General features: G+C 67.7%; 53 protein-coding genes and 2 tRNA genes. 25 read left to right on the top strand and 30 right to left on the bottom strand.

Features of this window, described 5'->3' with window-relative positions:
• The 3 genes from KQ297_RS07615 to KQ297_RS07605 form a co-directional block, all read right to left on the bottom strand.
• Positions 1 to 875, bottom strand: an 875-nt coding sequence (locus tag KQ297_RS07615; protein ID WP_399251436.1) for an N-acetylmuramoyl-L-alanine amidase, incomplete at its 3' end; no start/stop codon positions are given.
• A 59-nt stretch (positions 876 to 934) separates the two neighbouring features.
• Positions 935 to 1,753: a carbon-nitrogen hydrolase family protein gene (locus KQ297_RS07610; RefSeq protein WP_185464470.1), complete on the bottom strand. Its 819-nt coding sequence runs from the start codon at positions 1,751 to 1,753 to the stop codon at positions 935 to 937.
• A gap of 82 nt (positions 1,754 to 1,835) precedes the next feature.
• Positions 1,836 to 2,591, bottom strand: coding sequence for a 2-phosphosulfolactate phosphatase family protein (locus KQ297_RS07605; RefSeq protein ID WP_259738888.1), 756 nt, complete (start codon positions 2,589 to 2,591; stop codon positions 1,836 to 1,838).
• Between the two features lie 53 nt (positions 2,592 to 2,644).
• Here KQ297_RS07605 and KQ297_RS07600 point away from each other — a divergent pair, with 53 nt between their 5' ends.
• Together KQ297_RS07600 and KQ297_RS07595 are read left to right on the top strand one after the other, a co-directional pair.
• Positions 2,645 to 4,210 (top strand): UbiD family decarboxylase, encoded by a 1,566-nt coding sequence (locus KQ297_RS07600; protein WP_259738887.1) that lies wholly within the window; start codon positions 2,645 to 2,647, stop codon positions 4,208 to 4,210.
• Between the two features lie 24 nt (positions 4,211 to 4,234).
• Positions 4,235 to 4,675, top strand: coding sequence for an Rrf2 family transcriptional regulator (locus KQ297_RS07595; protein WP_259738886.1), 441 nt, complete (start codon positions 4,235 to 4,237; stop codon positions 4,673 to 4,675).
• Between the two features lies 1 nt (position 4,676).
• On the opposite strand, the gene KQ297_RS07590 is transcribed toward KQ297_RS07595, so the two are convergent.
• The 7 genes from KQ297_RS07590 to hemL are packed head-to-tail and all read right to left on the bottom strand — an operon-like array spanning position 4,677 to position 11,655.
• Positions 4,677 to 5,798, bottom strand: a complete 1,122-nt coding sequence (locus KQ297_RS07590) for a calcium:proton antiporter (RefSeq protein WP_259738885.1) — start codon at positions 5,796 to 5,798, stop codon at positions 4,677 to 4,679.
• A complete protein-coding gene (locus KQ297_RS07585) occupies positions 5,791 to 6,537 on the bottom strand; it encodes an ABC transporter ATP-binding protein (protein ID WP_259738884.1) in 747 nt (248 codons plus the stop codon). Before KQ297_RS07585 ends, KQ297_RS07590 begins: the two co-directional genes overlap by 8 nt.
• On the bottom strand, positions 6,534 to 7,304 hold the full coding sequence (locus tag KQ297_RS07580) for an ABC transporter ATP-binding protein (protein WP_259738883.1): 771 nt from the start codon (positions 7,302 to 7,304) through the stop codon (positions 6,534 to 6,536). The genes KQ297_RS07585 and KQ297_RS07580 overlap by 4 nt, the downstream gene beginning before the upstream one ends.
• A complete protein-coding gene (locus KQ297_RS07575) occupies positions 7,304 to 8,185 on the bottom strand; it encodes a branched-chain amino acid ABC transporter permease (protein WP_259738882.1) in 882 nt (293 codons plus the stop codon). The genes KQ297_RS07580 and KQ297_RS07575 overlap by 1 nt, the downstream gene beginning before the upstream one ends.
• Positions 8,182 to 9,114: a branched-chain amino acid ABC transporter permease gene (locus tag KQ297_RS07570; RefSeq protein WP_259738881.1), complete on the bottom strand. Its 933-nt coding sequence runs from the start codon at positions 9,112 to 9,114 to the stop codon at positions 8,182 to 8,184. The genes KQ297_RS07575 and KQ297_RS07570 overlap by 4 nt, the downstream gene beginning before the upstream one ends.
• A 7-nt stretch (positions 9,115 to 9,121) precedes the next feature.
• On the bottom strand, positions 9,122 to 10,339 hold the full coding sequence (locus KQ297_RS07565; protein WP_259738880.1) for an ABC transporter substrate-binding protein: 1,218 nt from the start codon (positions 10,337 to 10,339) through the stop codon (positions 9,122 to 9,124).
• A complete protein-coding gene (hemL, locus tag KQ297_RS07560; RefSeq protein ID WP_259738879.1) occupies positions 10,339 to 11,655 on the bottom strand; it encodes a glutamate-1-semialdehyde 2,1-aminomutase in 1,317 nt (438 codons plus the stop codon). Before hemL ends, KQ297_RS07565 begins: the two co-directional genes overlap by 1 nt.
• 232 nt (positions 11,656 to 11,887) lie before the next feature.
• Here hemL and KQ297_RS07555 point away from each other — a divergent pair, with 232 nt between their 5' ends.
• Positions 11,888 to 13,399 (top strand): FAD-linked oxidase C-terminal domain-containing protein, encoded by a 1,512-nt coding sequence (locus tag KQ297_RS07555; protein WP_259738878.1) that lies wholly within the window; start codon positions 11,888 to 11,890, stop codon positions 13,397 to 13,399.
• Between the two features lie 46 nt (positions 13,400 to 13,445).
• On the opposite strand, the gene tpiA is transcribed toward KQ297_RS07555, so the two are convergent.
• Together tpiA and KQ297_RS07545 are read right to left on the bottom strand one after the other, a co-directional pair.
• Positions 13,446 to 14,186, bottom strand: coding sequence for a triose-phosphate isomerase (gene tpiA, locus KQ297_RS07550; RefSeq protein ID WP_259738877.1), 741 nt, complete (start codon positions 14,184 to 14,186; stop codon positions 13,446 to 13,448).
• A gap of 32 nt (positions 14,187 to 14,218) precedes the next feature.
• Entirely contained in the window at positions 14,219 to 14,404 is a 186-nt protein-coding gene (locus tag KQ297_RS07545) for an RNA-binding S4 domain-containing protein (RefSeq protein ID WP_259738876.1), read from the bottom strand.
• A 37-nt stretch (positions 14,405 to 14,441) separates the two neighbouring features.
• On the opposite strand from KQ297_RS07545, the gene KQ297_RS07540 reads away from it, so the two are divergent.
• From KQ297_RS07540 to KQ297_RS07530, 3 genes are read left to right on the top strand one after another with little or no spacing between them, the layout of a single operon-like run.
• A complete protein-coding gene (locus KQ297_RS07540) occupies positions 14,442 to 16,181 on the top strand; it encodes an ABC transporter ATP-binding protein (RefSeq protein WP_185464457.1) in 1,740 nt (579 codons plus the stop codon).
• 33 nt (positions 16,182 to 16,214) lie between these two features.
• A complete protein-coding gene (locus KQ297_RS07535) occupies positions 16,215 to 16,583 on the top strand; it encodes a hypothetical protein (protein ID WP_255441301.1) in 369 nt (122 codons plus the stop codon).
• 27 nt (positions 16,584 to 16,610) lie between these two features.
• Entirely contained in the window at positions 16,611 to 16,841 is a 231-nt protein-coding gene (locus KQ297_RS07530; protein ID WP_185464456.1) for a DUF6447 family protein, read from the top strand.
• Between the two features lie 18 nt (positions 16,842 to 16,859).
• Here the strand turns inward: KQ297_RS07530 and KQ297_RS07525 are convergent, their stop codons facing one another.
• Both KQ297_RS07525 and carB read right to left on the bottom strand, forming a co-directional pair.
• The gene (locus tag KQ297_RS07525; protein ID WP_259738875.1) at positions 16,860 to 17,585 is read right to left on the bottom strand and encodes a DUF3386 domain-containing protein; all 726 of its coding nucleotides are present in this window, start codon (positions 17,583 to 17,585) and stop codon (positions 16,860 to 16,862) included.
• A gap of 26 nt (positions 17,586 to 17,611) precedes the next feature.
• Positions 17,612 to 20,917: a carbamoyl-phosphate synthase large subunit gene (carB, locus tag KQ297_RS07520; RefSeq protein ID WP_259738874.1), complete on the bottom strand. Its 3,306-nt coding sequence runs from the start codon at positions 20,915 to 20,917 to the stop codon at positions 17,612 to 17,614.
• Positions 20,918 to 21,033: 116 nt separating this feature from the next.
• Here carB and KQ297_RS07515 point away from each other — a divergent pair, with 116 nt between their 5' ends.
• From KQ297_RS07515 to KQ297_RS07490, 6 genes are all read left to right on the top strand, one after another.
• Positions 21,034 to 21,669, top strand: coding sequence for a DUF3318 domain-containing protein (locus KQ297_RS07515; protein ID WP_259738873.1), 636 nt, complete (start codon positions 21,034 to 21,036; stop codon positions 21,667 to 21,669).
• A complete protein-coding gene (gene rsfS, locus KQ297_RS07510) occupies positions 21,662 to 22,069 on the top strand; it encodes a ribosome silencing factor (protein ID WP_259738872.1) in 408 nt (135 codons plus the stop codon). The genes KQ297_RS07515 and rsfS overlap by 8 nt, the downstream gene beginning before the upstream one ends.
• Before the next feature lie 42 nt (positions 22,070 to 22,111).
• Positions 22,112 to 22,615 (top strand): CGLD27 family protein, encoded by a 504-nt coding sequence (locus KQ297_RS07505; protein WP_259738871.1) that lies wholly within the window; start codon positions 22,112 to 22,114, stop codon positions 22,613 to 22,615.
• A gap of 31 nt (positions 22,616 to 22,646) precedes the next feature.
• On the top strand, positions 22,647 to 23,630 hold the full coding sequence (locus tag KQ297_RS07500) for an asparaginase (protein ID WP_259738870.1): 984 nt from the start codon (positions 22,647 to 22,649) through the stop codon (positions 23,628 to 23,630).
• A 50-nt stretch (positions 23,631 to 23,680) separates the two neighbouring features.
• Positions 23,681 to 23,757 (top strand) — tRNA-Met (locus tag KQ297_RS07495).
• A 120-nt stretch (positions 23,758 to 23,877) separates the two neighbouring features.
• The gene (locus KQ297_RS07490; RefSeq protein WP_259738869.1) at positions 23,878 to 25,557 is read left to right on the top strand and encodes a GMC oxidoreductase; all 1,680 of its coding nucleotides are present in this window, start codon (positions 23,878 to 23,880) and stop codon (positions 25,555 to 25,557) included.
• Positions 25,558 to 25,709: 152 nt separating this feature from the next.
• On the opposite strand, the gene KQ297_RS07485 is transcribed toward KQ297_RS07490, so the two are convergent.
• The 3 genes from KQ297_RS07485 to KQ297_RS07475 all read right to left on the bottom strand — a co-directional run bounded on the left by KQ297_RS07485 (position 25,710) and on the right by KQ297_RS07475 (position 29,568).
• The gene (locus tag KQ297_RS07485; RefSeq protein ID WP_259738868.1) at positions 25,710 to 25,949 is read right to left on the bottom strand and encodes a DUF2811 domain-containing protein; all 240 of its coding nucleotides are present in this window, start codon (positions 25,947 to 25,949) and stop codon (positions 25,710 to 25,712) included.
• A 310-nt stretch (positions 25,950 to 26,259) separates the two neighbouring features.
• Positions 26,260 to 27,366 (bottom strand): sirohydrochlorin chelatase, encoded by a 1,107-nt coding sequence (locus KQ297_RS07480; RefSeq protein ID WP_259738867.1) that lies wholly within the window; start codon positions 27,364 to 27,366, stop codon positions 26,260 to 26,262.
• 114 nt (positions 27,367 to 27,480) lie between these two features.
• Positions 27,481 to 29,568 carry an HDIG domain-containing metalloprotein gene (locus tag KQ297_RS07475; RefSeq protein ID WP_259738866.1) on the bottom strand — a complete coding sequence of 696 codons (2,088 nt, stop codon included), beginning with the start codon at positions 29,566 to 29,568 and terminating at the stop codon, positions 27,481 to 27,483.
• A gap of 84 nt (positions 29,569 to 29,652) precedes the next feature.
• On the opposite strand from KQ297_RS07475, the gene folD reads away from it, so the two are divergent.
• From folD to KQ297_RS07455, 4 genes are read left to right on the top strand one after another with little or no spacing between them, the layout of a single operon-like run.
• A complete protein-coding gene (folD, locus tag KQ297_RS07470) occupies positions 29,653 to 30,555 on the top strand; it encodes a bifunctional methylenetetrahydrofolate dehydrogenase/methenyltetrahydrofolate cyclohydrolase FolD (RefSeq protein ID WP_259738865.1) in 903 nt (300 codons plus the stop codon).
• A gap of 52 nt (positions 30,556 to 30,607) precedes the next feature.
• Positions 30,608 to 31,510 carry a geranylgeranyl diphosphate synthase CrtE gene (crtE, locus tag KQ297_RS07465; RefSeq protein WP_259738864.1) on the top strand — a complete coding sequence of 301 codons (903 nt, stop codon included), beginning with the start codon at positions 30,608 to 30,610 and terminating at the stop codon, positions 31,508 to 31,510.
• Positions 31,507 to 32,082 carry a divergent PAP2 family protein gene (locus tag KQ297_RS07460; RefSeq protein ID WP_259738863.1) on the top strand — a complete coding sequence of 192 codons (576 nt, stop codon included), beginning with the start codon at positions 31,507 to 31,509 and terminating at the stop codon, positions 32,080 to 32,082. Before crtE ends, KQ297_RS07460 begins: the two co-directional genes overlap by 4 nt.
• A complete protein-coding gene (locus KQ297_RS07455) occupies positions 32,064 to 33,536 on the top strand; it encodes an ATP-dependent helicase (RefSeq protein ID WP_259738862.1) in 1,473 nt (490 codons plus the stop codon). The genes KQ297_RS07460 and KQ297_RS07455 overlap by 19 nt, the downstream gene beginning before the upstream one ends.
• On the opposite strand, the gene KQ297_RS07450 is transcribed toward KQ297_RS07455, so the two are convergent.
• The 6 genes from KQ297_RS07450 to petH all read right to left on the bottom strand — a co-directional run bounded on the left by KQ297_RS07450 (position 33,533) and on the right by petH (position 40,237).
• Positions 33,533 to 34,219, bottom strand: coding sequence for a GAP family protein (locus KQ297_RS07450; protein ID WP_185464444.1), 687 nt, complete (start codon positions 34,217 to 34,219; stop codon positions 33,533 to 33,535). The genes KQ297_RS07455 and KQ297_RS07450 overlap by 4 nt on opposite strands.
• Before the next feature lie 93 nt (positions 34,220 to 34,312).
• Positions 34,313 to 34,582: an acylphosphatase gene (locus KQ297_RS07445; protein ID WP_259738861.1), complete on the bottom strand. Its 270-nt coding sequence runs from the start codon at positions 34,580 to 34,582 to the stop codon at positions 34,313 to 34,315.
• Positions 34,564 to 36,036, bottom strand: a complete 1,473-nt coding sequence (locus KQ297_RS07440; RefSeq protein ID WP_259738860.1) for a cobyrinate a,c-diamide synthase — start codon at positions 36,034 to 36,036, stop codon at positions 34,564 to 34,566. The genes KQ297_RS07445 and KQ297_RS07440 overlap by 19 nt, the downstream gene beginning before the upstream one ends.
• Before the next feature lie 20 nt (positions 36,037 to 36,056).
• Entirely contained in the window at positions 36,057 to 37,343 is a 1,287-nt protein-coding gene (locus KQ297_RS07435; protein WP_185464442.1) for a glucose-6-phosphate dehydrogenase assembly protein OpcA, read from the bottom strand.
• A 58-nt stretch (positions 37,344 to 37,401) separates the two neighbouring features.
• The gene (gene zwf, locus KQ297_RS07430) at positions 37,402 to 38,925 is read right to left on the bottom strand and encodes a glucose-6-phosphate dehydrogenase (RefSeq protein WP_259738859.1); all 1,524 of its coding nucleotides are present in this window, start codon (positions 38,923 to 38,925) and stop codon (positions 37,402 to 37,404) included.
• A 154-nt stretch (positions 38,926 to 39,079) separates the two neighbouring features.
• The gene (petH, locus tag KQ297_RS07425) at positions 39,080 to 40,237 is read right to left on the bottom strand and encodes a ferredoxin--NADP reductase (protein WP_259738858.1); all 1,158 of its coding nucleotides are present in this window, start codon (positions 40,235 to 40,237) and stop codon (positions 39,080 to 39,082) included.
• A gap of 160 nt (positions 40,238 to 40,397) precedes the next feature.
• Between petH and KQ297_RS07420 the strand changes: the two genes are divergently transcribed.
• The gene (locus KQ297_RS07420) at positions 40,398 to 40,958 is read left to right on the top strand and encodes an SRPBCC family protein (RefSeq protein ID WP_259738857.1); all 561 of its coding nucleotides are present in this window, start codon (positions 40,398 to 40,400) and stop codon (positions 40,956 to 40,958) included.
• Positions 40,959 to 41,086: 128 nt separating this feature from the next.
• On the opposite strand, the gene KQ297_RS07415 is transcribed toward KQ297_RS07420, so the two are convergent.
• Together KQ297_RS07415 and KQ297_RS07410 are read right to left on the bottom strand one after the other, a co-directional pair.
• Positions 41,087 to 41,159: transfer RNA gene (locus KQ297_RS07415), tRNA-Glu, on the bottom strand.
• Between the two features lie 74 nt (positions 41,160 to 41,233).
• The gene (locus tag KQ297_RS07410) at positions 41,234 to 42,421 is read right to left on the bottom strand and encodes a histidine kinase (protein ID WP_399251421.1); all 1,188 of its coding nucleotides are present in this window, start codon (positions 42,419 to 42,421) and stop codon (positions 41,234 to 41,236) included.
• A gap of 108 nt (positions 42,422 to 42,529) precedes the next feature.
• Here KQ297_RS07410 and KQ297_RS07405 point away from each other — a divergent pair, with 108 nt between their 5' ends.
• From KQ297_RS07405 to pepN, 4 genes are all read left to right on the top strand, one after another.
• A complete protein-coding gene (locus tag KQ297_RS07405; RefSeq protein WP_221629725.1) occupies positions 42,530 to 43,111 on the top strand; it encodes a hypothetical protein in 582 nt (193 codons plus the stop codon).
• Positions 43,112 to 43,144: 33 nt separating this feature from the next.
• On the top strand, positions 43,145 to 43,561 hold the full coding sequence (locus tag KQ297_RS07400; RefSeq protein ID WP_259738856.1) for a cAMP phosphodiesterase: 417 nt from the start codon (positions 43,145 to 43,147) through the stop codon (positions 43,559 to 43,561).
• A gap of 135 nt (positions 43,562 to 43,696) precedes the next feature.
• Positions 43,697 to 44,116 carry a hypothetical protein gene (locus KQ297_RS07395; protein WP_259738855.1) on the top strand — a complete coding sequence of 140 codons (420 nt, stop codon included), beginning with the start codon at positions 43,697 to 43,699 and terminating at the stop codon, positions 44,114 to 44,116.
• Between the two features lie 75 nt (positions 44,117 to 44,191).
• Positions 44,192 to 46,909: an aminopeptidase N gene (pepN, locus tag KQ297_RS07390; protein ID WP_259738854.1), complete on the top strand. Its 2,718-nt coding sequence runs from the start codon at positions 44,192 to 44,194 to the stop codon at positions 46,907 to 46,909.
• On the opposite strand, the gene KQ297_RS07385 is transcribed toward pepN, so the two are convergent.
• A complete protein-coding gene (locus KQ297_RS07385; protein WP_259738853.1) occupies positions 46,879 to 48,039 on the bottom strand; it encodes a glycoside hydrolase family 10 protein in 1,161 nt (386 codons plus the stop codon). The two genes, pepN and KQ297_RS07385, sit on opposite strands and share 31 nt — an antisense overlap.
• A 95-nt stretch (positions 48,040 to 48,134) precedes the next feature.
• A complete protein-coding gene (locus KQ297_RS07380; protein ID WP_185464435.1) occupies positions 48,135 to 49,130 on the bottom strand; it encodes a ribose-phosphate pyrophosphokinase in 996 nt (331 codons plus the stop codon).
• Between the two features lie 69 nt (positions 49,131 to 49,199).
• On the opposite strand from KQ297_RS07380, the gene KQ297_RS07375 reads away from it, so the two are divergent.
• The gene (locus KQ297_RS07375; protein ID WP_259738852.1) at positions 49,200 to 49,784 is read left to right on the top strand and encodes a hypothetical protein; all 585 of its coding nucleotides are present in this window, start codon (positions 49,200 to 49,202) and stop codon (positions 49,782 to 49,784) included.
• A 4-nt stretch (positions 49,785 to 49,788) separates the two neighbouring features.
• Here KQ297_RS07375 and KQ297_RS07370 read toward each other — a convergent pair whose 3' ends face one another.
• Positions 49,789 to 50,856: an LCP family protein gene (locus KQ297_RS07370; RefSeq protein WP_259738851.1), complete on the bottom strand. Its 1,068-nt coding sequence runs from the start codon at positions 50,854 to 50,856 to the stop codon at positions 49,789 to 49,791.
• Positions 50,857 to 50,915: 59 nt separating this feature from the next.
• Between KQ297_RS07370 and KQ297_RS07365 the strand changes: the two genes are divergently transcribed.
• Positions 50,916 to 52,100, top strand: a complete 1,185-nt coding sequence (locus KQ297_RS07365; protein ID WP_259738889.1) for a Coenzyme F420 hydrogenase/dehydrogenase, beta subunit C-terminal domain — start codon at positions 50,916 to 50,918, stop codon at positions 52,098 to 52,100.
• Positions 52,100 to 53,692 carry a 4-alpha-glucanotransferase gene (malQ, locus tag KQ297_RS07360; protein ID WP_259738850.1) on the top strand — a complete coding sequence of 531 codons (1,593 nt, stop codon included), beginning with the start codon at positions 52,100 to 52,102 and terminating at the stop codon, positions 53,690 to 53,692. The genes KQ297_RS07365 and malQ overlap by 1 nt, the downstream gene beginning before the upstream one ends.
• Here the strand turns inward: malQ and KQ297_RS07355 are convergent.
• The gene (locus KQ297_RS07355; protein ID WP_259738849.1) at positions 53,638 to 54,570 is read right to left on the bottom strand and encodes a RodZ family helix-turn-helix domain-containing protein; all 933 of its coding nucleotides are present in this window, start codon (positions 54,568 to 54,570) and stop codon (positions 53,638 to 53,640) included. The two genes, malQ and KQ297_RS07355, sit on opposite strands and share 55 nt — an antisense overlap.
• 11 nt (positions 54,571 to 54,581) lie before the next feature.
• Complete coding sequence (locus tag KQ297_RS07350) at positions 54,582 to 55,307, bottom strand: pseudouridine synthase (protein WP_259738848.1); 726 nt, start codon at positions 55,305 to 55,307, stop codon at positions 54,582 to 54,584.
• 183 nt (positions 55,308 to 55,490) lie between these two features.
• Here KQ297_RS07350 and KQ297_RS07345 point away from each other — a divergent pair.
• Positions 55,491 to 55,856, top strand: a 366-nt coding sequence (locus KQ297_RS07345) for a sigma-70 factor domain-containing protein (RefSeq protein WP_311133989.1), incomplete at its 3' end; no start/stop codon positions are given.

Genomic DNA, 55,856 nt, shown 5'->3' with positions numbered 1-55,856 from the left:
CCCCGGTCCGGACTGCCCGGCGAGGCCGCCACCACTTCCGACTGGATGGCGGCCGCCAGGGCCCGAGAGCGGGAGCTCTGGAAATAGAAGGTCTCGATGCCGTTCACATCCGGCCTGGACATGCTCAGGGCATTGGCATGGATGCTCACGAAGGCCGTGGCCCTGCTGCTGTTGGCGAGCGACACCCTCGGCGGCAGGTCCACGTCGATTTCAGAGGTGCGGGTGAGCACCACCTGCACCCCCTGGGCCTGAAGCAACCGCGCCACCTGGAGGCTGATGTCGAGCACCACGTCGGTTTCGCGCAGCCCTCTGATTCCCACGGCCCCGGGGTCGGGACCCCCGTGGCCAGGATCGATCACAACCCGGTAGCGCCCGCGGGGAACAGTGGGCAGCCCCGCCGAGGAGAGGGGTGTGCGTCTGTAGCCGGGAGTGAATCCAGGGCTGGAGCGCCATGGCACAGTCCTGGCGTTCAGATTGCCCTCACCGATGGTGCGCAGGCTGCCCCTGGGCAGTCCTTCGAAATCGAGTTTCCAACGGTCGCGCGACGTGCCCACCAGGCGCAGACGCCGGGGATCAAGCCGGGTGCCGGGCTGAAACTCCAGCACCAGGCGGGTTGTGCTGGGATCGGGTTTGCCGATGCGCACCTCCCGCAGAACGCCATTGCCGCGAATGCTGCGGGTCCGGCTGGGTGCCCCAGGCAGATCCACCCACACCCTGGGTCCCACATTGCCCTTACCGGCCTCGTAGAAGGCCTGAAGAGAGATTGAGGGGGAGGTGCGCAGCTCCAGAACCCCGTTGCTGTTGATGCGCCAGGCCGCGAGGGCACTGGCGGCCATGGCCGGCAGTGCCGCCAGCAGCAGGGCGCCCTGAATCACTCCCCCGAGGAGAAGGGTGCTCAGGGGGCCGAGACGGGGTAGGCGTGGCGTCCTCAGGATCAGAACAGCGAAGGATGGCGGTGGTTGAGGCTGGGCATCTGGTTGCGGACCCGCTGGCCATGGTCCGGGTCGACGGGGGCCACCGCAAGCCCCACGCCGATGCCGGCATCGGCCAGGACAGTCCCCCAGGGATCGATCACCAGCGCATGGCCATGGCTCTGGCGTCGGCCGTAGTGGAGGCCTGTCTGGGCCGGGGCCAGCACATAGGCCGTGTTCTCGATCGCCCGGGCCTGAAGCAGCACCTGCCAGTGATCCTTCCCGGTGAAGGCGGTGAAGGCCGCCGGAATCATGATCAGCTCGGCGCCGGCACCGGCCAGATGGCGGTACAGCTCAGGAAAGCGCACGTCGTAGCAGATCGAGAGACCGATCCGGCAGAGACCGGGGGCATCGACCACAGGCGGCAGGGCAGTGCCGGATCGGACGGTTTCCGATTCCCGGTAGGTGTTGCCGTCAGGCAGATCCACATCGAAGAGGTGGATCTTGTCGTAGCGGGAGAGCAGCTGGCCGTCGCGGCCCACCAGCTCCGCCCGGTTGTAGGTGAGTCGCTCGCCGGCGGGGACGGGAAAGCCACCACCGAGCAGGGTCACCTGGTAGCGGCGCGCCATCGTCACCAGGAAGCGGCTGCAGCGCTCCGCCAGGGTCGGAGCCAGCTCCAGTCGGCGTTCGTCGTCGCCCATGAAGGCGAAGTTCTCCGGCAGGCCCACCAGTTCGGCGCCGCGCCGGGTGGCCAGTTCGATCTGCTCCTCGGCGGCGGCGAAGTTGGCGTCCGGATCGGGCGTGCTGGTGAGTTGCACTGCGGCAGCCAGAAAGCTCGTCACCGTTAGGAAGTGCCAGGTCGGCGGAACTTTAGGGGGAGGTTCGTCGGGGTTCCGGCCGGATCGGCCCCCTCACGGGCTGGCCTCAGCTGGCCTTGAGCACCCCGGGCTCCGCCTGCATCGGCACGATCGTGAGGTTGTCAACGGCAGCACAGCACTGGAAGTCGGCGTCGTGGTTGCCCAGCCTGATCAGCCGCTGGCCATGGCTGGCGGTGCGCAGGCAGGCCTCGGGGTCGTGCTGCCATTGCCGCCAGAGGGCCAGGGCTGCCACCATCTCGTCATTGCCGGTCTCCACAATGATTCCGGCGGCGGGAGCCAGGTCGAGCAGGGCGGCGGCCACCGCGCCCGCCGCCAGGCTGTCCTCGAGCGAATAGGACCCTTCCCAGCCGCTGCCCACGATCCAGACGTTCTCCACACCCCGCTCGATCAGCCGCCGTGCCACGGCTGTGCGGTTCGGCAGGCAGGCCGTGAGCAGCAGCGGCAGCTCCCGCACCCGATCCAGGGAGCGGGTGCCGTTGGTGGTGCTCATGAAGATCCGCTTTCCCGCCACCAGCTCCGGGGTCACCCCCAGGGGGGAGTTACCCAGATCGAAGCCTTTCACCCTGGCCCCGCCGCGTTCGCCGGCGGTGAGCCGGCGCTCGGCGGGCCAGGCGGCGGCACTGGTCTTGAGGGCCTCCAGGTCGGCGAAAGCCTGGATCGCCTCAGCACCGTTCTCCAGGGCCCAGGCCATGGTGGTGGTGGCCCGCAGCACATCGATCACCACCGCAGCATCGGGGCTGCCGCCTTCCGCTCGCTCGTCGGCGGGGACACGTTCTGAGGTGTGGAAGGTATGGATCAGCACGGCACGGCGGACGGGGAGGGTGCGCCACAGTAGTCAGCAACGGAACAGGACGGATGCAGGCAGTGTTGCCGCGGAGCACCACCCGCGACCTGCGAGGGTTTCTGACGCTCCTGGAGCAGCGCGGCCAGCTGCGGCGGATCACCGCTCCGGTTGATCCCGATCTGGAACTGGCCGCCATCGCCGACCGCGTGCTCGCCCGCGGTGGGCCCGGCCTTCTGTTCGAGAATGTGATCGGCAGCCCGATGCCGGTGGCCGTCAACCTGCTCGGCACGGTGGAGCGGGTGGTCTGGAGCATGGGCCTCGAGCGGGCTGAGCAGCTGGAAGACCTGGGCGAGCGGCTGGCGCTTCTGCAGCAGCCCCGCCCCCCGAAGGGTCTGCGCGAAGCAGCCCGTTTCGGCGGTGTGCTCTGGGATGTGGTCAAGGCCCGTCCCGACCTCGACCTGCTTCCCCCCTGTCATCAGCAGGTGATGAAGGGGGACCAGGTGAACCTCGACGCCCTGCCGCTGGTGCGCCCCTGGCCCGGTGATGCCGGTGGGGTGATCACCCTCGGCCTGGTGATCACCAAGGACCCGGAGAGCGGCGTGCCCAACGTGGGGGTCTACCGGCTGCAGCGCCAGTCGCTGAACACGATGACCGTGCACTGGCTGAGCGTGCGCGGCGGCGCCCGCCACCTGCGCAAGGCTGCGGCCCTGGGCAAGCCCCTGGAGGTGGCGGTGGCGATCGGCGTCCACCCCTTGCTGGTGATGGCCGCCGCCACGCCGATTCCGGTGCAGCTGAGTGAGTGGCTGTTCGCCGGCATCTATGCCGGCGAGGGGGTGCGGCTGGCGAAGTGCAAGACGTTGAATCTGGAGGTGCCCAGCCACAGCGAGGTGGTGCTGGAGGGAACGATCGCTCCCGGGGAGGTGCTCCCGGATGGTCCCTTCGGGGATCACATGGGCTTCTACGGCGGCGTGGAGGATTCCCCCCTGGTGCGCTTCCACTGCGTGACCCAGCGGCGCGATCCGATCTTCCTCACCACCTTCAGCGGCCGCCCTCCCAAAGAGGAAGCGATGCTGGCCATCGCCCTCAACCGGATGTACACCCCGATCCTGCGCCAGCAGGTGCCGGAGATCGTCGACTTCTTCCTGCCGATGGAGGGCCTCAGCTACAAGCTGGCGGTGATCGCGATCGATAAGGCCTACCCCGGCCAGGCCAAGCGGGCGGCGATGGCCTTCTGGAGCGCCCTGCCCCAGTTCACGTACACCAAGTTCGTGGTGGTGGTCGACAAGACGATCAGCATCCGCGATCCACGCCAGGTGATCTGGGCGATCAGTGCCCAGGTGGACCCCCAGCGGGATCTGTTCGTGCTTGAAGACACCCCGTTCGACAGCCTGGATTTCGCCAGCGAGCGGCTCGGTCTCGGTGGTCGCCTGGCGATCGACGCCACCACCAAGATCGGCCCTGAGAAGCGCCACGACTGGGGAGAACCGCTGCGCCGCACAGCTGAGCAGGAGGCCAAGGTGGATCGCCGCTGGGCCGAGCTGGGCCTCTCCGACATCGACGCCAGTGATCCCGATCCGGCGCTGTTCGGCTACACCCTCGAGCATGTGCTCGAGAGACTGGCGGCTCGCAGGGCGTAGGGCGATGCTCTCCCCCTGGCGGTGATGCTCAAGCGGCGGGGCCTTCAGGCGATCCAGGCCTTGCTGGAGCTGGCACTGCAGCCCGAGAGCTGGCGCTCGGGGCCTGATCTGGCCGCCAGCCAGGCGATTCCCGAGCCGATGCTGGAGCAGGTGCTGCTCCAGCTGCGCCGCGCCGAGCTGGTGGAGGCCCGGCGCGGCCGCCATGGCGGGTACAGGCTCCAGCGCGCTGCCGCCGCCATTCCCCTGCTGGAGGTGTTGCGGGCCGTGGAGGCGGACCCCTCCCAGCAGGCTTCCACAGCGGCAACCCCTGAGCAGGCGGGAGAACAGGTGGCCCTGGCCCTGGAGAGCCGGTTGCAACTGGCTCTGGAGCGTGAGCTGGCCCGTCTCACCCTGGAGGAACTGCTCTACGACCTGCGCAGCACCCAGGAGTGCCTGCGCCAGGAGGGGGGGCTGATGCTGGGCTGAGTCATGAAGCGGCCGGGAGCAGCAGCGCCCCGAGCGCGAAACTGGCATACAGGAGCAGCAGCTGCAGGCCCTCGTACCAGCTGAGCTGGCGGTCTTTGCTGATCCAGTCGACCACCAGCACGGTGCAGCCCAGGCAGGCCAGGGCCACCGGAGGGAAGGCCAGGTGCAGGTAGCGCCCCATCACCAGGCCCGAGAGCACCAGAACGGGCAGCACGAACAGCAGCAGCTGCAGGCTGGATTCCACCGTGCTACTCATGGTCAGATCCATGTTGCCGTCGGCGCTCGCCTGGATAGCCACCAGGGCTTCCGCGAAGCTGCCGAACAGTGGCAGCAGGAACAGCCCCACGAACAGTGGACTCAGGTTCAGCTGCTCCACCAGTTGCTCCAGGGAGTTCACCAGGGCATCCGACACCCCCACCAGCATCAGACTGACCAGGGCGATCAGCCCCAGGATCGAGGCCATCGAAGCCTGGGGCTGGATTCGCTCGCTCACCGAGGACTCCTGCTGGGCGAACAGCCGACGATGGGTGCCGAGCTGATAGACGAACGAGAGCAGGTAGTAGCCCAGCACCAGGGCCGACACCAGAACTGAGTAGAGGGCAAAGCCCTCGAAGCTGTTGCTGCCGGCTGAGATTCCCTCCCCCTGGTGAAGCAGGAAGATCGTCGGCACTGAAAGCAGGATGGAGCTGATCAGCAGTTGCTGGGTCTGCAGCTGGGTGCTGTGGGGATGGATCGGCACGGCGATCACCCGTCGGCTGGCCACCAGGGTGCTCAACCCCAGCACCAGCAGGCAGTTGGTGATCACGGCGCCCGCCAGGCTGGTGACCACCAGCGGATAGAGGCCGCTGTTCAGGGCGGTGAACAGGACCACCAGATCCACCAGATTGCCCAGGGTCACGCTCACCAGACCCCCGAGACGGTTGCCCAGCCTCCGGGCCAGCGCATGCACCAGCACGGCGACCATGCGTCCGAGAGGTACCAGCCCCAGACCGTGAAGCGCGAAGCTCAGCACCACCGGGATCCCCTTCAGGCCCAACCCCGCGCTGGAGAGCAGGGTCAGCAGGGTGAAGGGCAGCAGCAGGCTCCAGCGGCTAACCAGCAGCTGTCGGATCAGATCAACCATCGCCTGGCTCCCCTTCCCCCAGGTAGGTGTCTTTCAGGGCGGGGTGGGCCAGCAGCTCGGCGGCGCTGCCGCTGAGGCTGATGCTGCCGGCCTGGAGCACCACCCCCCGATCAGCGATGGCCAGGGCGGCATGGGCGTTCTGCTCCACCAGCAGGATCGTCAGCCCCTCACGGTGCAACTGCTGGAGGATTGCCATCACCTCGGCGACCAACAGCGGCGCGAGTCCAAGACTGGGTTCATCCAGCAGCAGCAGCCGAGGGCGACCCATCAGGGATCGGGCGATCGCCAGCATCTGCTGCTCGCCGCCGGAGAGGCTGCCGGCCGGTTGCGAGCGACGTTCGCCCAGGCGCGGGAAGCGCTCGTAGCAGCGCTGCAGATCGCGCGCAATGGCGCGCCGATCGCGGCGCAGATAGGCCCCGAGCTCCAGGTTCACCGCCACGCTCTGGCGGGCGAGCACCCGCCGTCCCTCGGGGCAGTGGCCGATGCCGAGCCGCACCGTTCGCTCGGTGGCGGTCCTGGCCAGGGAGCGGCCCCGCCATTCAATCAGCCCCGCGACCGGCTTCACCAGCCTTGAAATGGCCCGCAGGGTGGTGCTCTTGCCGGCGCCGTTGGAGCCCAGCAGGGCCACCAGCTCTCCCTCCTGGATCTGCAGATCCATGTCCTGCAGGGCGCTGATCGCGCCATAGCGCACCGACACCCCCCGCAGGGCCAGCAACGGCGGGCCGGCGAGGGTGCTCATGAACTCACCCCCAGGTAGGCCTCGATCACGGCGGGGTCGTGCCGCACCAGCTCAGGGGTGCCCAGGGCAAGGCGATGGCCGAAATTCAGCACTGCCAGCCGGTCGCAGAGGCGCATCATCAGCGGCACGTGGTGCTCGATCACGAGCACGGTGAGTTCGAAGCGGGCGCGCAGGCGGAGGATCAGGGCTGACAGCTCCTCTTTCTCGATCGGATTCATGCCGGCGGCCGGTTCATCAAGCAGCAACAGGCGCGGGCCGGTGGCCAGGGCACGGGCGATCTCCAGACGCCGTTGCGATCCGTAGGGAAGGCTGCCCGCCGGCTGCTGGGCCACAGCGGACAGATCCACCAGTTCCAGCAACTGCAGGGCCTGCTGCCGCAACTCCCCCTGGTGCCGGCGAAAGGACCTCCCGCCGAGCAGCGCGCCGAGCAGGGGGGAGTGCCCCCGCTGGTACAGGCCGATCAGCACGTTCTCCAGAGCGCTCAGCCGGGCGAACAGGCGCAGGTTCTGAAACGTGCGAGCGATGCCCAGCCGGTTGATGCGATCGGGCGGGAGGCCGCCGATCGCTTCCCCGCTCCAGCGGATCAACCCCGCTGTGGGACGGCCCACCCCGGAGATCAGGTTGAACAGGGTGGTCTTGCCGGCCCCATTGGGGCCGATCAGCCCGAAGATCTCCCCCTGCTCCACCTGCAGGGACACCTGATCGAGGGCGAGCAGGCCACCGAAGCGGCAAGTCACCGCCTCCAGTTCCAGCAGGGTTGCCGGCATCAGACTCTTTTCACGGCTGCTCGGATGCGGGCCAGGCCCTCTGGGGTGATCACCCCCTGCGGAAAGAGGATCGGACCCACCAGGATCACCAGGCCGAAGAGGATCAGGCGCAGATCCCCCACCGGTCGCAGCAGTTCGGGCAGAGCCGTGATCACCAGTCCCCCAAGGACCGGCCCCAGCCAGATCCGGGAGCCGCCGAAAACCACGAAGGCCAGGGTGGTGATGCTGGCATCGAAGCTGCCCTGACGGGCGTTCCAGGTGTTGAGGAAGTGGGCGGCCAGCACGCCGGTGAGGGCAGCGATCACGGCGCTGAGCACGAAGGCGATCAGTTTCACGTCGGCGGTGGGAATGCCCATGCAGCGGGCAGCCAGTTCGTCTTCTCGGATGGCCGCCATGGCCCGCCCCAGCCGCATGGCCTCCAGCCGGGAGCACAGCCAGCAGGTGAGGGCGAGCAGCAGCCCTGTGGCCAGGGCATAGCCCGCGGGGCCGTCGAAAGGCTGGGGAATGCCGAAGATCCCCACGGCGCCGCCACTCCAGGCCATGTTCAGGTTCAGCACCCGCAGGATCTCCACCAGGGCGATGGTGGCGATGGCCAGATAGATCCCACGCAGCTGCAACACCGGTCGCCCCAGCACCAGGGCCACCGCGCCTGCCACCAGGGCCGCCAGCAGCAGCTCCAGGGCAAGGGAGGTCAGGGGATAGCTGGCTCCGCCGCCCGAGAGGGCGGGCCAGCGGGTGGAGAGCAGGGCGGCCACATAGCCGCCGATGGCGTAGAAGCCCGGTGTGGCCAGCGACAACTGTCCGCAGCGCAGAGGCAGATAGACCGAAAGGGCCAGCAGGGCCCCGAACCCCATCTGCACCAGCAGGGACAGATCCCTCACACCTTGCTCGCCAGGGGTTTGCCGAGCAGTCCCTGGGGCCGCAGCAGCAACACCAGGAACAGAATCGCGAACGCCACCCCGTCCTTGTAGCCGGAGAACTCAGAGGGCACGAGGGCCTCGGCCAGCCCCACGATCAGGCCGCCGAGCACCGCCCCCGGCACGCTGCCCAGCCCACCCAGCACCAGCACCCCAAGACCCTTGAGCCCGTAGCCGATTCCGAAGTAAGGCCCGGCGATGCTCACGCTCAGCCCCACCAGCCCACCGGCCACCCCCGCCAGGAAGCCGCTGACGGCGAAAGCGAGGCGGATCATCGCGCCTGAATCGATCCCCAGCAGGCGCGCGGTGACGGGATCCTCCGACACCGCCTGCAGGGCCTTGCCGCCGCGGCTGCCCTCCAGCCAGAGGGTCAGCAGCACCAGCAGCAGGGCGGCCACCAGGAGCAGGAGCAGCTGCACGGTGCGGATCTGGGCGCCGCCCAGATTCAGCGCAGCCGGCAGCCCAGCCAGGGTGGAGGAGGGGATCGAGTAGCTCTCGGCCCCCATCAGCAGCTGCACCAGATTCACCAGCACCACCCCCGCCCCCAGGCTGGAGATCAGAGAAAGCAGCGGCTCTGCCTGGCGCTTTCGCAAGGGGCGGAAGGCCACGGCCTCCACCACCAGACTCACCAGCGCGGAGCCGGCCCCGGCCAGCGCCAGGGCCAGCCAGAACGGCAGGGCCAGGGGCAACTGCAGGCCAGCCAGCAGCCCATTGGTGCCCACCGCGCCACCGATCAGCAGGTAGGTGAGGTAGCCCCCGATCGTGAACACGGCCCCGTGGGCGAAGTTGATCACCCCCAGCACGGAGAACACCAGGGTGTAACCCAGGGCGAACAGGGCATAGACCGCCCCGGATGCCAGGCCGTTGATCAGAATCTGCAGGAGGTGAACCACGCCAGATTCAGGGCAGCAGTGCGAAACGGCCGCTCAGGCTGCCGGGCTTCATCTGCACCTGGGCCACGTGGAAGCGTTGCTGCACCACTTCACCATCGGGGCTGAAGGCGATCTCGCCGAGGGGGGTGTCGTAGCGGCCGGAGAGCAGTTCCGCCATCAGCGCCTTGCGGGCATCAGCAAGGGAGAACTGGCTCAGTGGTTGGCGTTTGTTGAGTCGCTGCAGGGCCTCGGCCACCACCTGGTAGGCGCTGAAAGCCTGGGCGGTGAGCTGGGGTGGAATCGCCCCACCCTTGGCCTGTTTGTAGAGGGCCACGAACTCACGGTTCATGGGCGTGTCGAGCTCGGGGCTGTAGGCCTGGGCGATCAGGATGCCGTCGCAATAGGCCTGGCAGATCGGATAGATGTTCGGCGTGTTCATGCCGTTGCCCACCACGATCGAGCCCTTGTAGCCCAGTTCCCGCAGCTGACGGATCAGATTGCCCCCATCCACCGCCTGGGCGGAGATCACGATCAGATCAGGTGTCTGGCGCAGGGCGCCGGTGATCTGGTTCTGAAAATCCTGGTCATTGAGCTGGGTGCGCTGCACCGTGACCGGCTTCAGCCCCTTGTCGGTGAGAGCCTGCTGGAAGATGGCGCTCTCGGAGGTGCTGTAGGCGTCGTCCTGGGCGTAGAACACCGCCGCTCGCCGGATCGAGGGGTTCAGCTCCAGGGCCTTGGCAATCGAAAGGGGGGCAATCTCGGTGCTTGGAGCCGACACGCGGCTGATGAAGCCGCCGATCTGGGGGATATTGGTGGCGGTGTTGGACGGGGCCACCACCGGCACCCCCCGGCGCTGAGCGATCGGGTCGGCCGCGAAAGCCTGCTGAGAGAGGGTGGGACCGACCAGGGCCACCACGCCGGCATCGATCAGCAGATTGAAGGCCTGGGTGGCGGTGGCCTCATCACCACCGCCATCCTCCAGGCGCAGACTGAGCTCCGGGGCGCCGGGGGAATCAGCCTTTCTCCGCTTCTGGTTCCAGGCCTGGGCCAGCTCGAGCCCGATCTGCTGATCCTGGCCGTAGGCATTGGCATTGCTGGTGAGCGAGAGCACAGCCCCGACGGGGACCCCGCCCTCGACCTGAAGCGGCTGGTCGTCGGCGCTCTGGCCGCAGGCGGCAAGAGCGGCCGCTAGGGCCAGGGCGCTCGCCAGGGCAGCGCCGGGAAGAGAGCGCTGGCCGGCCTCCATCAGGCGATGGCGGCGAAGCAGTCGCGGAAGGCACTGAGGGTGGCCTCGATGTCGGCGTCGGTGTGGGCCAGGGAGGTGAACCCAGCCTCGAAGGCGCTGGGGGCCAGGTAAACGCCCCGCTCGAGCATGGCCCGGTGCAACCGGCCAAAGCGCTGGCTGTCGGTGGCCTTGGCTTCCTCGAAGTTGCGCACGGGACCCTCGCAGAGGAAGAAGCCGAACATGGCACTGATGGAGCCACCGCAGATCGGCAGACCGGCTTCCCGACCCGCCGCAAGAATGCCGCCTGAAAGGCGCTTGGTGATCGCCTCGAGCCGTTCGTAGCTGCCGGGCTGCTTGAGCAGCTCCAGGGTCTTGATGCCGGCGGTCATCGCCAAGGGGTTGCCACTGAGAGTGCCGGCCTGATACATGGGCCCGGCAGGGGCCACCATCGCCATGATCTCCGCCCGGCCGCCGTAGGCGCCCACGGGCAGGCCGCCGCCGATCACCTTGCCAAGGGTGGTGAGATCGGGTGTGATGCCGAAGCGGGCCTGGGCACCCCCGTAGCTGATGCGGAAGCCCGTCATCACCTCATCGAACGTGAGCAGCGCACCGTGCTCGGTGGTGAGTTCGCGCAGTCCTTCCAGGAAGCCCGGTTCAGGGGTGATGAATCCGGCGTTGCCCACCACGGGCTCGAGGATCACCCCGGCGATCTCGCCGGGGTTGTCGGCGAACAGCTGCTTCACCGCCTCCAGGTCGTTATAGGGGGCGGTGAGGGTGTTGGTGGTGGTGGTTCGGGGCACTCCGGGGGAGTCGGGAAGCCCCAGGGTGGCGACGCCCGAGCCGGCCTTCACCAGGAACATGTCGGCGTGGCCGTGGTAGCAGCCCTCGAACTTGATCAGCTTGTCGCGGCCGGTGAAAGCCCGCATCAGCCGCAGCACCGACATGCAGGCTTCTGTGCCTGAGTTGACGAAGCGCACCATCTCGACGCTGGGGACGGCATCGATCACCATCTCCGCCAGCGTGTTCTCCAGAGCGCAGGGAGCACCGAAGCTGGTGCCCTTGTCGAGGGCCTCGTGCAGGGCGGCGATCACCTCGGGTCGGGCGTGACCACAGATCGCCGGACCCCAGCTGCCGATGTAATCGATGTAGCGATTGCCATCGACGTCCCAGGCGTAAGCCCCCTTGACGCGGTCGAAGACGATCGGTTCACCGCCCACCGAACGAAAGGCCCGCACCGGCGAGCTGACTCCCCCGGGCATCAGGTGCAGGGCGGCACTGAAGAGGTCCTGGGAACGGGAGGTGTTCAGGGCAGGAACCGATACAGGGGCCGAAGTCAAAGCGTGATCCGCGGACGTTCAAGAAGTCTGGAATCGGGTTGATCCCTGGGGACCACCCTCTCCACCACCAGACCATGATCCATCCTCGCCCAAAGCGGTGCGGATCGCACGGCTGGAAGAAGGAATGCCGGCGCCTCCTCCCCCTGTGATCCCCATGGCCCTGTTCCGGGGGGGTGTCCTAACGCCACCCTCGCTATGGTCAGGCTGATGCACGTACATGTTGGCTGACCCCTTGGCCGAGCCGCCTGCCCTGACCCTGCCCTGGGGGCGGATCGAGCGGCGCCTGCGCCAGTTTCTGCCCGGCAGGGCAGTGGTGGCCCGGCGCCAGGAGTTGCTCACGTACGACAGCGATGGCCTGACCCTGCACCGGCAGGAGCCTCCCCTGGCCGTACTGCCGGAAACCACCGAGCAGGTGGCGGCTGTGCTGCGCCTCTGCCACGAGGAAGGGGTGCCGTTCGTGGCCCGGGGCAGCGGCACCGGCCTCTCCGGCGGAGCCGTGGCCGAGCAGGAGTCTCTGCTGGTGGTCACCAGCCGGATGCGCTCAGTGCTGGCCCTCGATCTCGAGAATCAGCGGATCACGGTTCAACCTGGGGTGATCAACAGCTGGGTCACCCGCGCCGTCTCCGGCGATGGGTTCTATTACGCCCCCGACCCCTCCAGTCAGGTGGTCTGCAGCATCGGCGGCAACGTGGCCGAAAACGCCGGGGGGGTGCACTGCCTCAAGTACGGCGTCACCAGCAACCATGTGCTGGAGCTGGAGGTGGTGCTTCCCGACGGCCGGATCACCCGGCTGGGGGGCTCCCTCGCCGAAATGCCCGGCCTGGATCTGCGGGGAGTCTTCATCGGCAGCGAGGGCACCCTCGGCATCGCCACGGCCATCACCCTGCGGTTGCTGCGTCAGCCCCAGACCGTGCAGGTGCTGCTGGCGGATTTCCCCTCGATGGAAGCCGCCGGGGAAGCGGTGCGACGCGTCACGGAAGCGGGAGTGCTGCCGGCGGGGATGGAGATCATGGATAACTTCACGATCAATGCCGTCGACGACCTCTTCGGCTGCGATGAATACCCCCGCGATGCCGCGGCAGTGCTGCTGATCGAGCTCGACGGTCGCCTGGAGGAGGTGGATGCCGCGGCGGTGCGGACCATGGAGCTCTGCCGCCGGGCCGGGGCCCGGTCGTTGCGCCGGGCCGAATCAGACAGCGACCGCGCCCTGCTCTGGAAGGGCCGCAAGTCGGCCTTCGCGGCCGTGGGGCGGATCACGCCCACGTACTACGTCCAGGACGGTGTCGTTCCCCGAAGCGCCCTGCCGGCGGTGCTGGCGGCGATCGAGCTGCTCAGCCGCCGCTACTCCCTGCCGGTGGCCAACGTCTTCCACGCCGGGGACGGTAACCTCCATCCGCTGATCCTCTACGACGCCAGCCAGGCGGATGTTCAGGACCGGGTCCAGGCCCTCGGCGCCGACATCCTGCGGCTCTGCATCGACGCCGGTGGCAGCATCACCGGGGAACACGGCGTGGGTGCCGACAAGCGCTGCTACATGGACTGGATGTTCTCTCCAGACGACCTGAGCACGATGCGCCTGGTGCGCCAGGCTTTCGATCCGGAGGGTCGGGCCAACCCCGGCAAGCTCTTCCCCACGCCTCGCAGCTGTGGGGAGCCGGCGCGGCTGGCCCGCACCGTGCGCGTCAACGTGGCGGCCGGCGAGGAGGCCGACCGGCCCCTGCCCGCCTCACTCGAGGTGTTCTGAGGGCAATTCAGGCGTTTCGGCCAACGCTGCCCTCTGGCGCGATGGTTCAGGCGGCCACCGGCACCTGGTAGCGAGCGATTCTGGCGAATCCCGCCGGATCAAGGGACGCTCCACCCACCAGCACCCCGTCGATATCCGGCTGGGCCATCAGCAGGTCGATGTTCTCGGCCTTGACCGAGCCGCCGTACTGGATCACCACATCGTCGTAACCGACCCAGCCGCGGATCAGCGCGCAGATCCGGTTGGCCTCCTCGGCGCCACAGGTCTTGCCGGTGCCGATCGCCCAGATCGGCTCATAGGCCACCACCAGCTGGGTGGGGTCCAGGCCTTCGAGGCCCTGGTCCACCTGTCGGCGGATCACCCGCTCGGCCTCTCCGGCTTCTCGCTGGGAATCGCTCTCGCCCACGCACAGGATCGGGATCATTCCGGATTTCTGAGCCGTGCGCGCCCGCAGGTTGATCTGCTCGTCGGTTTCGCTGTAGTACTTGCGCGGTTCGCTGTGGCCCACGATGGCGTGGCTGACTCCGTGCTCCAGCAGCATCGGGGCTGAGATCATGCCTGTGTAGGCCCCCACGTCGTCCCAGTGGACGTTCTGGGAGGCAACCTTGACAGGACTGCCCTCGATGGCCTCGCTCAGGGCGGCGATGGCGGTGAACGGAGGTGCCAGCACCACCTCCCGATCGCTGGGCAGATCCCCCAGCAGTGGCAGGAAGGTGTCGGCATAGGCCCGCGCTTCGGCGCAGGTCATGTGCATCTTCCAGTTCCCTGCAATCACGGCCTTGCGCACAGGAGCGTCCTCGCTGAGAAATGCCCCACAACCTAGTTGGCGGCGTGGACCACCAGTTTCATCCCAGCCAGCTCCACGGCGTCGCCAGGCAGCAGCTGGCGGCCGCGGCGGCGCTCCACCTCACCGTTGACCCGCACCTCGCCCCCCTGCACCCGGACCTTGGCTTCACCGCCGGTCCCCACCAGGCCCTGGAACTTGAGGAATTGATCGAGGCGCAAGGAAAAGGCGCCGGATCGGCGCTGATAGGGTTCGCCGATGCTCGCATCACCCCCGGCCGGCTTTCGAGGGCTGTTGCCGCTGCTGAAGCCCCACCGCCGCAGGCTGGTGGCCGGTGGCCTGTGCATGCTCGTGTTCGTGGCCTGCTGGCCCTTGCTTGCCGCCCTGGCCGGTCGCCTGATCCCGGCCATCGGCGCAGGTGATTTCCCTCAGGTGCTGCGGGCGATTGCTCTGGCCCTGGCGGTGTTCCTGGTGCAGAAGCTGGCCCAGTTCGGCCAGGACACCCTGCTGGCCTCCCCGGCTTTGCAGGTGAGCCAGGCCCTGCGCAGCCAGTTGTTCGCCCGCCTGCAGCGCCTTGAGTTCGGCGCCCTTGAGAAGCTCTCGGCCGGAGATCTCACCTATCGCCTCACCGAAGACGCCGACCGGGTCGGGGAGGTGATTTACAAAACGATCCAGGACACCACTCCCAGCCTGCTGCAGCTGGTGGTGGTGTTCGGCTACATGGTGTTTCTTGATTGGAAGCTGTCCCTGGCCACCCTGCTGCTGGCGCCGCTGGTGGCGGTGATGGTGAGCAGTTTCGGCGCCCGGGTGATGGGAGCCGCCGAGCGCAGCCAGAAGCAGGTGAGCGAGCTGGCGGGGCTGCTGGCCGAGGCCATCGGAGGCCTGCCCCTGGTGCGGGCCTTTGCGGCCGAGGCCTGGTTGCAGAACCGCTTCGAGCAGGAGATCGACCTGCACCGGCGGGCCCGTTACCGCACCCTGCGCCTGCTGGCCCTTCAGCATCCCGTGGTGGGCTTCATCGAAGCGGCGGGGATTCTCTCGGTGCTGCTGATCGGAGCGGCCCGCATCCAGGCCGGGGGGCTCGACAGCCAGGGATTCAGCTCCTATGTGGCGGCCCTGCTGATGCTGATCGATCCGATCTCGCACCTGACCACCAATTACAACGAGTTCCAGCAGGGCCAGGCCTCACTGCGGCGCCTGCGCGAGATCGAGCGCGAGCCGGTGGAGATCCCCGACAGCCCCGGGGCCCAGCCGCTCGGGCCGGTGCGCGGGGCCCTGCGACTGGAGCAGGTCTGGTTCGGCTACGACCCCGAGCAGCCGGTGCTGCGGAACCTCGATCTGAGTGCTGAGCCCGGTCAGCTGGTGGCCCTGGTGGGTCCATCTGGCGCCGGCAAAAGCACTCTGTTTTCCCTGTTGTTGCGTTTCAACACCGCCCAGCGCGGGCGCGTGCTGCTCGATGGCCAGGACCTCGCAGGTCTGCGGGCCGCCGACCTGCGCCGTGCCGTGGCCCTGGTGCCCCAGCAGAGCCGTGTGTTCTCCGGCAGCGTGGCCGAGGCGATCCGCTTCGGGCGTCCCGCCAGCGACGCGCAGGTGCGCCAGGCGGCCCGACTGGCCAATGCGGCAGGCTTCATCGAAGCTCTCCCCGAGGGATACCACTCCCGCCTCGAGGAGCGAGGCAGCAACTTCTCGGGCGGGCAGCTTCAGCGCATCGCCATCGCCCGTGCGGTGCTGGGCGACCCGGCCGTGCTGTTGCTGGATGAGGCCACCAGCGCGCTCGATGCCGAGGCGGAGGAGGCGGTGCAGCAGGGCCTGAAGCAGGCCATGGCCGGCCGCACCGTGCTGGTGATCGCCCACCGGCTCTCCACGGTCCAGGGGGCCGACCAGATCCTGGTGCTCGAGGGCGGCGGCATCGTCGAGCGCGGGAGCCATGATCAGCTCATGGCCCGTCCCGGTCGCTACCGCGAGCTGTGCGACCGTCAGTTGATCCGGGTGGCGGCCTGACCCTCCACCGTCCAGTTCCACGCTCAAGCGGCCATGGCTGAGATGCCCCAGTGGGAGTACCGGGTGATCCACATCAATGTGGAGAACAGCTCCCCACCCCAACCGCCCGATCCCCAGGCCGCCAGTCAGAAGCTGCAGGGGATGCTCAGCCCGGAATTCATTGCCCGGGAATTTCCCGAGTTCTACGGAGCCTCCCAGACGCCCCGCCACCCGGCCGAGCAACTGCAGTTCTTCATGAACCTGCTGGGCAAGGAGGGCTGGGAGATGGTGGAGGCGGCCCAGGTGGGCCCGTTGCTGATGTTCTTCTTCAAGCGGCCCCGCCGTCCGGCCCCGGCCAAGCTGCCGCCGGCCGGTGCTTCGCTGGCCGCGCCCCCGGCCGAGAGCCCGCCGGGCGCGGCTTAACCTGCGCGGGACGACACAGTGGTGACCTTGACGGCCTCTTCCAACCAGCCCCCCGTGCTCACGTTCGAGGGCAAGCGCTATGAACTCAACGCTCTCCCTGACGACGTCAAGGAGCTGGTGCGGGGGATGCAGGTGGCCGATGCCCAGCTTCGCCTCTACGAGGACACCCTCAAGGTGCTGGCGGTGGGACGGCAGTCGATGGCCTTTCAGCTGAACGAACGTCTCAAGACCATCCCAGCCCTTCCGGACGGGGTCTGAACGAACTGGGCGAAACGATCAGGCGAACGGCATCTCCGCTGGGGTGGGCTCGAGCGCTTCAAAGCGGAAGATCTGCTCGCTGGTCGTCCCCGGTGCTTCGGGATCCTCGCTGCTGATCACCCGCTCCGCCAGCACCCAGGGACCCACCCCGCCGAGGGGAACGAAGGTGTCGGTGAACTGGCTCCTGCCGCCGCGGGCTTCGCCCGTGGCTGGATCGCTGTACTGGCTGGTGTAGGTGTGGCTGAGGTAGCCGGCACCGGTGTCGGTGGTGCTGCCGGTGAAGATCGTGACCACGGTGCCGTGGATCTGACGGTGCACCATCGTGACCACCGAATCCTTGATGCGATAGCGATCACCGGCGTTCTTGCCGCCCACGATCACCTCGAGCCCCACGGCATCGGTGTCGCCGGCACTGAAGGTGTTGGCGCCGTGGGTCTGCTCGAAGCTGCGGCGCACCCGGTGAATGCAGACCTCCCAGAGTTGGGAGCCGACAGCTTTGCTTATGGTCTCGTCCTCGATGCCCTCCACGCTGGCCTTGAGGTCGGCGCCCACGCGGAACCGGCCCTCCACCCGCTGCTCCCCCTGCTGCCAGACGCAGCGTCCCTGGTAGCCACCGAAGCCAGGATCCCAGGTGTAGCGGTTCTCGTAGGCGGCGCGGAACAGCTCCCGGATGTCGCTGCCCGGGGCGATCGGCTGGCCCGCCTGGCCGGCACTGGAGCTGATCGGAGTGGCTGTGCTGGTCAAGGGGCCGTTGGCGAAGGCCCTCAACCCTAACGAGCGGAATCGGGGTGGATGTCCTGCAGCGCCGTGACCGTGAGCTCCTGGCTCTGAAGGGTGGCGATGGCCTCCACCGCAGCCCTGGCACCGGCGAGGGTGGTCACCGTGGGCACGAGGTAGTCAAGCGCCGCCCTGCGCAGGTACCGGTCGTCGTGGGTGGCCTGGCGGCCGATCGGGGTGTTCACGATCAGCTGAATCAGGCCGGAGCGGATCGCGTCCTCGATGTTCGGCCGGCCTTCATGCACCTTCAGGATCGACTCCACCTCCAGGCCCGCCTCCCGCAGCACGGCGGCGGTGCCGGTGGTGGCGATCAGGGCCAGCCCCAGCTCCGAGAGGCGCTGGGCCACCGGCACCAGGGAAGGCTTGTCGCGGTCGTGGGTGGAGAGGAAGACGGTGCCTCCGAGGGGCAGGGCTTCGCCGGCGGCGATCTCGGCCTTGGCATAGGCCATGCCGAAGCTGGCGCCGCTGCCCATCACTTCCCCGGTGGAGCGCATTTCCGGACCAAGCAGGGTATCGGATCCTGGAAAGCGCTTGAACGGCAGCACCGCCTCCTTCACGTTCTGGAGGGGTGGCCTGGGCTCGCTGGTGAGGCCCAGCTCGCGGAGGCTGTGGCCGGCCATCAGCAGGCTGGCGATCTTCGCCAGGGGCACACCGGTGGCCTTGGCCACGAAGGGCACGGTGCGGGAGGCCCGGGGGTTGGCCTCGATGATGAACACCCGCTCCGCCTGCACGGCGAACTGGAGGTTGATCAGGCCGCTCACGTCGAGGGCCAGGGCGAGGGCTTCGGTCCACTGGCGGATCGTGGCCAGGGCCTGATCGGAGAGCGACACCGCCGGCAGGGCGCAGGCCGAATCGCCCGAGTGGATGCCGGCTGGCTCGATGTGCTCCATCAGGCCACCGATCACCACGCTTCCCTGCCGGTCGGCCAGGGCGTCCACGTCCACTTCAATGGCGTTCTCGAGGTACTGATCGATCAGCACCGGGTGATCGGGCTCCACCTGCACCGCCTCCACCATGTAGCGGTTCAGTTCCTCCTCGTCGAAGACCACCTCCATGGCCCGGCCCCCCAGCACGTAGCTGGGGCGCACCACCACCGGATAGCCCACCCGATCGGCCACGGCGCGGGCCTCGGCCTCGCTGCGGGCCAGGCCGTTGCGCGGCTGGCGGATGTCGAGTCGACGCAGGATCGCCTCGAACTGCTCGCGGTCCTCGGCCTGATCAATCGATTCCGGTGAGGTGCCCCAGAGCCGGGTTCCGGTGGCCAGACCTTCGGGCCCGGCCAGCCAGCGCAGCAGGGGCAGGGCGAGCTTGAGCGGGGTCTGGCCGCCGAACTGGACGATCACCCCCTCCGGTCGTTCCGCCTCGATCACGTTGAGCACGTCTTCGAGGGTGAGCGGCTCGAAATAGAGCCGATCGCTGGTGTCGTAGTCGGTCGACACCGTTTCCGGGTTGCTGTTCACCATCACCGTGGCGAAGCCGTCGGCCCGCAGGGCGAAGGAGGCGTGGCAACAGCAGTAGTCGAACTCGATGCCCTGGCCGATGCGGTTCGGTCCGCCGCCGAGGATCATCACCTTGCGGCGGCGCTCCGGTTGCACTTCATCCTGGGGCTCCAGGCGCACGAGCACTCCGGAGTCATCGAGGCGCTCCAGGGGCCGCTCGTAGGTGGAGTAGTGATACGGGGTGGTGGAGGAGAATTCCGCCGCGCAGGTGTCCACGGTCTTGAACAGGGCATTCACGCCAAGCCCCTGACGGGTTCGGCGCACGCTCAGTTCGTCGCTGCCGCTGGCCCAGGCGATCTGGCGGTCGGAGAAGCCCAGCTGCTTGAGCTCCAGCAGATCAGCCGCCGAAAGCTGCTCCAGCCTGCGGTCCCGCAGCAACCGCTCTTCAGCTTCGAGCAGTCGCCGCAGTTTGGCGAGAAACCAGGGGTCGATGGCGCTGAGCCGGTGGATGTCGTCGTCGCTGCGTCCCGCCACCATCGCGGCCCGTACGGCGTAGATCCGATCGGGCGAGGGCGTACGCAGCATTCGCTCGAGGTCGCTGGGCTCCGGGGGTTCGTCGGGGCGGTCGCAGCCCCAGCCGGCATGGCCCGTTTCCAGGGAACGCAGAGCCTTCTGAAACGATTCCTCGAAGCTCCGGCCGATCGCCATCGCCTCCCCCACCGACTTCATCGAGGTGGTGAGCACCGCCGGGGAGCCCCGGAACTTCTCAAAGGCGAAGCGCGGGATCTTGGTCACCACGTAATCGATCGTGGGCTCGAAGCAGGCTGGGGTCTTGCCCGTGATGTCGTTGAGGATCTCGTCGAGGGTGTAGCCCACCGCCAGGCGGGCGGCGATCTTGGCGATCGGGAAGCCGGTGGCCTTCGACGCCAGCGCCGAGGAGCGGCTCACCCGTGGGTTCATCTCGATCACCACCACATCGCCGTTGGCGGGATTGATGGCGAACTGGATGTTGCTGCCGCCCGTTTCCACGCCGATCTCGCGGATGATCGCGATCGACTGGTCACGCAGCCGCTGGTACTCCCGGTCGGTGAGGGTCTGGGCGGGGGCCACGGTGATCGAATCCCCCGTGTGCACTCCCATCGGGTCGAGGTTCTCGATGCTGCAGATGATCACCACGTTGTCGGCCAGATCGCGCATCACCTCCAGCTCGAACTCCTTCCAGCCGATCAGTGACTTCTCGATCAGGATCTGGTTGACCGGGCTGGCTTCCAGGCCGCTCTTGCAGAACGCTCGGAATTCCTCGGGGTTGTAGGCGATGCCGCCGCCGGATCCCCCGAGCGTGAAGGCCGGCCGGATGATGCGGGGGTAGCTGCCGATCGCTTCCCCCACCGTCTCGGCCTCCTCAAGCGAAGAGGCGATGCCCGAGGGGCACACGGCCACCCCGATCCGCTCCATGGCCTCCTTGAACAGCCGACGGTCCTCGGCCTTCTGGATCGCTTCGAGGTTGGCGCCGATCAGCTCCACCCCGAAGCGCTCAAGGGTGCCGTCCTCGGCCAGGGTGACCGCCAGGTTGAGGGCGGTCTGGCCGCCCATGGTGGGCAGCAGGGCATCGGGACGCTCCAGCTCGATCACCCGTCGCACCACGTCGGGAGTGAGTGGCTCGATGTAGGTGCGATCCGCCATCTCCGGATCGGTCATGATCGAAGCGGGGTTGGAGTTCACGAGCACCACCTCGTAGCCCTCGTCGCGCAGGGCCTTGCAGGCCTGGGTGCCTGAGTAGTCGAATTCGCAGGCCTGGCCGATCACGATCGGTCCCGAGCCCAGCAGAAGGATGCGATGCAGATCCGACCGGCGAGGCATGGGCGGCGTCTGAACGGCCAAACGACGCCAGCCTCTCACGGCCCCTCCACGTCCCGGGCGTTGGGGTGCTGTGTCCTCGCTAACGTGAGCATCTTGAGATCGGCGATCGTGGCTCCATGAGCGAACTCCAGCGCCTGAAGGGGCTCCTCCCTCCGGAGATGCAGAGCTGGGTGTTCGTGGAAGCGGCCGCCTCGGCCGACCCGCCTCTGATCACGATCGAGGAGATCGGCCGCGACGAGGTGGAGGTCCAGGTGGATCTGACCAGGTGGGAGCCCTTCGCCCTCGATCACCGCAACCTGCTCTTCTGGCATGAGGTGGGGCGCATTCAGAACGATGCCGTTCCCCGCGACGGCTGGGAGATGGCCGCCCTGGCGATCGGCCTCGGCGGAGCGATCGGGGAACTCTGGGTTCAGGACGGCCTGCTGCTGATGATGGCCCTGGGCCTGTCCGGATTCGCCGGTTACCGTCTCTACCTCAAGAACAACAACGAGAAGCGCCTGCAGGACGCCATCGCGGCCGACGAGCGGGCCATCTCCCTGGCCTGCCGCTTCGGCTACACCCTCCCCAACGCCTACAAGAGCCTGGGGGGCGCCCTGAAGGAACTGCTCGAGCAGACCCGCAAGAAGCGCCGCCGCTCCTTCTACGAAGACCGCCTCGAGGCCCTGCGCAAGAGTGCCGGGCGGGCCAGGGCTGAAATGGCCCAGCAACAGGGAAGCCGTCAGTCCGTGACCAGTGAGAACGTCTATGGCTGATCCAGCCACCAGCCCCACTGCCGTGGACTCCGGTGACAGCCGGGATCTGGCCCTGCTGGCCGCCGAAGCCTGCGACGACCGCAAGGCGATCGACATCCAGTTGATCCGGGTGGAGGAGGTCTCCTCCCTGGCCGACTGGTTTGTGATCTGCTCCGGCCTCTCCGATGTGCAGGTGCGCGCCATCGCCCGCTCGGTCGAAGATCGTCTTGAGCTGGAGGCCGCCCGCCTGCCCCTGCGCAAGGAAGGCCAGAGCGAAGGCCGCTGGGTGTTGCTTGATTACGGCGAGCTGATCGTGCATGTGCTCACACCGGCGGAGCGCAGCTACTACGACCTCGAATCCTTCTGGGGGCACGGCGAACACGAGCCTTTCCTAAGCTCTGCACAAGCTCTTCCCCAATGAGGGCCGACCCGGCGACTGCCTGCTGACTCCCCTGTGACTGCCATGGATCAGGCCTGCTCGGAGAGCCCCTGCCCGGTGCCGCACGACCAGCGCCCTCTTGAGGAGTATCGCCAGCTCTGTTCCTCCTGGTTCTTCGCCTGGCCCTCCCTCACCAGTGCAGGACTGTGGCGCCCCCTGCTGATCAGCTGGCTGCTGTCGCTGCCGCTCACCGCCCTGATCAGCTCGGGCAGCTGGACACTGCGCCATGACCCCCTGCGGCAGGTGGCCACCGCTTTGGTGGCGGCCGTGTTGCCGGCCCTGCTGCTGCTCTCCCGTCAGTGGCTGGGCTGGTCCTACGTCAACCGTCGCCTGATCGCCGAGCGGGTCGAGTACGAGGAATCCGGCTGGTACGACGGCCAGGTGTGGGAGAAGCCCCTCGCCTGGCGCCAGCAGGATCTGCTGGTGGCCCGCCACCAGGTGCGGCCGGTGCTGGTGCGGCTGCGGCAGGCCCTCGGCATGGCCCTGCTGCTGCTGCTCGGCGGCGCTGGCCTCTGCCAGGCTCTCTGAGCGCTCCACCCGCGGTCCCCATTTCCCCCCGATGACCCTGTCTTCCAGTTTCGGCAGCTCCCAGCGCCCCGGGGTTCCTCCCCTGGAGGTGCGTCTGCTGCGCAACGGCATCGCGGAGTCGGTCCATCGTGTCCACGCCGCGGTCTGCGACAAGCGGGGCCGCGTGCTGATGCGCGCCGGTGATCCCCAGCAGCTCAGCTTTGTGCGCTCGGCGCTGAAGCCTTTCCAGGCCATGGTTTTTGTGAGCAGTGGCGCAGCCGATCAGACCGGCAGCGGCGACCGGGGTCTGGCCATGGCCTGTGCCTCCCATGCCGGCACCGCCTCCCACGCCCGCGAGGCCTTCAAGATCCTCTGGAGCGCCGACATCGAGGCCGAACAGCTGCAGTGCCCCACCCCTGCAGGTGCCGACAGTCCGCTTCAGCACAACTGTTCCGGCAAGCACGCAGCCTTTCTCACCACCTGCCGGCGTCTGCATTGGCCGCTGGAGAGCTATCTGCAGGTGGACCATCCCCTGCAGCAGCAGATCCTGCGCCGGGTGGGGGAACTGCTGGGTCTTCCCGGCGCTGAGCTGGTCACTGCGCGAGACGACTGCGGAGCGCCGACGCTGCAGCTGCCCCTGGCCCAGATGGCCCTGCTGTTCGCCCATCTCGCCTCCTCCGAGCACGCCGATCTCGAACGGCTCAGCCGGGCGATGCTTGCCCATCCCGAGCTGGTGGCCGGTGAGGGTCGCTTCGACACCGAACTGATGGCCCGTGGTCACGGCATGGTGATCAGCAAGGGCGGCGCCGAGGGGATCCAGTGCATCAGCCGGGTGGGCGAGGGACTCGGACTGGCGATCAAGGTGGAAGACGGCGCCAGCCGCGCCAAGCACGCCGTGGCGCTGCACCTGCTGGAGCAACTGGACTGGCTCACCCCGCTCACCCTCGAAGAACTCAAGCGTCAGTTCCTCGTGCCAGGAGAGGCACTGGAGCTGGCGGTGAGCGGAGAACTGCGCTTCGACGCAGCCATCCCCTGAGCTCTCGGTTTGCTGGCCGGCACCTCCGGCTGGTAATCTCCTTCCAACGCCGCGGGGTAGAGCAGTCTGGTAGCTCGTCGGGCTCATAACCCGAAGGTCAGGAGTTCAAATCTCCTCCCCGCCACCACATCACTAAAGCCCAGCCATCTTCAGGTGGCTGGGCTTTTTGCTGGCCGTTCGCCCCCGCAGGCCGCGCCCGGAACCCCTCACCTAGCCTCGCCCCTGACGCTGGCTGGGAAGCCCAGGGATGTCCTCAGGCCTTGCCGCTTCGCTCCGATTCGATCCATCCATCACCTACGACGCGGTGGTGGTGGGCTCAGGAGCCACGGGCGGGGTAGCCGCGATGGTGCTGGCGGAGGCTGGCCTGAGGGTGCTGGTGCTGGAGGCTGGCCCCGACCTGAGCCCGGCGAGGGCCTTCGGCCGGGAACCGCTCAACAGCCTGCGTCGGCTGGCCAACCTCAGCAGCGGCCGCCAGCGGCTGCAGAGTCAGCATCCGGGCTACTGGAAAGCCAATCCCGATCTCTACGTGGATGAGCTCCAGAACCCCTACACCACCCCCGAGCAGCGGCCGTTCCTGTGGAGCCGGGGCAGGCAGGTGGGAGGAAAGAGCCTCACCTGGGGTGGCATCACCCTGCGCCTCTCCGACCACGAGTTCAAGGCGGCCGAGCGGGATGGGCATGGCCTGCCCTGGCCGATCGTCGGGGAGGATCTCGCCCCCATCTATGACCGTCTCGAGCGCATGCTCGGCGTCCATGGCCAGCGCGATGGGCTCCCCCAGCTGCCCGACGGCCAGTATCTGCCTCCGCTGCCCTTCACCCCCGCCGAGAAGCACCTGGGCGCAGCGATCGCCCGCGATCTGGGGCTGCCCCTGATTCACTCCCGTGGGTTCCGTCTGCAGCGTCCCTCGCCGAGCAGCCCCTGGCCTCGCTCCTGTTCCCAGGGCGGCGCCCTGGCCCGTGCCCTGGCCAGCGGCAGGGTCTGCCTGCGCAGTGACGCCGTGGTCAGCCACGTGGAGATCACCGACCGTGGCCTGGCCGATGGGGTCGTGTTTCTTGATCGGCTCAGTGGCGCCAGTCACCGCTGCAGAGCAGCGCTGGTGGTGCTCTGCGCCTCCACGCTCGAGAGCGTGCGCATCCTGCTGCATTCCGGTGAGCCCCATCAGAGCGGCGGTCTGGTGGATGGGTCGGGCACCCTGGGCCGCTACCTGATGGATCACATCTCCACCAGTCGCTTCTTCGCCCTGCCCGACCAGCCCGCGCCGGAGGAGGCCGCCGAACTGTCGGGGGCGGGCAGTGCCTTCATTCCCAACACCGTCAACCTCGACGGCCTCGGCGAGCTGCCTTTTCTGCGGGGTTACGGGATCTGGGCGGGGGTCCAGCGTTTCGATCCGCCTGTCCCGCTCAAACGCCGGCGCCAGGAGGCGGTGGGGTTTCTGATCGGCCATGGCGAGGTGCTGCCCCGGGCCGAGAACCGGCTCAGCCTGAGTGCCACCAAGCGTGACGCCTGGGGACTGCCGGTGCCGCACATCGACTGCCACTGGGGGGAGAACGAGAGGCTGATGGTGGCCCACATGCAGGAGCGCATGCAGCAGGTGGTGACCGCCGGGGGAGGGCGGATCCGCCCTCTTGAGGACCTCTTCCTGTTCCCCCTGGCCGAACCGCTCGTGCGCCGCGGTGTGGCCCTGGCTCCAGCGGCAGCCCCTCCCGGGTATTACATCCACGAACTGGGGGGCGCACGCATGTCGTCGAGCCCTGAGCAGGGTGTGCTCGACCCCTGGAACCGCCACTGGCAGGCGCGCAACCTGCTGGTGACCGATGGTTCCTGCTGGCCCAGTGCCGGCTGGCAGAGCCCCACCCTCACGGAAATGGCGATCACCTGGCGGGCGTGCGCGCGGGCCGCCGATGATCTGCGTCGCTCGGCGATGTGAGCAGCTGCACACCGACACCGGCAACTGGTGTCGATGACCACAATCCCCCAGCTGATCAGGCCGCACACTCTGCAGGCGACCTTTCAACGGGTCGGGCAAGGGAGAAACGGCGGGAGCGGCAGCTTCCGCTTTTTTTTGCCTTCTGCCGTGCCTCAGTTGGAGCCGGCCTTCATGAACAGGCCATTGAGGTAGTGCTGGGTCACGCTGCGGTCGCTGCAGCCGTTCTGGAACAGAAACCCCGCCAGGGCCGCGGTGATCAGCCGGTACTGATCCCAGTGGGGGTGGTTGCGCATGAACTCGTGCATGCCATCGAACAGGGCTTCTGGGATCTCCGCTTCCAGGCTGATGTCAGCACTGCCCTGGGGCTGGAGACCATCGTGGGACTGGGGCATGGATTCACTCTTCGCCAGCCCAGCAAGCCACGGGGAGGGGGGAGGCGTCAAAGCGGCGTGCCGCTCGCCAATCCACCCGGCCCAAGGCTGAGACAGCCAGACCGCTCACGGTCTGGCTGTCCTTCTGGGGCACCGGACCCTGGGCTCAAAGTGCTGTGATCGAGCTGTCAAGTGATGGGCCTGGGGAAGCTCGCAATCCCCAGGCCCAACGCCATGACGGCCAGTTCGGCCCTTCAACCTGTGGAAAAACCCCATGCGGCCTGGGGAAAACCCTGCCAACCTGGGGAAATCGTTGATCAATCAGCAGGGCTTATGCCTGCTGTGTCTCCTGGGACTCGGCTGAGATCGAGACAGGTGAGCCAGCCGCCCCGAGGCTGCGGGGGCCGAGGGGATGGTTGGCCTGGGGGTAGGGCGCATGGCTGTGGTCATGGCTGTGGCTCAGGGGGATCGGCACGCCGTCGGGCTGGCAGGCACCGGTGCATTCCCGCTCGCAGAGGGTGCAGCTCTCCACCAGTCCTTCCACGTGGTGATGGTGGCTGCGCTGGGGAGCGCCCACTTCGCTCTCGAAGCCAAGCACCTGGGCGCGGTACTTGCACAGAGAACAGTTCATCTGGGTTTCCCCTCGGATCACCTCTTCCACCCGCTCGCGGAAGGTGTCGAGCACCAGGGGGTGGTCTCCCAGGTAACTCGCCGAGAGAAACTCGATCTCAGGGTGGTCTTCGGCGACCCGCTGGGTGTGCTGCCGGATCCGGCTCACCAGAACGCCTGAGAACAGAAAATAGGGAAAAACGACGATGCGGCGGAAGCCCAGCTTGATGGCATGGCGCAGGCCGGGTTCCACCAGGGGAAAGGTCACTCCGGAGTAGAGGGTCTCACCCCAGCCGAAGCCCATGCCTTCCACCAGCATCCGCGTCACCTTGCTGACGTTGGAGTTGGCATCGGGGTCGGAGGAGCCACGGCCCACCACCACCAGCAGGGTGTCGTGGCGTGGGACGGAGGCATCAGCCTGCATCAGGCAGGCCTCGATCCTGGCGGCGGCGGCCTGGATCATCTTGCGGTCGACCCCCAGCTCACGGCCGTAGTCGATGCGCAGGCCGGTCTCGGCCGCATAGGTGTTGAGCACCGAGGGAATGTCGTTCTTCGCGTGGCCGGCTGCGAACAGCATCCCCGGCACCGCCAGCACGTGCTCCACGCCCTGGGCCCGCAGGTTGTCCAGGCCATCCCGCAGGATCGGTCGGGCGAATTCCAGATAGCCGTAATCGACGGGGACGCCTGGCAGGCGTGTGCGCAGTCCCTCGGCCAGCTGCGCGAATTCACCCACCGCCAGCCGGTTGCGGCTGCCGTGGCCGCAGACCATCACACCGAGTTTGCCGTGGGGGCCGAGGGCCGCCAGGGGTTGCGCTGGAGAAGAAACCATGGGCCATCCTGCCTGTGGGGACCCTATCGCTCTCCCCTCGGCCCCACTGAAGCCGCCCGTAAGACCTTGTTTGGCAGTGCAGCCCTTCAACCGACGGTCCGCCAGGCTCAGGCCTCAGGCGCTGTAGGCCTTGCGCGCCGGGATCGGATAGGGAATACGGCGGTGACGCATGCGCCGCCAGACCTTCACGAAGGAGCGGATCACCAGTTCCAGTTCACCGCGGCTGAGACCGCTGTCGCGCAGCTGGCCATCCAGCCGGCGGGCATCGATCAACCGTCGCACCATCGCGGAGGCCTCCAGTTCGGAGGTGCCAGGAGGCAGGGAGCGCAGGGCGGCTTCGCAGCCGTCGGCGAGCATCAGGATGGCCGTTTCCCGGCTCTGGGGGGTGGGACCGCGGTAGCGGAAGTCGGCTTCCGGGGTGGAGGGGTCGCGCTCGCGGGCCTGGTGGAAGAAATATCCCATCCGCAGGGTGCCCTGATGCTCGGGAATGAAGTCTTCGAGAGGTCGCGGCAGTCGATACTTCCGAGCCAGTTTCAGTCCTTCATCCACGTGGGCCTGCAGAACCCTGGCGCTTCCGAAGGGATCATCGAGCTCATCGTGGGGATTGGGACCCTCGGTCTGGTTCTCGATGAACCACTGGGGGGCATGAAGCTTGCCCACATCGTGGTACAGGGAACCGGTTCGGATCAGGTCCACATCGGCCCCGATCGCCCGTGCCCCCTCCTCAGCAAGCCCGCAGATCATCAAGGTGTGCTCAAAGGTTCCCGGAGCCTCTGTGGACAGGCGGCGCAGCAATGGCCGCTCCAGATCGGCCATCTCCAGCAGGCGGGCCCGCGTCAGCAACCCGAAGAAGCTCTCCACCAGGGGGCCGAGCAACAGGCCGCCCATCAGCAAGCCCCCCATCAGTAGTGCCTCTGCAGCCAGTTCAGTGCCGCTGGGGGGCACCCGGGTACGTCCATGCCAGAGCGCCACGCTCTGCAGGGCGACCCACTGAATCACCAGAGCGACGATCGGCAGCAGAATCGCCAGCTGCACCAGCTGGGCCCGGCTGCGCTGGCGGCCAGCCAGCACCGCCGCCACCGCCGCCACCAGGGCTGCCACCAGCAGGCGAACTTCGCTGAAATCATCGAGCGGCTGGGGCCAGAGCAGGCTGGCCACCGCCAGCCAGCCCAGCCCGGCCGGTGTCCCCAGGGCCTGGGCCAACAGCAGGGTGGGGGGCACCAGCAGGGCCAGGGGGCTGGCGGCATTCCCCAGCCAGAGCTTGAACCCCTGCACCACCGCCAGCATCGTCAGGGCCAGCAGGGCATGGCGAGGCTCCAGGCTGCAGCGCCAGCGTCGCAGGATCAGCACCATCACCAGGCAACCGGCCATGGCCTCGAGGAAGTAGCCCAACCAGGCCCTCAGCAGGGGGCGGCGGTTCACCAGGCCGAAGTAGTCGAGAACGTCGTAGGCCTGCGGACTGATCGGTTCACCGCGGCGGGCGATCAGATCCCCCTTCTTGACCACGATGCGCGGAATACCCTGTTGGCTCAGCAGCTCCTCAATCAGCTGCTGACTCATCAAAGGGTCGGTGCGCAGATTCGTGCGGCCCTGCAGGTTCGTGGCCAGCAGCCTGCTGCCGAGGCCCAGGCCAGGTTCCGGCATGGGGGAGAGCTGGAGCCGTGCAGCCTGCTGCAGCTGCTGCTTGGCGAGGTTGCCCACGATCCCCTGACTGAGCATCCGTTGCTGCGCCTTGCGCAGGGCCAGCTTCCAGGTGTTGAGATCCTTCGGGTCGCGACCCACCAACCAGCTCTGTTCCAGGGGGCTGAGGTTGAGCGGTCCCACCCGGGTCTGGCTGCTGCGAGCGACCTGATCCAGTTCCTGCAGCTGACGCTCCAGCCGCTCCTGCAGGACCCGGTTCGCCTCCAGGTCGATCACCTGCACGTGGGTTCGGGTCCCCAGCTGAGAGCGCCTCTGCTCGAGGGCCTCGGAATTGATCACGGTGGCGGCCTCGGGGGCGCTCACGCTGATCGGAGCGGCAATGCCTGGACGCAGACTGGGCTCCACCAGCCAGGGCCAGCTGGAGATCATGGCCACCAACGCACAGCCCAGCAGGATGCCCGCCCAGTCGAGCCGCCGCCAGGAGCAGAGGGCCTGGCAGGGACTTTCCTGCCGCATCAGCCGGCGCCAGATGTTCTTGAGGCGACCCCGTCGCAGCACCATCACCGGTCACTTGAAACCCAACGCTAGCGAGAGCGTCTGCGCACGCTTCGCTGCATGCTGGAGCTCACCGCGAGCATGAACCCGATGGCCCTTCGTCTCGACGGCCGCCAACTTGCGGCGGAGCTGGAGAATCGCCTGCGCGCCATCATCAGCGACCGGCTTCAGGGGGCTGGCCGCCCCCCCGGCCTGGCGGTGCTGCGGGTGGGCAACGATCCTGCCAGTGGGGTGTATGTGGCCAACAAGGCCAAGGCCTGCGCCCGGGTGGGCATCCACAGCCTGGTGAAGCATCTGGGCGCCGACACCGGGCAGGCAGAGCTGCTGGCCACGATCGCGGCGCTCAACGACGATCCTGCGGTGGACGGGATCCTGCTGCAACTGCCCCTGCCTGCGGGGTTGGACGACACTCCGCTGCTGGAGGCGATCGATCCGGCCAAGGACGCTGACGGACTGCACGCTCTCAACCTCGGCAGGTTGCTCAGGGGGGAACCCGGGCCACGCAGCTGCACACCGGCCGGGGTGATGGCCCTGCTGGCCCGCCATGGGATCGATCCCGCCGGTCGCCGCGCCGTGGTGGTGGGCCGCAGCATTCTCGTCGGCCAGCCGATGGCCCTGATGCTGCAGGCCGCCGACGCCACCGTGAGCGTGGCCCACTCCCGCACAACCGATCTGCCTGGTCTTACCCGGCAGGCGGAGATCCTGGTGGTGGCCGCCGGGCGCCCGCGCCTTCTGGGCGCCGAGCATGTGCGCCCCGGGGCTGTGGTGGTGGATGTGGGAATCCACCGCCGTGACAGTGGCCTCTGCGGTGATGTGCGGGCTGAGGAGGTGGAGCCGCTGGCCAGCGCCATCACGCCGGTGCCTGGAGGCGTGGGGCCGATGACAGTGACGATGCTGCTGGTGAACACTGTTGTGAGCTGGTGGAACCGCAGCGGGGCAGGCGACCAGGCCGCAGGCCCCGTTGACCATCCGTTGGCGGATCTTCTGCCGTGAGCCACCGCCAGACCGATGGCCTGAGAGAATCCCCGCCAGCGCGCTTGGACCCATGGCCGTGGCGGTGAGCACGGGATTCGATTTCGCCGCCTACCTGGGGTCGGCCCGGGAGAGGGTTGAACTGGCTCTTGAGGCGGCCCTCGGCCCTGAGCGGCCCGAGTCGCTGCGGGAGGCGATGCGCTACTCGTTGCTGGCCGGTGGCAAGCGGCTTCGTCCGATCCTCTGCCTGGCGGCCTGTGAGCTGGCCGGTGGAGACGTGGCCCTCGCCCTGCCCTCAGCCGTGGCGCTGGAGATGATCCACACGATGTCGTTGATCCACGACGACCTCCCGGCCATGGACAACGACGATCTCCGTCGTGGTCGTCCCACGAACCACAAGGTCTACGGCGAGGCCCAGGCGATTCTCGCCGGTGATGCCCTGCTGACCCGAGCCTTCGAGATGGTGGCCCTGCGCAGCCCCGGCGTGCCACCGGAGCGCCTGTTGTCGGTGGTCGGTGAGCTCTCGCTGGCGGCCGGAGCGCCTGGGCTGGTGGGAGGCCAGGTGGTGGACCTGGAATCAGAGGGCAAAGACGTGGATCTCAACACCCTGGAGTACATCCATCTGCACAAGACTGGTGCTCTGCTCCAGGCCTGCGTGCTCACCGGGGCCCTGATCGCCGGGGCTCCAGACCCTTTGCTGGAGGCCCTGCGCACCTACTCCAGGGGCATCGGCCTGGCCTTTCAGATCATCGACGACATCCTCGACGTCACCGCCAGCAGCGAAGTGCTCGGCAAGACGGCAGGGAAGGATCTCACCGCCGACAAGACCACCTACCCCAAACTGCTGGGTCTGGAGGAATCCAGGCAGCGGGCGGATGCCCTGGTGGCGGAGGCCAAGGACGCCCTGCAGCCGTGGCAGGCCAGGGCCCAGCCCCTCCTGGCCCTGGCCGACTACATCACGAGCCGCGACCGATGAGCACGTCCTTCGTTCCGGATGGGCCCCTGCTTCAGTTGCTTGACAACGGTGTGCTGGCCTGGGCCCTGATCGCCTGTGGCCTGGCCCAGCTGGGCAAGTTGCTGGTGGAACTGGTGGAACACGGGCGCTGGCGGCCCGCGGTGCTGTTCGAAACCGGAGGGATGCCCTCCAGCCACTCGGCCCTGGTCACCGGGGCCTGCGCAGGCATCGGCTGGGAGCTGGGAGTCGATGATCCGCTGTTCGCCTTCGCCTGCACGATCGCGTTCATCGTGATGTACGACGCCAGCGGAGTCCGCCGGGCGGCGGGTCTCCAGGCCGCTCGCCTCAACGGCCTGCCCGACTCCCTCTGGACAACTGAGCTGCCGTCTGAGGAGTCTCAGCCGACCCCGCCGCTGTCGCCGTCAACGGCTCCGCTCGCCCCACTGCTTCCCCTCAAGGAAAGCCTGGGCCACACCCGCGGTGAGGTGCTGGCCGGAAGTCTGATCGGCCCGGCGATCGCCCTGATGGGCCTCGCCCTGGCTGGTTCTCCGCTGCAGATCGCCCAGGGGTTGGGTTGGCTGCCCCTGGCCTGAACGGCAGCCCGCCCGCGGCCCCTCTGCGGCTCACACCCTCCCAGCGCCGTGCGGTGGACAGCTTCGGCGAGTGGCTGGCGCGACCTGCCCGGGATGAGCCCTTCGTGCTCAGCGGTTTTGCCGGCACCGGCAAGACCTTTCTTTCGATGCTCTTCCTGGCCGAGGCCGAAGCAAGGGGTCTCTGCTGGACGGCGGTGGCCCCGACCCACAAAGCCGTCGGAGTGCTGCGGGGGTATCTGGAGCTCGCGGCACTGCGTCCCACCTGGCATCCCTCCACACTGCACAGGCTGCTGCGGCTGAAGCTGCGCCGCCAGGGGGGACGTGAGGTCTGTGAGGAGACCGATCAGACGGCCCTGGCCCTGGAGCACCTCGGACTGGTACTGATCGATGAGGCCTCGATGGTGGATGGCAGCCTGCTGCGGTTCAGCCTGCAGGGAGCCCACCCCTACGGCACCCGCCTGGTGTTCGTTGGGGATCCTGCGCAGCTGCCGCCCGTGGGGGAAGCAAGCAGCCCGGTGTTTGCGCTGCAGCGTGCCTGCCGCAGCGAACTCTGCGAGGTGGTGCGTCACCAGGGGCCCGTGTTGCGCCTGGCCACCGCCCTGCGCCAGGAGCAGCTGCCCTGCCGCTTGCCGCCGGTGGGTCCACGCCGGCTCACCCCTCAGGGGGATGTGGCCGTGCTGGAGCGCGGTGCCTGGCTGGAGGCCGCCCAGGCGGCCCTGCGCCGGGCCGCCGCCGGCGACGATCCCGACCAGGCGCGCATTCTCTGCTACACCAACCGCTCCCTGGAGCGGCTGGTCCCCCTGGCCCGGCGCGCCATCCATGGCGCCATGGCCGACCAGCTGCCGGTGCTGCCCGGTGAGGTGCTGCTCAGCCGCATGGCGGTGATGGCGCCGGCCTGCCGCCAGGGGGCCGAAGGCGGCGAGGAGCCGGACATGGTGCTGGCCTCGAACAGAGAGTTGCTGGTGCGGGATGTGACACCGGAGCGCTGCGACCTGGCCGAGTTCGGTGTGGCGGAGGCCCCCGTGATCGACACCCAGCTGGTGGAGGTGGCGTTCGGGGAGACCCCCCTGAGCCTGCGACTGCTGCCACCGGTGGGCACCGCCGCCCGGGAGAAGCTGGAGGCCGTGCTGGGTGCCTTGCGGCGCCAGGCCCGTGAGGCGGGACAGGAGCAGGGCCGCTCCCACTGGCGTCGCTATTTCCTGGTTCGTGATGCCTTCGCCTCCCTCGGTCCGGCGGCAGTGCTCACGGTGCACCGCTCCCAGGGAAGCGGCTTCGGGGAGGTGTTCATCGATGCCGATGTCTTCTGGCCATCCGACCTGCGGCTGCGTCGTCAGCTGGTCTATGTGGCTGTCACCCGTGCCCGCCACGGGGTGTGGCTGGCCGGCGGCCCCGGTGGTGAGGCGGATCGCCGCCGCTGGCAGGAGGCCCTCGTCGAGCAGCACGATCCCCCCTAGGCCAGCTGCAGCCCCTCGATCCCCTGCCAGGCCAGATAGGCCGCCAGGGCCAGGCTGATCGTGCCCATCACCAGCTCCCCATGGGCGTAGAGGCTCTGTTTGCCCCGCTGCAGCAGCGGCAGCACACGCTCACGGCCCAGGGCCACCCCCAGCACAGGCAGCAACAGCAGGATGCTGGCTGACAGGGTGAAGACGCCCACCAGCAGCACCTCCTGGTCTCGGCCAAGGCCGGCGGCCAGGAGGGCCGAGGCGCCTTTGGCCAGCAGCACAAGGTCGTCGGGACTGATCACCTCGATCGCCATACTCACCCCGATCAGCAGGGGCAGGGGCAGAGCGCAGAAGCGATCCAGCTGGCGAATCCAGCCGGCGGGCTCCTCCCCCCCGGCCTTGGTGGGCAGCAGATCCCTGATCCCCAGGGCCAGCAGAGCCCCGGCTCCGATCAGATCCAGGCCGGTGCGGTGGTCGCTGCCCTGCTCCATGGTAAGCAGCAACCCATGGCCCACTGTGAGCAGCAGCGTCACCATCACGGCGATGGTGAGGATCCAGCTGAGCAGGAACAGCCCCCCCCGGCGCAGGGGATCAGGCCCCAGCAGCAGCAGTAGCAGCAGACCGATGTGGATCGGCGAGAGGCTGATTCCGCTGCCGTAGGCCAGCAGCTCGGCCCAGAGCGTGGCATCGGTCATGGGGCTGGCGCCGGGGGAAAGGTTCCGGCTCAGGATGGCGGGTTGCTCCCCCTCAGGCAGCAGATCTGCCGGAGAAGGGCGGGTGATCAACGGTCAGCGGCGCACCTCGAACCAGTCGTGTCCTCCGGGGGGGATCACACATTCGCTGACCCCACTCACGTGGGCTCCCGGGGGGCCCGACTCACACCACAGCCTCAGTTGCTCAAGGTTCTGGCTGCAGCCTTCCGCCTCCAGCTCCACCCGGCCGTCGGGTCGGTTCCTCACCCAGCCGCCCAGGCCAAGGGACTGGGCCCGGAGGCAACAGGCCTGCCGGTAGCCCACTCCCTGAACCCGTCCACTGACGATCAGGCGCCAGCGCTCCACAGGGGCAAAGGTGCCACCGTGCCGCCGGAGGTCCCCGCTTCCCCTGGCCAGGGCATCGCCCGGGCGGCCGCGTCGCGCAGGCGCCAGGGAATCGCCGAACATCCAGCCCAGTGGAGGTGCAGCCAGCTTGCGTGAAGCGTCGGTGTTGTCCATCCTTCCTGCCGCGGCGCCCAGCCCCAGCCTTCAAGCTGCCACAGTCGTTCGCTGCCGTCCACGAATGTGTCGCTCAGTTCCCAGCGGTGAAATTCATGGCCCACGAGGCCTTCACCCTGGCGGGTCACCAGGCCGTTTCCCATGGGTGTGGCCTGGCGATAGCCCAGTTGCAGCGGTCCCCGCCGGGCGCTGAACGGCAACAGACCGGCCATGGCATGGGCCTCGCCCAGGGGATCCAGCAGCTGCTGGCCGAGCAGGAGCAGGCCGCCGCATTCCGCATAGATGGGCAGGCCCGCTGCCGCGGCATGCCTGAGGTCGTCCTGGCTGCGCCGAGCGGCGGCCAGTTCGGCGGCATGCAGCTCGGGGTAACCCCCCGGGAGGATCACCCCGCGACAGCCCTGGGGCAGGGGCTGATCGGCCAGGGGATCCCATGGAAGGGGGGTGACCCCCACAGCGGTGAGCAGCTCCGTGGCCTCGGGGTAACGGAAGTGGAAGGCCGCGTTGCTGGCGATGGCGATCGGCAGCTCCCTGCCGCCGCTGGTGTCGATCGCTTCCCAGGCCTGGGCCGAGGGATCGAGGCACCAGTGGATCGGATCGTCGGCGTTGCCTCGGCTCGGCAGGCGCGGCGGCGGGGCCAGCAGGGGCAGCAACCGCTCCAGATCCAGATGGCGCTCAGCCAGGGCGGCCCATTCCTCACTTCTGGCCTGGAAATCCTGCAGCTCGTGGGGAGGGAGCAGGCCCAGATGGCGGGAGGGAAGGCTGAGATCGGGATGGCGGGGCAATGACCCCAGCAGGGGCATGCCAATCGAGGCGAGGGCCTCGCTCAGCAGTGCACGGTGGCGCTCGGTGCTCACCCCGTTGAGCACGACCCCGGCCAGGTCCAGCCCGGGTTGGTGATCGCGGAAACCCCGAACCAGGGCTGCCAGGGAACCCGCCTGCCGACTGGCCTCCACCACCAGCACCACAGGAAGCTCCAGCAGGGTCGCCACCTCGGCGGAACTCCCTTCCGAGCCCGGGCCCCGCCCGTCGAAGAGGCCCATGACCCCCTCCACCAGGCAGTGGTCAGCCTGGCTGCCCCACCAGTGGAAGGCCCGCTCCAGCCATTCCTCGCCGCAGAGCAGGCGATCGAGGTTTCGGCACGGGCGTCCGCTCACCCGGCCCAACAACTGGGGATCGAGGTAATCGGGCCCCACCTTGAAGACCTGGACGCTGGCCCCACCACGGCGCAGCAGTGCGCTCAGGGCGAGGCTGAGCAGGGTCTTGCCGCTGCCGCTGCAAGGGGCCGCGATCAGACAGGCCATGGCTTCGAGCCCTCAGGCCGTCAGGCGTTGGGCAGCAGTTTGGCAGCCAGCGGGGCGGCCGCCGCCATCAGGGGATTGGTGGAGTCGTGGCCGCCCCCCAGGAGCCGGGCCATCTCCCACTCGTCGGTGGCGTGGCGCATCGGCACCACTTCTTCGGCCAGCTCCATCCGGGCCATCCCTCCGGCCTCGAGGCGCATGCACCCTCCCGATTCCGAGCAGAGGATCACGCAGACGGCCTGACGGCCGGGGGGTTCACAGATCAGGCGCAGGCCCATCACGCTGCCGGGATGGCTGCTGGGCACACCCACCGGCACCGGGCTGAGATGGAACTGAACCGGGACGCCATCGGTGCGCTGGAATTCCGCATGGATCTCCTCGTCGGGGCCGGCATGGGTCTCGGCCCAGTGCCAGCCGAGCCGATCCGCCAGCCAGGCCGCCAGCAGCAAGCCCTGCACCGGATGGGTGCCCTCCACGTCGATGTCGAGCTGCACCACGTGATTGAGGGCATCCCGGCGGCTGGGGGGATCGAAGACCATGGCCAGTGATTCGCGCCAGGCCCGCTGCCTCAGCCAGTTGAGGTCGTTCACCGGCTGACCGCTGGCCACGCGGCTTTCCAGCAGATCCAGGCAGCGGCGTGGGGTTCCCATGGCCGTGTCGATCACCAGGCGACGGCCCGCCGAGCAGAGGGCATCCAGCAGCTCGGGCGCTTCATCCAGGGAACCGTTCCACCACACCCAGCAGGGCAGATCGGCAGGCACCAGGGGTTGAAGCAACTGCAGACCCTGTTGCAGCGCGCCGAAATCACCGCGCAGCACCACCACATCGCCGCAGGCGGCGGCAGTTCCTTCCCCCGGCAGAGGACAGTAAGCGGCCACCAGGGTCTCCAGGGGCTGCCCGTGATCGAGGGTGGGGGCCAGGGTGATCAGCCGCCGCGGCTGGTAGGTGCTGATGGCCGAATCGATGTGCTGCCCGCGCAGGTCCTCGATGGCATGGTCCCCGCTCTGTTGACCCAGGGCCCAGGCGAGCTTGGGCGAGAGAGGGGAGATGCTCAGGGGCAGGCCGCAGGCGGGAACGGCCTCGCGGGCGGCCTCGAGCAGTTCGCTGCGCACCACCCCGGTGACGGGGCCGTCAAGACGGCCGGTGCGCACCAGATGCTGCTCCACCCAGGCCGGCTGCCACACCAGCAGCGTGAAGGTGGAAGCCCCGCTGGAGGATTCGAGATCCTGACTCCAGAGTTTGTCGAGGTAATCGGTGAGTTCCGGCGGTGGCAGGGCCACCGGGGCCTGAAGCGTGAGCTGGGGGGACATGGGGTCGGAGCGTCAGGACAGGGGCGAAGCGGGGGCTTGGATCAGAATCGGGCTGGGGTCAGGGGCGACGCCAGATCAGGCCATCACGGCCCAGCAGGTTGTCGGAGGCAGCGGGCCCCCAGGTGCGGGCTTCGTAGGGGTGCACCGGCAGCTGCCAGGGGCTGTCCTCGATCAGCTCCAGCAGAGGGGTGTACAACCGCCAGGCGGCCTCCACCTCATCGCCGCGGGTGAACAGGGTGGGGTCCCCCAGCATGGCGTCGGCCAGCAGGCGCACGTAGCCCTCATCGGACGGTTCACCGAAGGATTCGTCGTAGGAGAAGTGCATGTCGACGGGTCTGCTGCGCATTCCAGAACCCGGTGACTTGACCTCGAAGCGGAACCCCGCCCCCTCATCGGGCTGGATGCGCAGGATCAGCTGGTTGGCGGTGGGGCTGCCGCCGGCAGCGTCGAACAGGTGCACCGGTGCTTCGCGGAAGGTGAGCACCACCTCGCTCATGCGTTTGGGCAGGCGCTTGCCGGTGCGGAGGTAGAAGGGGACCCCCTGCCAGCGCCAGTTGTCGATGAAGAGTTTCATCGCCACATAGGTTTCCGTGGTGCTGTTGGGGTTCACCCCCGGCTCCTCCCGATAGCCCGGCAGGGGGCGGGCCGCGTTGCCCCCGGGGCCGTACTGCCCACGCACGCAGCAGTTCCAGGGCTCGAGCTCATCAGCGAGCCGCGCCGACTGAAGCACTTTGGCCTTCTCGTTGCGGATCGCCTCAGGCTCGAAGCGTCCGGGAGCCTCCATCGTGGTGAGGGCCAGCATCTGGGTCAGGTGGTTCTGGACCATGTCCCGCAGGGCGCCGGAACTTTCGTAGTAACCCGCCCGCTCCTCGACCCCCACGGTTTCAGCTGCGGTGATCTCCACGCTGGCGATGTAATTCCGGTTCCAGATCGGCTCGAAGATCGTGTTGGCAAAGCGCAGCACGAGGATGTTCTGGACCGTTTCCTTGCCGAGGTAGTGGTCGATGCGGAAGACCTGGCTTTCCTTGGCACTCTCCTGCACGATCCTGTTGAGTTCCTGAGCGCTGCCGTAATCGCGGCCGAAGGGCTTCTCGATCACCACCCGGCTGCGCTGGTCGTCGCTGAGCAGCCCGGCCGCTGCCAGGGCACGGCAGCCGCTTCCGTAGAACTTCGGCGACACCGAGAGGTAAAACGTGCGGTTGCTGCGGGTGGCTCGGTGGCGGTCGATCACTTCCAGACGCTGGGCCAGGCGCACCAGATGCTCAGGTTGCTGCAGGTCCACCGGCTCGTAAAAAAGCCCGGAGGCAAACTGCTCCCAGGCGCCGCGGTGTTCGCGGACCACATCCCCGAGGGCTTCAGCCATGTGGCCGCGGAAGTCGTCGTCGCTCCATGGGCGCCGTGCACAGCCCAGCACGGCGAATTCGGTGGGCAGCCGCCGCTGGCGGAACAGTTCGAACAGAGCAGGAACCAGCTTGCGTTGGGTGAGATCTCCGCTCGCTCCAAAGATCACCAGGCACTGGGGCGAGATCACACGCTCCTGGCGCAGCCCGACCCTCAGTGGATTGGTGAGCGTGACGGTCATGGAGTGGAGGCTGTTGAGACTGGTTTACCCACGAAAGCGGGGAACACCCGGCAAACGACAGCACAGGTTCCCCTCTGTGCTGATTTCGGCAAAAAAGCCCGCCGTCAGGGCGGGCTGATTCAGCTCAGGACAGGGCCGGAGGGGCGCTGAGGGCTCAGTAGGTTTCCACGTGCCAGCGCTCGGCCTTCTTGAGCTGGGGGCGAAGCTCAGCCCAGTTGAGTCCCTTGGCTTCAGCGGCCTTGCTCATAGCCTCATCGATGCCGGGCTCCATACCCCGCAGGCCACACATGTACACGTGGGTCTTGGGGTCCTCGATCATGGTGAAGATCTCGTCGCCATGCTCAGCAACCCGGTCCTGGATGTACATCCGACCGCCACTGGGATTCTTCTGCTCGCGGCTGATGGCCTTGGTGTAGCGGAAGTTGTCGGGGAATTCACTGAGGTAGTTCTGGAAATCCTCTTCGTAGAGCAGGTTCGGTGTGGTGGGCACACCCATGATCAGCCAGGCCTTGCCCCGGAACTGATAACCGGGGTTCTTGGCCCGCTCACCGGGATCGAACATGCGGCGCAGGTAGGCACGCATCGGGGCAATGCCGGTGCCGGTGGCCAGCATGATCACATTGGCTTCCTCATCGGGAGGGAGAAGCATCTCCTTGCCGACGGGACCGGTGATCTTGACCTTGGCCCCCGGTTCGATGTCGCAGAGAAAGGTGGAGCAGACGCCATTGATCGTTTCCCCGTCCTTCTCGTACTGGAGTTGACGCACACAGAGTGAAACGGTCTTGTCCTCGAGGTTGTCGCCGTGGCGGGTGCTGGCGATGGAATAGAGGCGGAGTTTGTTGGGCTTGCCGTTGCTGTCGACCCCATCGGGAATGATGCCGATGCTTTGGCCTTCCACGTAGTGAAGGTTGCCCTCGGAGAGATCAAACGTGATGTGATTGACCCGTCCGATCGCCCCGTCGGCCAGCAGGGAGTAGTTCCCAAGCACAGTGCCCACATAGGGATCCTTTGGCCTGTAGAGGTTGACGGGTACGGTTTCGTGCTTGGCGGATGTGGTCACGGCGGCAGTGGCGGCGTTGGCAGCGGTCGGAGCGGGCGCGGGAGTCGGGGGAGACGAGGCCTGATCAGCCGGTGTGACCGAAAGCAGACGTCCACCCTGTTGATTGATCATGCGCAGGGTTGCCTGCATCTGCGACAGGGGAATGGTGAGGCAGCGCTCGGCCGTGCGCGTGCCAGCCGCTTTGAGGCCCGCCACCACAAGGGTGAACATGCGGGCATCGGACTGACGAAGCGCTGCGGTCGAGATGCGCATGAACTCTCATTCTCCTAAAAATCCAGACCGATCATAGGCAACGTCTGTGATCTCTCCCTGATCGACCGTGGGCCTTTCCGCACCGGAATCCGCTTATTGCGGTTAGGTTTGGGCCCGGCCGGACCGATCAGGCCTGCCCGAATCCGGCGTTTCCCCTCACTTGGCGCAACTTTCGGTTCTGACCTCACCCTCCAACCAGGGCCTGCTCCACAGCCAGGCCAGCTGCTCGCTGGACACGATCCAGCAGGAGATGGAGCGGCTGCCCCAGGGAACACGCCGGCTGGCGGTTCAGTTGCGCCTTGAACTCCCACCCCAGCAGATCTGGGCCGTCCTCACCGACTACGAGAATCTCAGCCGGTTCATCCCCAACCTCTCCACGTCGCGCTTGCTCTGGCGCCGTGGGTCCACCGTGGGCCTCGAGCAGGTTGGCTGCCAGCAGTTCTGCGGTCTGCGCTTCAGCGCCCGTGTCGAACTTGAATTGTGTGAGCACCCCGACGACGGCCTGCTCCGCTTCAGCATGCGCCAAGGCGATTTCCGCCGCTTCGAGGGCGCCTGGCATGTCAGCGATGACCCAGGCGGCTCCCGACTGCTGTACGAGCTCACCGTGCAGGGACGTCAGGGAATGCCGATCGGCCTGATCGAGCAACGTCTGCGCGAGGATCTGGCGGCCAATCTCAGGGCTGTGCAGCGAGAAGCGTTGCGCCGCCGCGAGCAGAACTGAACAAGGGAGGTCTGAAGATCAACTGATCACTGCTACGGCAGCATCTTTTGCCGTTCGCTTTAATCAAAAAACCAGTTCCGCGATTACGTATAAATCGTTGAACTGGGAATTTTTAAGCTTGATTGTCATACCCCCAAGGGGATTCGAACCCCTGTCGCCTCCGTGAAAGGGAGGTGTCCTAGGCCTCTAGACGATGGGGGCGAGGCCACGGAGGTTCAGCGTTTTTCAAGCGCTGATTCCGATTCATGGACGCTACGGGTCGGAGTGTCCCTTCGTCAAGGCAAGGTCTGGCCTGGAGAGTTCTGCCCCGACCACACCGGAACGGTGAAGTGGAAACAGGCCCCTTCACCTGGCTCGGAGACCACCCAGATCTTTCCGCCATGAACTTCGGCGATACGGCGACAGACCGAGAGCCCAACCCCGAAGCCGGAGGTGGTGCCTGATGTCTGGGGGAGCCGCACCCGTTCCAGGAAAATACGCTCCTGTTCCCCGCGGGGAATGCCCGGACCGGTGTCGCAGACGCTCACCTGCACCCACTGGCTGGTGCGGTGCAGCAACGACAAGGTTACCTCGCCGTCATCGGGGGTGTATTTCAGCGCATTCTCCAGCAGGTTCAGCAGCACCTGGCGCATGCGCCGCTGATCGGCGAACACATCCGGAAGGTCAGCGGGAATGTCAGTGATCAGGTGCAGCGTCCGACCCACCCACAACTTCTCCAGCTCCAGGATCGCCTCCGCCGCCACCGGCGCCAGGGCAAGCCGCTGGGGGTTGAACAGGGCTTCCCAGCGGGTGGTGCCCACCTCCAGCAGGTCCTTGGAGAGGTGCTCGATGTCATCGAGGCGGCGGTCGAGCACATCACGGCAGCGGGTGTTGTTGATGTGCCCCAGTTGCAGGCTCTGAAGCGCCAGCTTGGCGGCGGTGAGGGGGGTGCGCAGCTCGTGGGCCACCATGCGCAGCAGCCTCTCCTGCACCCGCAGGCGCTCGATCAGGGTTTCGTTTTCCTGACGCAGCACCAGCACCTGGTCTTCCAGTTGCAACTCCCGCTGGGAACGGCTGCCATCCATCTCGGCGGGCCGCAGGCTCATGCCCAGGTCACTGACCACCTCCAGCTGTTGCCAACGGGGCAGCCAGCCCTTCAACTGATCCAGCACCGCGTTGCCCGCCAGCACCTGCCGGGGTGGTGGCTCCAGTTTCACCAGGGCCGGGGTGGCCACCAGCCGGTGCAGCTCCAGCAGCTCGGGTCGCAGGGCGGGGTTGGCCACCTCCAGAGCCACCTCGAAGCCGCAGTCGCAGGTTTCGAGGTAATGGAGCACGCTGCGCAGATCCGCGGAAGCGAGGTGGTGGGGGGCCGCCACCAGCAGCAATTTCAGGGGCTGCCGACTGGCCGGAGTGCTGCCCTTGGTGTCGCCGGGAAGGGGCCCGGCGGCAGTTGTGCCGGGGTCGGCGTTCCCCGCTTCGGGCAACTTGGCTGCAGGCGAAATCGTGCTGATCACCTTATGGCGTCCAACGGTTTCCCGAGGCCTGGCTATGACAACCCTGTGGCCTGACCCCACACCGCACCCCCACCTTCCATGACTTCTTCCACGCAACGGGTGCCGCGGGACGAGCCCGGTCCATCGACGATCCCCCCCCGGGGAAGCCGCATTCAGCTGGACAGCAGCCTGAGGCGATGGTTCTCCCGCAACCTCGGCCTTTGGCGTTCCAGGCGCCTCTATTTCTTCCGCGGCGAGGAGGAGGGCCTGCGGCTCGACAGCTTTCTGCGGATCGAATCCTATGAGCATCCGGTCGAAGGGGAGGCGGCCTATCGCTTCAGCTGGTGGCCGGAGCGGGATTTCGGCTTCTATGCCCGCAAGCCCCAGTACCAGGCCGAGGGCAGGCTGGATGCTTACCTCTGCGGTCACCAGCTGCGCTGCAGCAGGGGGCCTTTCTCGGATCTGCCCATGCGTTCCCAGATCCGCCAGGTGGACGAGCACGAACTGATCCTCGGGTCGCAGCATCAGGGCTGGGACATCGAGCAGCACATCCGCCTGATCGATCAGGACCGCTTCCGGGCCTGCTCGACCTTCTCCTGGCGGGATGGGGTGCTGGACATCACCGAGACCCACCATGAGATCCGCCTGGAGGGTCCAGGTGATCCACTTCCCACCGATTGAAGTTCGCGCCTCGGTGCAGCAGCATGGGGCTTGATGAACACGCTCTCCTTGCGCCTCCCGAATCGCCTCCGCCGGTTCCTGCTGCTGGCTGTCGTCCTCGCCATTCCTGCCTTTGCCGGGGCCCCTCCAGCCCAGGCGGCTCCTGCCACTGAAAGCGAGATGTCGCTCTACACCAGGATTGCGGCCGTCAACGTCTGCATCGCCCGGGGTGCCGGCGTCGAGTTCGACAAAGCCGCGAACATTGCCGGTGAAACGATCGCCCAGCTGATCAAGGGTCAGCACGACGGTCAGATCCAGCAGGTGGGCACCAAGGCGCTCTCGATCGAGGAGCTGCGCCGTGGCTCGGTCAACTCCGCGGTGATCGGCGCCGTCGAGCTCTGCGCCAAGGAGGTGCCCGCGGAAGTGGTCAAGAAGGTGCAGGACGCCCTCAAGCAGCAGGGCGGCTCCTGAGTCCGGGCTCTGCGGTGCCGGATCGGCCGCCGGATGCATCCGGACACATCCGACCCCCTCCGCAGTTGCAGTTCAGGTGGCCCTGGTGGCTTTGCTGATGGCATCCCTTCGGGGCTGTTCCTCAGCTTGACCACCATGAGCACCATGACTCGCCGGCTCACCCTTCTGCTCGCGGCAGGAGCCTGCGGCCTCTCCACACTCCTGCCTCCGGCCGCCTCGGCACAGGTGTACAACCAGGGCTACCGCGATTATCGGGGCTATCCGGCGGTGCCGACCCGGAACTGGCCCCCCGCTCCCTACCAGGACTACAACAGCCAGGCTCCCAACGGCACCACGCCCTTCGGGCAGCCGCCTGTGCCCAGAACCTGGGAAGAGGCCCAGGCCCTGCAGCAGCGCTGCTCGATCGGCCGCCTGGTGGGCGGGGTCCTCGGCGGTGGACTTGGGTACGCCGCCTCCCGCGGTGACGGGCGCACCTGGGTGGTTCCCCTGGGGGCCCTGCTGGGATCCCAGGTGGGCTGCAACACAGGCCAGGGCCGAGGTCCGCTCCCCTGGTGATCGCCGTTCGTGTGCGGAGACTCAGGCCCGGGGATCGGGGCGCCAGGATCAGAACGCCCTGTCCCCTCTGGCTTGATGAGTGTCGTGCGGCTGGCTGACTATCGCCCTTTCCCCTACCGGCTTGTGCGCACCGATCTGACTGTGCGCCTTCTCGGCGAGCAGGCCCTGGTGGCATCCACCTTGCTGCTGGAACCCCTGGCGAGCGGCCCCGAGCCGCTGGTGCTGCGCGGAGCGGGGTTCGAGCTGCTCTCCCTCAGCCTCGATGGCCAGCGCGTGGGGCCCGAAGAGATCCGCAGGGACGGCGACGCCTACATCCTCACCAACCTTCCCGGCCAGCCGTTTCGCCTGGACAGCCAGGTGCGCCTCCACCCCCGGGAGAACACCAGTCTCGAGGGGCTCTATGCCAGTGGTGGCATGGTCACCACCCAGTGCGAGGCGGAGGGGTTCAGGCGCATCACCCTCCACCCTGATCGCCCCGATGTGCTCAGCCTGTTCCGGGTGCGGATCGAGGCAGACCGTGGGGAGTGTCCCGTTCTGCTCTCCAACGGCAATTGCATCGAGCGGGGCGAGCTGCCCGCCGAGTCTGGTGAGGGAGTGCGTCATTACGCCGTCTGGGACGATCCCTTCCCCAAGCCCTCCTACCTGTTCGCCCTGGTGGCCGGAGTCCTCGAGGAGGTTCGCGACACCTTCACCACCGCCAGTGGACGGACGGTGCAGCTGCGCCTTCATGTGGAGCCCGGGGATACCCCCTACACGGCCCATGCCATGCGCTCGTTGCAGCGCTCGATGGCCTGGGATGAGCGTGTCTATGGGCTGGAGTACGACCTTGATGAATACAACATTGTGGCTGTGCGCCATTTCAACATGGGCGCCATGGAGAACAAAAGCCTCAACATCTTCAACTCCAAGCTGGTGCTCGCTGATGCCGCCACGGCCACCGATGCCGAACTGGAGCGGATCGAGAGTGTGATCGCCCATGAGTATTTCCACAACTGGACGGGCAACCGCATCACCTGCCGCGACTGGTTTCAGCTCTCCCTCAAGGAGGGTCTCACTGTATTCAGGGATCAGAGTTTCACAGCGGATCTGCATGCACCGGCGCTGAAACGAATCGAAGACGTAGCGATGCTGCGCAACACCCAGTTTCGTGAAGATGCCGGCCCCACCTCCCACCCTGTACAACCTGATCACTACCAGGCGATCGACAACTTCTACACCACGACGATCTATGAAAAAGGTGCGGAGGTGATCCGCATGCTGCACACCCTGCTTGGTCACGACACCTTCATGCGTGGGATGGCCACCTATGTGCAACGCCATGACGGCACCGCCGCCACCTGTGACGACTTCGTGCAGGCCATGCAGGACGCCGCCGGTGAGTTGTCCGCGAGCGATGGCGGCAGTGCCACGGCCAGCGGCTTCTGCTTTGACCAGTTCCGCCGCTGGTATCACCAGGCGGGCACCCCGCAGCTGGCGCTGAAACGCCTCTGGGATGAGGAGGATGGTCGCCTGACACTGACCATCAGCCAGCACACTCCGGCCACCCCGGGCCAGTCGAGCAAGCCACCGCTGGTGATCCCCCTCGCTCTGGGGGCGGTTGATCAGGCCGGTGAACCCCTGCTGCTGCGGTATCCAGGAGAAGCGAGCGCCACCGCCGAGGCCGCCTGCCTTGACCACGCCTGGGGGCCGCTCACCCGCTTGCTGGTGATCGATCAGGCCGAGCAGACCGTGGTGTTCGAGGGGTTCGAACCCCACAGCCACCCGCCGGCTCTCTCACTGTTGCGGCGATTTTCAGCTCCGGTGCAGCTGGAGTTCAAGCGCCCGGTCACGGAACTGCTGCATCTGCTCAGCAGCGACGGCGAGCCGCTGGCCCGCTGGGATGCCGGACAGGAGTTGCTGCGCCAGGTGCTGCTGCACCGGGCGGGCGGGGATCCCGATGAGGCCCTCGAGGACGGCCTGGTGGCGGCGTTCGGGCGGATCCTGCTGGAGGGCACCCTCAGCGACGGCAACCGTTGTGCCCTTTTGAGCATGCCCGGGCTGGCCGAGCTGGAGGCGGCCACCGACCAGCCGGATCCGCCGGCGCTGTTCGCGGCGATCAGAGATCTGCAGGCCCGCTTCGGCGACAAGCTGGCCGCCCCCCTGGCGAACTGCCTGGAGCGCTGCCGGCCCCAGTGGGAGCTTCCCTGGCCCGGGGGCGTCGGCGATCGACAGCTCACGGGGCTGGTCTGGTCCTGGCGCGCTGCCGCCGGCGACAGGGCGGTGATGGCCGAGGCCGCCGCCGCGGTGGATGGGCCATCGATGACCCTGGCGCGGGCAGGGTTGCGGGCCCTGCAACCCCTGGCTGTCCCCGAGCGGGAGCGGGCGATGGCAGCCTTCTATGGGCGCTGGCAGCAGAAGCCTGTCATCCTCGATGCCTGGTTCAACCTCGAGGCTTCGGCTCCCTTCGCCGATGGCCTGGAGCGGGTGGAAACCCTGTTGGGGCATCCCCGCTACGACCCGGCGGCCCCGAACTCGGTGCGGGCGGTCCTGGGTGGCCTGGTGGCCAACACACCGATCTTCCACGCCGCCGATGGCAGTGGCTACCGCTTCATGGCCGAGCAGATTGCCCGGCTCGACCAGCGCAACCCGATCACCGCATCGCGGATGGCCAAGGTGTTCAGTCGCTGGCAGAGCTATGGGCCGGATCGCGGCAGGAGGATGCGGGAGGCGATGGAGCAACTCGCTGGATCCGGGCTCTCGGCCAACACCCGGGAGGTGGTGGATCAGAGCCTGGGGCGGGAGCTGCGGGGGTAGGGATCCGGGTAGAGGGCCCCGTGCAGGCGCTGGAAGGAGGAGCGACGGGCCGTCGCCCCTTCCGCCCCCCCGTAGGTGCCCCAGAGACCCTCCCAGTAGAAATAGATCACACCCAGGCCGCGCCTGGAGACCTGCTCCACCTTCTGCTTCAGCACCGCTGAGGAGGTGGTGCGCCCGCCGAATCCCGCCAGCACGCCAATCTGCACGGGCATGCCCCAGCGCCTGGCCTTGACCAGGGCCGACTGGTCGAGGTCCTTGGTGAACCCGGCCACGGAGTAGGCGTAGTTCTGGACCACCAGCTCATCCACCAGCTGGCCGAGGGCCCAGATCTCCCAGTCCTGCAGCCAGTGGTTGTAGGCGAAGCGGAACGGCCCGGGTGAGTGGCTGATCACGGCGCCGCTGCGTTCGCTCTTCATCCTGGCGCGCAATTCCCGCAGCAATCCTGTGAGCTGCTGGCGCCGCCAGGTCATCCACTCGCGGTTGTTGTAGTCACGGGGGGGCTCGCGGCCCTTGTCCTTGCGGAACAGGGCACGGGTGTAGGTGTCGTAGCCGAGCTCCACCGGCCAGGCGAAATGGTCATCGAGCTGGATCCCGTCCACGCCGCAGCGCTTCACGATTTCACCGATCAGGCCGATCACCCGCTCGCGCACGCCGGGATGGGCCGGATTCAGCCACACCCGCAGATCCTTGAGGGGTGAGGTCTTGAGGTTGGCCCCGTGCATCGCGTAGAGGGTGGATCCGTCGCTGCGGTGCAGCACCCATTCGGGATGCCGGCGAACCACCTCGGCATCGGCCGGCTCCATCAGGCCGTACTCGAACCAGGGGATCACTTTCATCCCCCGACGCTGGCCGGCCTTGGTGATGCGGCAGATGGGATCAAGGGAGGCATTCACCTGCTTCAGCTTCGGCTCAATCGGCGCAAAGCGGCTGCGATGAAATGTGTAGCCCCGGCTCCAGACGTTGGGGTAGAGGGTGTTGAAGCCGGCGGCGTCGAGCTCGCCCACCGCCTTCTCGATCAGCCCGGCGTCGTAATAGAGGGGGCTGGGGCTGTTGGTCAGCCAGACCCCGACCCTTTGGCTGGCGGCCAGGGCCGGCAGGGCTCCCAGTGCCTGCAGGGACGTGGTGACCACCACAGTGGCCAGGGCCGGCAGGGCTCGCTTGAACCGGACCCGGCAGGGGAGCAGATGTCGGAACGGGATGACAGTCGTGGGCGAGGGGACAGGGCCTAGCGGAACATCGAGCTCACCGAGCTCTCTTCATGGATGCGCCAGATGGCTTCTCCCAGCATTTTGGCCACCGACAGGACCTGCAGCTGGGGGAAATTGCGCTCGTCGGTGATCGGGATGCTGTTGGTGACCAGCACCTCCTCGATCAGTCCTGGCTCGGAGAGGCGCTCGATGGCCGGCGGTGAAAAGACCGCATGGGTGGCGCAGGCCAGAACCCGCCTGGCACCCTCCCGGCGCAACAGGCGCGCCCCCTGGCAGATCGTGCCGCCGGTGTCGATCATGTCGTCGATCAGGACCGCCGTCTTGCCCGCCACGTCGCCGATCACCGTGAGGCTTTCGGCCACGTTGTGATCGGAGCGACGCTTGTCGATGATCGCCAGGGGCGCATCGTGCATGCGTTTGGCGAAGGCCCGGGCCCGGGCCACCCCGCCCACATCGGGGGAGACCACCACCATCTCACCCAGGTCCCTGGCGGAGAGGTAGTCGACCAGGACCGGCGAGCCGTAGATGTGGTCGCAGGGAATGTCGAAATACCCCTGGATCTGGGAGGAATGCAGATCCATGGCCAGCACCCGATCAACGCCCGACTGGGTGAGCAGATTGGCCACCAGCTTGGCTGTGATCGATTCCCTCCCGGCGGTCTTGCGGTCGGCGCGGGCGTAGCCGTAGTAAGGGACCACAGCGGTGATCTGGCGTGCGGAGGCCCGGCGGCAGGCGTCCACCATGATCAGCAGCTCCATCAGGTGATCGTTCACCGGAGCGCAGGTGGGCTGGATCAGGAAGACGTCGCAGCCGCGGATCGATTCCTGGATCTGGATGTAGAGCTCGCCGTCGGCGAAGCGCTTGATCACCCGCGGACCATCGGGAACGCCCAGGTAACTGGCGATCTCCCGGGCCAGGGCAGGATTGGACGTGCCGCTGAACAACCGCAGGCGGCGGGTGTCATGGGGCCTGGTGTCCTGCTCCACCCGTTCAGCAGTCAAGAAACTGGTCACGGCAGGCGTGAGCGAGCAGGGCAGAATCTTGATGGTAGAAGGCTCCCGGTCCCGCGAGGGCAAACAATGATGAAGGCTCCAGGGATACCCGCCACCCCCAGGGCCTCACAGGCTCCGCTGCGCCTGGTCCTGGTGGGGGCCGCCGCTGCGGCTGCGTCCGATGCGGTGGAGGATGCCGCCGGCCGTCTGGCGGCGCTGATCGGGGTCCCTGCCATGGCGATGCCTTCCCCGCACGAAGACGACGAAGCCGGCGTGGATGCCGTGATGGCCGAGCTGAACAGCCGAGGGGGATCCTGGGTGGTGCCGTTGCCCGTGGATCCCGGCCGCTGGCAGCCCTGGGGGGGGCGCTGGTCGGAGCTGCTCGGGTCCTGGCGCCAACCGGTTGTCCTGCTGATTGAGTCACACCAGGCGGATGGGGGGCTGCCGGCGGCCTGCACCGCCCTGATGGAGTGCAGTGGGGTTCCTCTGCTGGGGCTGATCCAGTGGGGTGGTGGCTTTGATCGGGAGGCTCGCCGCCGCGATGGACTCCCCTGGCTTGGGGGGCTCTCCCACTCCCCAGGGTCGGCAGCAGGCGGGGAGGCTGAGGAGGCGGATCTCAGTCTGTGCCTGAGCCTGGGAAGGCGCTGGAGCCGGATCACGGCGGAGGCCAGGTAGCCGCTCAAGGGTTCGGCCACAGCGGCGATGGGGCTTTGGCGCTGATCTGCCGCAGGGTCTGATCCGGTTTCGCTGGCGATTCCAGGGGAACCTGGCTGAAGCGGGGCGCCTTCTCCTGACCCAGGCCGGCGGTGAGCAGGCTGAGGGCCTCCCCCTGGCTGAGGTTGGTGTCGAGCTGGGTGGTCAGCCGCTGCCAGCGCTCGGGCAACTGGGCCCATTGGTCAGGCCGGGTCAGCTCACCCACCAGTTGGCCGATCACCAGCTCCTGCCTCTTCCGGCGACCCGCTTCGCCCCCTGCCTTGTCGCGGTAGCGCACCAGTTGCTCCACCTGGTCCCCCTTCAGCCGCTGCAGCCCGCCCTGAAGATCAATGCTGTAGGCCTGGCTCTTGTCGCTGTAGCTCAGGGGCTGATCCAGGTTCAGCTCCAGCCCGCCCAGGCCGTCGACCAGTTCGCGCAGGGCCGAGCGAGGCAGCACCACGTAGCGCTCTGGCTGGCCAGGGTCCAGCCCCACCAGCTCGGCCACCGCACCTGCACTGAGGGCCGCTCCCCCTTGGCGGTACAACGATCCGAGTGGCTGCAGCTTCTTTCGCCCGGGCAATTTCACGGCCAGTTCCGTGGGAATGGCCAGCACCTGCAGGGGGCCCTCAGGATCCACCCTCACAAGCAGCAGGCTGTCGCTGTTGGCGGCCCCTGCCGGTGCAGCGCCATTGGTGGCGGCGGCCAGGCGGTCGGCGTCGCTGCCAATCACCAGCACGGTGATCGGACGGCTGGGGGGATTGGCCAGGGGGGCCGTGTCGCCGCTCTCCTCCTCGCTGCTCAACCCCTGATCCGGCGGAGGCCAGAGACCATCAAGCAGGCCCACCGAGGTCACCAGACCGAGGGCCCCCAGGCCCAGCCCCGCCAGCCACCACCAGGGACCGCTTCGGGTTTTCCTGGAGCGTGTTCGGGACTGAGGCTTGTCTGCCACGAGCGGCTTGGCCTGAGGAACCACCTCACTTTGACGCAGCTTCTCCAGAGCCGGAGCCGTGGCCGATAGGTTGTGGAACCCCACGTCCCCGTCGGGTTTCCGCATTGAGCGCCGCTCCCCGTTCAGGCCCAACTCCGGCTGCCGCCTCCGGCTCCGGCAGCCAGCTGGCTCCCCATCAGCGGGCCCGTCCCCTGGCCAAGGGCAGCCTCAAACCGGCCCGTGACCTTTGCAGCGAGTGCGGCCTGTGCGACACGGGCTGGGTGGCTTACGTGCGCAGGGCCTGTGCCTTCCTCTCCCAGAGCTTCGATCGGATGGAGGAGCAGGCCCATGGCCGCAGCCGTGATCTCGAGAACGACGAGGAGCTCTATTTCGGGGTGCATCAGCGCATGTTCAGTGCCCGCCTGCGGGCGCCGATCGAGGGGGCCCAGTGGACCGGCATCGTCAGCCGGATCGGCGTGCGGGCCCTCGAGAGCGGTCTGGTGGATGCCGTGCTGTGCGTGCAGCAGAGTCCGGACGATCGCTTCACCCCGGTGCCGGTGCTGGCGCGAACACCCGAAGAGGTGCTGGCCGCCAGGGTGAACAAACCCACTCTCTCCCCCAACCTGGAGGTGCTGCAACAGCTGCCGGGCAGCGGCATCCGCCGGCTGCTGGCGATCGGTGTGGGCTGCCAGATCCAGGCCCTGCGCGCTGTGCAGGACACCCTGCCGCTCGACGCACTCCACGTGCTGGGCATGCCCTGCGTCGACAACGTCAGCCGAAGCGGGCTGCAGACCTTCCTGGAGAGCGCCAGCCGCTCGCCCGACACCGTGGTGCACTACGAATTCATGCAGGACTTCCGCATCCACTTCCGCCACAGCGACGGCAGCGAGGAAACCGTGCCCTTCTTCGGGCTGGACACCCCCAACCTCAAGGGTGTGTTCGCTCCCAGCTGCCTGAGCTGCTTCGACTACACCAACGCCGGCGCCGACCTGGTGGTCGGCTACATGGGCGCCAGCTTCGGCCGCCAGTGGCTGGTGGTACGCAACCCGAAGGGCCAGGAGCTGCTGGATCTGGTGGAGGATGAACTCGACGTCGCCCCGGTGACCAGCCGGGGGGATCGTCGGGCCGCCGTGCAGCAGGGAATCGAGGCCTACGACAAGGCCCTGAAACTGCCCCTCTGGCTGGCGGAGCTGGTGGGCTTCTTCGTCAACCGATTCGGTCCCCAGGGGCTGGAATACGGGCGCTTTTCGATCGATTCCCACTTCACCCGCAACGCCATCTGGGTGAAACGCAACCACCCGGATCAGGCGGATCGCCACATTCCGGCCTTCGCCAAGGCCATCATCAGCCGATACCGCCTGCCTGATTGATGCCCGTACCCAAAGGCTCCGACCACGGGTCCTCCATCCGGCAATGCGGCGTGCTGCTCCACCCCACCGCCCTGCCGGGCACGCCGGGGTGCGGGAGCTTCGGGCTGGAGGCACGCCAATGGATCGACCAGCTGGCCGCCGCCGGCATCGCCGCCTGGCAGCTTCTGCCCCTGGCCCCCACGGATGGCACCGGCTCCCCCTACAGCTCCCCCAGTGGGTTTGCGCTCAACCCCTGGTTCCTCGATGCCCAGGTGCTGGTGGATGAAGGGTTCCTGGAGTCGACTGACGCCGACGGTCTGCCGGTGGGCAGCCGCGAGCGGCTTGATCTGGAGGTGGCACCTCAGCGGGCTGCGGCCATGGGGCAACGGCTGCTGGAGCGCTGGCCGGCCCAGAGCCCGGAGCACCAGCAGGCCTTCGCCCACTGGTGCCGGCAGGAAAGCGCCTGGTTGCGTGACCACTGCCGCTTCATGGTCCTGCGTCAGCGTTTCGCTCAGCAGCCGTGGTGGACCTGGCCAAGGCCCCTGGCGCGGCGTGGCCGCCTGGCCCTGCGCCGGCTGGATCGCCAGGAAGCGGCTCCTCTGCTCCAGGAAGCCCTGCTGCAATGGCAGCTCCAGAGGCAGTGGCAACATCTGCGCGAGCACGCCAGTGCCTGCGGCGTGCGCCTGATCGGTGATCTGCCCTTTTACGTGGCCCACGACAGCGCCGATGTCTGGGCGAACCGTCGCTTGTTCTCCGTGCGCCCCGATGGCTCCCTCCGCGAGCAGAGCGGTGTGCCTCCCGATTACTTCTCCGACACCGGCCAGCTCTGGGGAACTCCGGTTTACCGATGGAGCCTGCATCGCCTCACCGGCTTCCGCTGGTGGATGCGGCGGCTGGAGCGCCAGCTGCAGCTGCTGGACCTGCTGCGGCTTGACCATTTTCGCGCGCTGGAGTCGTACTGGAGCGTGCCCGGCCAGGCCAAAACAGCACAGGAGGGCCACTGGCGCCCGTCCCCCGGCGAGGCCCTGCTGACATGCCTGCAGGCGCGCTGGCGGCGGCAGCGTCCCGCTGATGCAGGTGTCGCAGCTGCCCTCCCCCTGATCGCCGAAGACCTGGGGGTGATCACTCCCGAGGTGGAGGCCCTGCGCGATCGCTTCGTTCTGCCCGGAATGAAGATTCTCCAGTTCGCCTTCGACGGCAACGACGACAACTCCTACCTGCCCGCCAATTACGACGGTGACCACTGGGTGGTGTACACCGGCACCCACGACAACGCCACCTGCATGAGCTGGTGGCAGCAGTTGGAGGAGGACCAGCGTCGCCAGGTGGGCGAGCTGGTGGGAAGCACCGTCGATGCGCCGGGCTGGCAGCTGCTGGAACTGGCCCTGGGGTCCTCGGCCCAGCTGGCGGTGGTGCCGCTGCAGGACCTGCTTCATCTTGATGACCAGGCCCGCTTCAACACTCCCGGCACCGCGTCGGGGAACTGGACCTGGCGCCTGAACCAGTCGATCGAGAGTCTTCAGGGTCCACTGGAGGGCCTCCAGATGCTGGCGGAGCGCTACCGGCGCACGGGCACCGCTGCGCCCGAGCCGGTGCCCGGCGGCAGCCGGTAACGGCCGCCACCGGCGGCCTCGGCGGCCAGGGGCTTGCCGTCCCAGAGCACCGAGCCCTCGGCTGGAGCTGGTTCCAGCCGCAGGCGAAGGGGAGGTTGCAGTTGCAGCACCAGTTGTCCTGTGGCTCCGTTGAGCTCGGTCTTCATCCCGGCCTCACTCTCCAGACTGATGCGGGTGGGCAGACGGAGCGTGGCCTGCAGGATCCCCGCGGCGGGCCGAGGCTCCACGGGCCCCTCCAGAACCTGCTGCTGTGCCACGCCGCTGGCCGCCTGGTCCAGGGGCCTGAGGTCCGGATAGGCCTGCAGCAGTTCGGCGTTCGGGTCGGGTGTCTGTTGCTCCGCTGCCGGAAGGGGAGGAATCGGCTTGAGGGCCAGCAGGTTCTCGGCGGCGAGTCGCCGTTGTTGCAGGTTCACCCCGTAGATCAGCGCCAGGGTCAGGCCCCCGTAGAGCACGGTCCCCTGCCAGGTTGTGAAGACATCGATCGAGCCCGGGGTGAACCGGGAGAGCAGGGCCTGACCTCCGGCAGCTCCGTGCTGGAGAGTTTCGGGCTCGTCCGGCAGGGCGCACTCGAGGGAGCCGGCCGGCAGACTCAGGTGCTGCTCCAGCAGCGTCAGCATTGTTCTGAGGTACGCCGGCTCGGGCAGGCGCTCACGCCAACCTCGCTCCAGGGCTTCGAGCACAGGTGTGCTTACCCGGGTCTCGATCGCCAGCTCCCGCAGGCTCAGTCCCTGAGATTCTCGTTGCTGGCGCAGCAGACGGCCTGCCTGCAGCAAGGGATCCTCCCTGGGCTCAACCGGCAGGCCGGGCCCCACCTTGCGCCAGGGCCACCAGCTCCAGCGTCTGGAGGGCGTGGTTGGGGGAATCCTGGCGGGCGGCATCGATCAGCGGCTCAGGTCCGCGGCTCCAGTTCCTTCCATTCTTGAGGGCTGAGGTGGCGCCAGCGTCCCTCCGGCAGCTCACCGAGCCGCACCGGCCCGATCGCCACCCTCTCGAGATCGCGCACGGGATGGCCCAGCAGCTCGGCGGTACGCCGGATCTGACGGTTTCTGCCCTCGCGCATCTCCAGCTCGAGCAGGGTGCCCCTGCGGTCGCCCTTCAGCCGCCTGACCCCCACCGGCTGGCTCGGCTGGCCGTCGAGGGACAGGCCCCGGCTCCAGCGCTCGAGCACAGCGGTCTGGGGATCTCCAGCCACCCAGACCCGGTAGGTCTTGACGTGGCCGAAGCGTGGGTGGGTGAGGCGCAGGGTCAGTGTGCCGTCGTTGCTGAGCAGCAGGGCCCCGCGGCTCTGGCCATCGAGCCGCCCGACGGGATGCAGACCGGTGCCCTCGCTCAACTCCTGGGGCAGCAGGTCCAGCACCGTCGGCCGGCCCTCGGGATCGTGGCAGCTGCAGATCACACCCCGAGGCTTGTTGAGCAACACCGCCAGGGAGGGGGGCGCGACGCTCACCGGGGCTCCGTCGAGCTCCAGCAGGTCGCTGGTCGGATCAGCACGGTCCCCCAGCCGCGCCACGGCTCCGTTCACCGCCACCCGTCCCTGCAGGATCAGTTCCTCGGCCCGGCGGCGGGAGCAGACCCCTGCGCCAGCCAGCAGTTTCTGGAGTCGTTGTGCTGTCATCGCCGTGGCGCCGGTGCTGGATCTGGATCAGGGGATCAGGCGTCCTAAGGGGCACCCCATCCCATCCAGTGTTGCCTCAGCCACAACGAAACAGGGGGACGGATCACACGCGCTTGGCGAGGACCTGTGGTCCGGTGGTAATTTACGAAACACAAAGGTTTCCTAACTCCCCGATTCGGCCCCATGCCCTCACCCTCCGTGGCCGCCGCAGCCTCCCCCTCGTCCCTGGTGCCTACCGGCGACCTGGTGCGCTCGTACCTGCGCGACATCGGCCGCGTGCCGCTGCTGACCCATGAGCAGGAGATCACCCTGGGCCGTCAGGTGCAGGAGCTGATGCGCCTGGAGGAAACGGAGCAGGAACTGGAGATGCGCGCGGGTGGCGAAAAGCCGAGCGCGGCGGAGTGGGCAAAGGCGGCCGGGCTGAGCCCGGCGCTGCTGAAGCGGAAGCTCTCGAGCGGCAGGCGCGCGAAGGAGCGGATGGTGGCGGCGAACCTGCGGCTGGTGGTGAGCGTGGCGAAGAAGTACACCAAGCGGAACATGGAGCTGCTG

Source organism: Synechococcus sp. CS-205, assembly GCF_025128255.1.
In the GTDB taxonomy this organism is placed as follows: domain Bacteria; phylum Cyanobacteriota; class Cyanobacteriia; order PCC-6307; family Cyanobiaceae; genus Regnicoccus_A.
This window is presented reverse-complemented; position numbering and strand designations above follow the sequence as displayed.

Excerpts from the sequence above, each read along its gene's own strand:
- KQ297_RS07600 (WP_259738887.1), top strand. The coding sequence starts at position 2,645 with ATGCAGGCAGTGTTGCCGCGGAGCACCACCCGCGACCTGCGAGGGTTT.
- KQ297_RS07595 (WP_259738886.1), top strand. The coding sequence starts at position 4,235 with ATGCTCAAGCGGCGGGGCCTTCAGGCGATCCAGGCCTTGCTGGAGCTG.
- KQ297_RS07590 (WP_259738885.1), bottom strand. The coding sequence starts at position 5,798 with ATGGTTGATCTGATCCGACAGCTGCTGGTTAGCCGCTGGAGCCTGCTG.
- KQ297_RS07585 (WP_259738884.1), bottom strand. The coding sequence starts at position 6,537 with ATGAGCACCCTCGCCGGCCCGCCGTTGCTGGCCCTGCGGGGGGTGTCG.
- KQ297_RS07580 (WP_259738883.1), bottom strand. The coding sequence starts at position 7,304 with ATGCCGGCAACCCTGCTGGAACTGGAGGCGGTGACTTGCCGCTTCGGT.
- KQ297_RS07565 (WP_259738880.1), bottom strand. The coding sequence starts at position 10,339 with ATGGAGGCCGGCCAGCGCTCTCTTCCCGGCGCTGCCCTGGCGAGCGCC.
- KQ297_RS07540 (WP_185464457.1), top strand. The coding sequence starts at position 14,442 with ATGCTCGCATCACCCCCGGCCGGCTTTCGAGGGCTGTTGCCGCTGCTG.
- KQ297_RS07535 (WP_255441301.1), top strand. The coding sequence starts at position 16,215 with ATGGCTGAGATGCCCCAGTGGGAGTACCGGGTGATCCACATCAATGTG.
- carB (WP_259738874.1), bottom strand. The coding sequence starts at position 20,917 with ATGCCTCGCCGGTCGGATCTGCATCGCATCCTTCTGCTGGGCTCGGGA.
- KQ297_RS07515 (WP_259738873.1), top strand. The coding sequence starts at position 21,034 with ATGAGCGAACTCCAGCGCCTGAAGGGGCTCCTCCCTCCGGAGATGCAG.
- rsfS (WP_259738872.1), top strand. The coding sequence starts at position 21,662 with ATGGCTGATCCAGCCACCAGCCCCACTGCCGTGGACTCCGGTGACAGC.
- KQ297_RS07505 (WP_259738871.1), top strand. The coding sequence starts at position 22,112 with ATGGATCAGGCCTGCTCGGAGAGCCCCTGCCCGGTGCCGCACGACCAG.
- KQ297_RS07500 (WP_259738870.1), top strand. The coding sequence starts at position 22,647 with ATGACCCTGTCTTCCAGTTTCGGCAGCTCCCAGCGCCCCGGGGTTCCT.
- KQ297_RS07490 (WP_259738869.1), top strand. The coding sequence starts at position 23,878 with ATGTCCTCAGGCCTTGCCGCTTCGCTCCGATTCGATCCATCCATCACC.
- KQ297_RS07485 (WP_259738868.1), bottom strand. The coding sequence starts at position 25,949 with ATGCCCCAGTCCCACGATGGTCTCCAGCCCCAGGGCAGTGCTGACATC.
- KQ297_RS07480 (WP_259738867.1), bottom strand. The coding sequence starts at position 27,366 with ATGGTTTCTTCTCCAGCGCAACCCCTGGCGGCCCTCGGCCCCCACGGC.
- KQ297_RS07475 (WP_259738866.1), bottom strand. The coding sequence starts at position 29,568 with ATGGTGCTGCGACGGGGTCGCCTCAAGAACATCTGGCGCCGGCTGATG.
- folD (WP_259738865.1), top strand. The coding sequence starts at position 29,653 with ATGGCCCTTCGTCTCGACGGCCGCCAACTTGCGGCGGAGCTGGAGAAT.
- crtE (WP_259738864.1), top strand. The coding sequence starts at position 30,608 with ATGGCCGTGGCGGTGAGCACGGGATTCGATTTCGCCGCCTACCTGGGG.
- KQ297_RS07460 (WP_259738863.1), top strand. The coding sequence starts at position 31,507 with ATGAGCACGTCCTTCGTTCCGGATGGGCCCCTGCTTCAGTTGCTTGAC.
- KQ297_RS07450 (WP_185464444.1), bottom strand. The coding sequence starts at position 34,219 with ATGACCGATGCCACGCTCTGGGCCGAGCTGCTGGCCTACGGCAGCGGA.
- KQ297_RS07440 (WP_259738860.1), bottom strand. The coding sequence starts at position 36,036 with ATGGCCTGTCTGATCGCGGCCCCTTGCAGCGGCAGCGGCAAGACCCTG.
- KQ297_RS07435 (WP_185464442.1), bottom strand. The coding sequence starts at position 37,343 with ATGTCCCCCCAGCTCACGCTTCAGGCCCCGGTGGCCCTGCCACCGCCG.
- zwf (WP_259738859.1), bottom strand. The coding sequence starts at position 38,925 with ATGACCGTCACGCTCACCAATCCACTGAGGGTCGGGCTGCGCCAGGAG.
- petH (WP_259738858.1), bottom strand. The coding sequence starts at position 40,237 with ATGCGCATCTCGACCGCAGCGCTTCGTCAGTCCGATGCCCGCATGTTC.
- KQ297_RS07405 (WP_221629725.1), top strand. The coding sequence starts at position 42,530 with ATGACTTCTTCCACGCAACGGGTGCCGCGGGACGAGCCCGGTCCATCG.
- KQ297_RS07400 (WP_259738856.1), top strand. The coding sequence starts at position 43,145 with ATGAACACGCTCTCCTTGCGCCTCCCGAATCGCCTCCGCCGGTTCCTG.
- KQ297_RS07395 (WP_259738855.1), top strand. The coding sequence starts at position 43,697 with ATGAGCACCATGACTCGCCGGCTCACCCTTCTGCTCGCGGCAGGAGCC.
- pepN (WP_259738854.1), top strand. The coding sequence starts at position 44,192 with ATGAGTGTCGTGCGGCTGGCTGACTATCGCCCTTTCCCCTACCGGCTT.
- KQ297_RS07375 (WP_259738852.1), top strand. The coding sequence starts at position 49,200 with ATGAAGGCTCCAGGGATACCCGCCACCCCCAGGGCCTCACAGGCTCCG.
- KQ297_RS07370 (WP_259738851.1), bottom strand. The coding sequence starts at position 50,856 with ATGCGGAAACCCGACGGGGACGTGGGGTTCCACAACCTATCGGCCACG.
- malQ (WP_259738850.1), top strand. The coding sequence starts at position 52,100 with ATGCCCGTACCCAAAGGCTCCGACCACGGGTCCTCCATCCGGCAATGC.
- KQ297_RS07355 (WP_259738849.1), bottom strand. The coding sequence starts at position 54,570 with ATGCCGCCCGCCAGGATTCCCCCAACCACGCCCTCCAGACGCTGGAGC.
- KQ297_RS07350 (WP_259738848.1), bottom strand. The coding sequence starts at position 55,307 with ATGACAGCACAACGACTCCAGAAACTGCTGGCTGGCGCAGGGGTCTGC.